Source organism: Corallococcus sp. AB049A, from assembly GCF_003668885.1.
Taxonomy (GTDB): Bacteria; Myxococcota; Myxococcia; order Myxococcales; family Myxococcaceae; genus Corallococcus; species Corallococcus interemptor.
On sequence record NZ_RAWL01000003.1, the window covers coordinates 1 to 57,671 of the forward strand.

A 57,671-nucleotide genomic window follows, 5' to 3' on the forward strand; every position below is an offset into this window, starting at 1 on the left:
GAACGGGAGCGTGCGGCTCGTGGTGCCGGAGGGCGGGACGCCGGTGTGGGTGGGCAGCGAGCCGGTGCGCGGCGGGCGCGAGTTCCCCGCGCAGGCGCTGGGGGCGGGTGTGCCGCTGGTGCTCGCCGGGCGCGTGGCGCTGCTGCTGCACCAGGCCACCGTGCGAGGCGCGAGCGCTCAAGCAGAGCTGGCGGCGCTGGGCATGGTGGGCGACAGCGAGGGCATTGCCCGCGTGCGCGAGGACGTGCTGCGCGTGGCCGACCTCCAGGTCCCCGTGCTGGTGCGGGGCGAGACGGGCACGGGCAAGGAGCTGGTGGCCAGAGCGCTCCATGAGCGCAGCCCGCGCCGCGCCGGCCCCTTCGTCAGCGTCAACCTGGGCGCGCTGTCGAAGGACCTCATCGCCTCCGAGTTGTTCGGCGCGCTGCGGGGCGCGTTCACCGGCGCCGCGCGTGACCGGGACGGGTTCTTCCGCGCCGCGCACGGCGGCACGCTCTTCCTGGACGAGGTGGCGGAGGCGCCCCCGGAGGTCCAGGCGGCGCTCCTGCGCGTGCTGGAGACGGGCGAGGTCTACCCCGTGGGTGGACAGACGCCTGTTCGCGTGGACGTGCGGCTCGTCACCGCCACGGACGCGGACCTGGAGGCGCGCATCCGCGATGGCCACTTCAAGGCCCCGCTGCTGCACCGGCTGGCGGGCTTCGAAATCGTCGTGCCGCCGCTGCGCGAGCGCCGTGAGGACATCGCGCCGCTGTTCCTCCACTTCGCGCGGCAGGAGCTGGAGTCCACGGGCGAGGCGGGGCGGCTGAACTCCTCGGATGCTCGCGCGGAGCCGTGGGTGCCCGCGTCGCTCGCGGCGCGGCTGGTGCGCTCCGCGTGGCCCGGCAACGTGCGCCAGCTGCGCAACGTCGCCCGGCAGCTGGTGATTGGCAGCCGGGGACTGCCTGGGCTGCGCGTGGATGCGCGGCTGGAGCAGTCGCTGGACTCGGACGCGCTGCCCATCCCCGGACAGCCGCTGAGCGCCCAGGCGCCCTCCCCTCTTTCGGAGGACACGCCCGCGCCGTCGGAGGCCCGCGCGCCCACGCGGCGCAAGCCTTCCGAGGTGAGCGAGCAGGAGGTGCTGGAGGCCCTGCGCGCGTGCGCGTGGGACTTGAAGGCCACGGCGGACTGGCTGGGCATCCCGCGGTCGTCCGTGTACGTGCTCATCGACAAGAGCTCGCTCCTGCGGACCGCTCGTGACCTGAGCCCGGAGGAGATCACCCGCTGCTACCACGAGTGCGGGGGCGACCTGGACCGCATGGTGCAGAAGCTGGAGGTCTCCCGCCGCGCGCTCCAGCGCCGCGTGCGTGAGCTGGGATTGGACGCGAGCTGAGCTGGTACAGCGTCTGCATTGGCCGTGGGCATCATGGCCAACATCACCATTGACGTCTCCACGACCCCTGTCAGCTACAGCCCCAGCCCCGATGTGAAGCACGGCGACACGGTGGTCTTCACGTTGGGCAACGCGCTCAACGCCACCGCCACCGTGTCGTTCCCCCACGGCACCTGCCTCACCACGTCCGGCCCGTACACGCTGGGCGGCGCCACGATGGCGACCACGCCCCTGACCGTCGCGCTGACGGCGGCGCGCGGCGTCTACTCGTTCGACGTGGACTTCAACAACGGCCAGGAGTCCCAGGCCCGCAGGGGGCACGAGTGGGACCGGAAGAACGGCGGCATCGACGTGACCGGCGACCCGCCGCAAGAGGCCCGCCGGTAGCACGCGGACACGTCAGCTCCCGGTCCGTGACGTGCCATTGACGCGTCCGGGAGCGCGGCGGTGAAACATCCCCCTCACGCATTCAAGACATGCGGATTGGTACAGGTACTGCAATGCTGCTCGAACCCATGGCCACCATCACAGTCGACCTCTCCACGGATCCCATCAGCTACCACCCCGGCCCGGAAGTGAAACACGGCGACACGGTTGTGTTCTCGATGGGCAGCTACCCTCCCGCGTACACCGCCGACGTCGTGTTCCCGGACGGCACCTGCCTCACCGTGCCTGGCCCGTACTCGCTCGGGGGCAGCTCGCTGACGACCTCGTCCTCGCAGACCGTCTCCATGACGGCGCACAAGGGGCTCTACAGCTTCAACGCCACCATCCACGACGGGACGCGCGCCGAGGGGACCGCCCCCCTGCATCCGACGGAGCGGGACCGGAAGAACGGCGGCATCGACGTGACGGGCGACCCGCCGGAGGATCCCGTCTAACCAGCGGACGTGTCAGCCCCGGACCGTGACGTGCCATTGGCGCGTCCGGGGCTGCGGTGTTCTCGGTCCGCGCGTGGGTCCCTGGTAACAGCCCGCCTCAGGGCGCGGGAGCGTCGGACCTGCGCCCGGTGGACGGGGCACGAAGCGCGGCCAGGCCGTCCCTCACCTGACGCGCATGGCGCCACCGGGGACGGGCCGCCACCACGGTCTCGGCCAGCTCCAGCCCCCGCTTCAATCCGGTGGCCGCGTCCTGCCCTTCGCGGATGCGCCACCGCGCCCAGGCCTCGTGGAGCTCCGCCGCCGCGAGCCGGTACTCCAGCCTCGGGTCGAGCTTCATCGCCTCCTCGTAGGCCTGCGCCGCGCGCGTGAACTCCCCGTCCGCCGCGCCGTGCCCGCGAGCCATCCAGCGCGCACGCACGCCCTGCGCCTCCGCCAGGAAGCGCCACGCATTGCCCAGACGCGGGTTGACCTCCCGCGCCCGGCTCAGCGCCGCCTCCGCCTTCGTCAGGTCCGCCGCCGGGTCTCGCGCCTGCGACAGCGTCCACGTGGCCCGGCGCACCCACGCCTTGCCCAGGTTCGCCAGCAGGTCCGCGTCATCCGGCAGCCGCTTCAGCGCCTCCGTGTAGGCGTCCACCGCGGTTCGCAGCGCGGCGCTGGGGTCCTCTCCCTTCGCCAGCTGGAGCTCCGCGCGGAAGACCTCCCACTCGCCCAGGTTGTTGAAGGCGAAGCCCTGCGTGGGCGCCAGGACGCGGGCCTTCTCGAAGGACGCCTTCGCCTCGTCGAGCAGCGCCTTCGTGTCGCCGCCCTCCTCCGCGAGCAGCTCCGCCTGCCAGAACACCGCGGAGCCCAGCGCGTTGTGGAGCGCGGGCTGCTTCGCGTTGAGCGCCAGCCCCTGCCGGTACAGCGTCAGGGCGCGCTCCAGGTCCACGCTCAGGTCCTCGCCCTTGAGGTAGCGGGCGCGCGCCAGCTGCTCCGCGACCTCCGCGCCGTTGAAGCACGCGATGAAGTTGTCCGGGTTGAGGGACAGGGCCCGCGTCAGCGCGCTGTTCGCCCGGCGCAGGTCGCCTGCTGAATCCGGCGCGTTCGGCACGTCCGCGCGCTTGCGGTACGCGATGCCCAGGTTGATCCACCAGAACGGCTGCTGCTCGCTCAGCTGGAGCGCGACCTGGTACTCGGCGATGGCCTTGTCCAGGAGCGGCACCGGGTCTCCACCGCGCGCGGCCTCGGCGTCCGCCTGCCCCTGCCACGTCTGGCCCAGGTTGGCGTGGAACGGGTGGTCGCGGTCCTCGGGGCGCAGCTGTTCGAACGAGGCGATGGCGAGCCGCAGCTGCTCGCGCGGGTCCTCCCCGCGCAGCTGCTGGTAGCGCGCCCACTGGCGGTGCGTCATGGCCCGCTCCAGCGGGATGCGCTCGCTCGGCGTGGCCACTCCTTCCGCGGTGCGCAGCGCGGCCAGGGACTTCTCCAGCAGCGCCTCCACGCCCTCCCCGCCCTGGTTCGTGCGCTGCTCCGCGAGCCGGCGGTGGAAGCGCGACACCAGCACCAGCGAGCGGGCGTGGTCCGGCGCGGCGGCGAGCGCGCGCGACAGCGCCTCCAGGCCCCGCTCGTAGTGCGGCAGGATGTTCCCCTCGCCGTACAGCTCCATCACCAGCGCGGCCAGCTCCAGCCGCCCCAGCACCGAGTGCACCACCGGCTGGCTCTCCGCCGTGGCGACGGCGCCAGCGTACGCCTCGCGGCTCAGCGCCAGGTCCGCCTGCGAACCCGCCCGGTCCCCGCCGTTCCAGCGCCGCGTGGCCCGCGCGAGCAGGATGTCCCCGCGCAACAGCGGCGCCTCGTAGAACCACGGCGACTGCGTGCCCGGCGCGTCCAGCAGTGCCAGCGCGTCCTCCGGCCGGTCCTCGTAGAAGGCGAACAGGGCCTTCACGAACGACGGCGGCGCGGGCACGTCCGGCCCCTCCGCCTGGCGCAGGTACGCGAGCGCCGGATCGCGGTAGCGCGCGTTCAGCTCCTTGAGCCGGGCCTCGCGCTGCGCGGGGGCGCGGCGCTCCACGTCCAGCAGCAGCTGCTCGCGGTACAGGTGGCCCAGCACCTGCGCCAGCGCCCAGGCCACGCGCGGCTCGCGGTAGCCGTGCGCCCACGCGGCCTCCAGCCTCCCGCGCGCGCCGTCCAAATCGTCCAGCGCGAAGAGGGCGCGGCCCAGCGCGTACTCACCGGGGCCCACCGCCTGCTCGCCCGCGCCGGAAATCTCCGCCTCCAGCGCGGCCATGCCCGCGCGCAGCGCCTCGCGGTCCTTGCGCGTGTCATGCAGGCGCGACAGGGCGGAGTAGCGCGCCGAGGACTCGATGCGCTCCACCCGCTCGGTGAAGGCGCGGGCCAGCCGCTCGCGCTCCGCCACCTCGCCGCGCGCGAGCTGCGCCTGGGTGAGCGCGCCGGCCACCACCGCCACCACCGTGCCGCCCAGCGCCAGCGCCGCGCGGTGCTTGCGGACCTTCTTGGAAAGCCAGTAGCGCGCGCCATGGCGGGCCCGCACCGGCTCCCCCGACAGGAAGCGCTCCAGGTCGTCCGTGAAGGCGCGCACGGAGTCGTAGCGGAGCGGCCGCTCCTTCTCCAGGCACTTGAGGACCACGGCCTCCAGGTCCTCCGGGATGTCCGGCTCCAGCAGGCGCGGGCGCGGCGGGGCTTCCGACTGGAGCTTCGCGAGCACCTCCTTCTCCGTGCCGCCGGTGAAGGGAGGCTGCCCGGTGAGCAGCGCATACAGCGTCGCGCCCAGCGCGTAGACGTCCGCGCGGCGGTCCAGGCGGTGGCCTTCACCCCGGGCCTGCTCGGGCGGCATGTAGTGCGGCGTGCCCAGCACCGCGTTGGGCGTGGTGCTGTCCTCGCGCCAGTCCCGCGCCAGGCCGAAGTCCATCACGAACGGGAGGAAGCCTCCGTCCTCCGTGCGCTCCACCAGGATGTTGCCGGGCTTCAGGTCGCGGTGGACCAGCCCCACGCGGTGCGCGGCGTGCACGCCCTCCGCGGCCTGGCACAGCACCCAGACTCGCTGCTCCAGCGTGAGCGAATGGGAGAGCTGTCCCAGCGACGGGCCCTCCACGTAGCGCATGGCGATGTACGCGTGGCCGCGCACCTCGCCCACTTCGTAGACCTCGCACACGCGCTCGTGGCGCACGCGGGCCTGGGCGCGGGCCTCGGACAGGAAGCGGCGGGCCAGCTCCGGGTCCCCGTCCCGCACGAACTTGAGGGCCACATTGCGGCGCAGCAGCGGGTCGTACGCCAGGAACACCTGCCCCATGCCGCCCTGGCCCAGGAAGCGCACGGGCTCATAGCGGTCCCAGCCGGGCACCGGAAACGCGGGGGCGCCTTCGGTGGCCAGCGAGACGGGCGCCGCCGAGGACAGCGTGGCGGCCTCCTGGATGGGGGCTTCACCCCGGTCCGTGCGGCCTCGAACCAGGTCCTGCCGCAAAAGGTCCAGGGTGCGCTCCGACAGGCGGCCCCGCTCCTTCAGGAGCTCCAGGGGCCCGCGATGCAGGCGGAGGGCCTCCTCGCGCAGGGCCGCCGCCTCGTCGGAGGACAGCAGCCCTTCGTCCAGCGCGAGAAGAACCTCCTCCTCGTACACCTCTTGATGACCTGCCCCGGGCACGGACGGAGCATACGGGGAAGGCCGTGAGACGCGGGAGCGCCGCCGGAAGGGCGCCATGGGAGGGAGCGAGGGGGCGCTCCCGAAGAGGGGGAAGAGGCCCTCCCCTCCGGCGGGCTCCGCGAGGCTTTACGCGGCGTCGCGGCGCTGACGGCGGCGCAGCCCCGGCACTCCCATCAGGCCCAGCAGGGCCAGCCAGGAGGCGTCCGGTGCGGTGCTGCACCCGCCGCCCGCGAAGGCGCGCGTGCTCTGCACCGTCCAGGCGTACTCCGCCGGGGTCTCATCCACGTTGCCGCTGTCGTCCACCGCGCGGACGCGAAGGACGTGGTCCCCGCTGCCGACGGTGTAGCTGTCCTCGCATGGGCGCCAGGGGCCGCCGTCGAGGCTGCACTCGAACGTGGCGCCCTCCTCCGTGGAGGCGTACTCGAAGTCCGCCGTGCCGCTGGAGGTGGTGGCCGGAGGGCCCTTCACGATGGAGGTGTCCGGGGCCTGGTTGTCCGGGACCACGGTGTCCACGACGAAGGGCACGGCGGTGGACGGGAAGCTGGGGTTGCCTCCAGGCGCCTGGGCGGTGGCCGTCACGGAGTGGGGCCCGTCCACCAGCGGCGTCGCGGGGGTGCAGGTCCAGTTGCCGCTCGCGTCCACGGTGGCGGTGCAGATGACCGTGGTGCCCTCGCGCACCGTCACCGTCGCGCCGGGCTCGCCGGTGCCGGTGATGGGCGGAGTGCCCGTGGTCACCGTGGCGTTCGCCGCGGGGCCGGTGATGACCGGCGTCGGCGTCACGGGGTCCGGCTCCTGGGCCACGCACTGCTTGGAGACCGGGTCGCAGAACGCCTCGCAGACGTTGGACGCGTTGCACGCCTGGCCCACCTCCAGCAGGCAGCGCGGCGAGCAGGTGTCGCCGCCCACCAGGTTGCCGTCGTCGCACACCTCGGCGCCCGCGCGGATGCCATCGCCGCAGACGGTGCCGCAGCTGCTGGGCGAGCCGTTGCAGCTGTAGCCCGGCTCCTGCGCGCAGGTGGCGCCGCAGCCGTCGCCAGGCTTGGTATTGCCGTCATCGCACTGCTCACCGGCCTCCAGGGTGCCGTTGCCGCAGGTGTTGAAGCACACGTTGCCAGGAGGGGGGCAGCTGTAGCCCGGCTCCACCGTGCAGGTGGCGTTGCAGCCGTCGCCCGCCGCTGTATTGCCGTCGTCGCACGCCTCGGCGCCCGCGCGGAGGCCATCGCCGCAGATGGTGACGCAGGTGCTGGGCTGACCCGAGCAGCTGTAGCCCGTCTCCACGCGGCAGCCGTTGGAGCAGCCGTCGCCGGACACCTCGTCCCCGTCGTCGCACGTCTCGTTCGCGTCCAGGGTGCCGTTGCCGCACGTCTGGGCGCACACGGACGGACCCGAGGCCGGCGCGGAGCAGGCATAGCCATCCTCCACGCGGCACTCGGTGGCGCAGCCGTCACCGGAGGTCAGGTTGCCGTCGTCGCACAGCTCGCCCGGATCCACGTTGCCGTTGCCGCACGTCTTCGCGCAGGGCTGGCCCGGCGTGGCGCACGCGTAGCCCAGCTCCAGGGTGCAGGCGTTGGAGCAGCCGTCGTTCAGGTTCGTGTTGCCGTCGTCGCACAGCTCGCCGGGGTTGAGCACGCCGTTGCCGCACAGCGGAGCGCACACGGACGGAGCGCCGCTGCAGGAGTAGCCCGTCTCGATGCGGCACGACGCGGAGCAGCCGTCGGAGCCGAACACATTGTTGTCGTCGCACTGCTCACCCGCGTCGATGGCGCCGTTGCCGCAGGAGGCCACGCAGGCCTGGCCCGGCGTGGGGCAGGAGTAACCGGCCTCCACGCGGCAGCTGGCGTTGCAGCCGTCGTTGGCGTTGGTGTTGCCGTCGTCGCACTGCTCGCCGGGGTTCAGGTTGCCGTTGCCGCACGTCTTCGCGCAGGTGCTGGGCGCGCCCGCGCAGCCATGGCCGGGCTCGATGCCGCAGGTGGCGCTGCAACCGTCGTTGTTGGCGGTGTTGCCGTCGTCGCACTCCTCGCGCGGGGAGATGGCGCCATCACCGCAGCGGTCGTCGTAGGCGTCCACGAAGAGGTAGCGGAAGGCGTTCGGCGGGTTGTCATCGTTCTCGTTGCACAGCTCGATGCGGTTGAGGCCCGGGCGCCAGGCCGCGTTGGTGCCGAACTCGCGGAAGATGTTCTTCTGCCAGGACTGGCCGGCGGGCTCGCTCACGGTGACGGGCATGATGGCCACGCCGTTCACCCTCGCGCCGTCGAACTCGTTGTCGTTGAACGTGGCCAGGCGCAGGCGGAACTGGCCGACCTTCGTCGTCGAGGGGATGAGGAAGTCCTGGTACACGCACGTCTGGATGCCCTGGGCCGCCATGAAGCGCGCGGACTGCATCTCCAGCGGCCAGTCGCTCGCGTCGCGCACGCCGGTGGCCGCGCCGGTGGTGGTGCCGGCGTAGAACCAGTGCGGATCCACCGCGCCCGTGGGCAGGCGGCGGTTCTGCGCGTCCACGCCGGTGTTGAACACCGCCACACCCGCCCTCACGCAGCGGCTGGGGCTGCCCGCGCAGGCGAAGCCGGGCTCCACCTCGCACTGGCGGCTGCAGCCGTCGCCCTCGAAGCGGTTGCCGTCGTCGCAGACCTCCTGCGCGTAGGACGGGTACGCCTGGTTGTTGAACACGCCGTTGCCACACAGCGACAGGTCACACGTGGCCGTACAGCCATTGCCGTCGTTGGTGGTGTTGCCGTCGTCGCACAGCTCGCCGGGGTTCACCACGTTGTTGCCGCACAGGCTCGCCAGCGAGCACGCGTTGCCGGGCACGTTGCACAGGTAGCCCGCCTCCACGGTGCCGGTGGATGAACAGCCGTCCCCGTTCACCGTGTTGCCGTCGTCGCACTGCTCGCCGGGCTGGAGCTTGCCGTCACCCACCAGCTCGGAAGACTGGCTGGTGAGGACGGCTTCCGCGGGGGTGGAGGTCGCCGGCTCGCAGCCGGCGAGGAGGAACAGCGAACACAGGGCCAGCGCGTGGAAGCCCGCGCGCACGGCCATCCGGGGTGAGTCCCCCCGGAGGGATGTCATCAGGGTCGTGAACATGAACGGTCTGCCTTACTTCGAAGGAGTGCCAGGGGAAGAGGAGGAGGCCGGCGCCGTCTGCACGCCCTCGGCCTCTCCGACGATCTTGAACTCGACGCGGCGGTTCTTCGCGCGGCCGTCCGCCTTCGCGTTGTCCGCGATGGGCTGCGTGGGCCCGAAGCCCTGCGCCACCAACCGCTCGCGCTGGACGCCCTTGCCCACCAGGTAGTCCACCACCGCCTCGGCGCGCTTCTGGGACAGCTCCAGGTTGTAGGAAGCCTTGCCGGTGTTGTCGGTGTGGCCCTCCACGCGGACCTTCTCGATTTCCGGGTGGGACACGAGGATGGACGCGACCTTGTCGAGCACGGCGTTGCTGCGCTTCTGGATGACGGCCTTGTTGTTCTCGAAGAACACGGCCTCCATGATCCGGATGCTGTTGCTGCCGGTGTCGATGCGCGCGACGGGCGCCTCCTTGCAGCCGCCGTTGGCCTCGGTGCCGGGCTCGTCCGGGCAGTTGTCCAGGCGGTCCACGATGCCGTCACCGTCCCGGTCCGGCTCCACGTCCGGGCAGCCGTCCTGGTCCTTGTAGCGGTTGAACGTCTCCGGCTCCTTGGGGCACTGGTCCTTGGAGTCCACGATGCCGTCCCCGTCGGAGTCGGGGTCGTCCGGGCAGCCGTCCTCGTCCTGGAAGCCGTTCTTGTTCTCCGCCTGCGTGGGGCACTTGTCCGCCAGGTTGGGGATGCCGTCCTGGTCGTCGTCCTTGTCCGGGCAGCCCTGCAGCTGCGCGAGGCCGGCCGTCGTGGGGCACTGGTCGTCGCTGTTCTTCACGCCGTCGCCGTCCGCATCCAGGTCGGGACACTCGGCGGCCACGTGGGGCTGGCCCGCGATACAGACGGGGCCCTTGGGCGCGGGCGGCGTGCCGAAGGACACCCCGGCGAGGATGCGGAAGCGCGGCGTGCCCGGCGTCTGGCCAAAGCCCGGGCCGCCCAGGACGTACACCTCGGTGCCGTCCGCGGTGGGGACGCGCAGGCCCGCGAGCGCCTCCAGCGAGCTGGGCGAGTCCTGCGTGGGGATGGTGCCGCGCACGAGGATCTCCTCGCGCAGGCCCCAGAGTCCGGCGGACAGGTTGACGCCGCCGTTGAGCTCCACGCCCATCTCATCCAGGTACGGCTGCGTCTGCGGCGTCAGCGCGTACGTCTTCGTGCGCACGAGCGCGCCAACGTCCGCGCCCACGCGGAAGGTGCCGCCCAGCTGCTTGCCGGCGCCCAGGCGCGGGGAGAAGGTGAAGCCCTCGTCGCGGGTGAGGGCGGCCTTGCTGCCCAGGGGCAGGGCCGCGCCCAGGTGCAGGCCCAGGTCCAGCGGTCCGCCCCCGTTCTCCGACAGGAAGCCCACGCGGGCCTGGAGCCACGGGGTGCCGAGCGCGCTGGTGGTGGGACGGGTCACGCCAGCGCCGGCGGTCTCCGGGCCCCACTGGGCGACGATGGGCACCTGCGCGCCGACCTCCAACCAGTTCGTGAACGCGTACGCGCCGCTGATGTGCGTCGTCACGCGGTTGGAGATGATGTCAGCCTGCCGCTCGTCGTTCTCCACGAGGACGAGGGGCCGGTTCTCGTAGTGCGCGGTCAGCCCGACGCGGAACTGACCCGCGGAGAGCAGGTCGCCGGTGGACAGCACGAGGCTGTCACGCATGCCGGGGTTGAGCTGCAGGCGCTCCAGTTCGATGCCCGGAATGGTGTTCTGGGCCTGGGCGCTGAAGGCGCAGAGGACTGCCAGTCCTCCGAGCCCCAGGTGATGCCTTCGTGCGAACAAGCGTTCCTCCACATGCACTCGCGGGCATCAAGGTGCCCGCGGCCCCTCACTCGGGGTGCGAGCACATTTGCACATGCGAGGCCAGGAGGTGTCGGGCAGTCGACGCCCAGCAATGGCGCGGGGATGGAGCGGGGGCCCGGCTCCCCGGGCCGGGAATGACGCGTCAGCGGGGAACGCGGACACGGCGCTGACGCGTCAAGGGAGGACGCGGGCCTACAAGTGGAAGTGCCCGGCGGCCTCCGGCTGGTAGGGCACGGCGAGGATGCGCAGGCGGCGGGTGCGGCCCTGGGGGAGCGGCCACTCCACGGTCTGGCCCACGGACAGGCCGATGAGGGCACTGCCCACGGGGGCGAGGATGGAGATGCGGCCCGCGTCGCTGTTGGCGTCCTTGGGATAGACGAGGGTCACCTCGCGCGTCTCGCCGGCCTCTTCGTCCTCATAGACGACGGTGCTGTTCATGGTGACGACGTCGCGGGGAATGGCGGTGGAGGACGTGACCGTGGCGCGGGCGAGCTCGGACTCCAGCTGCTCCACGATCTCGGCGTTGCGGGCATTGCCGTACTGTTCGACGACGCGCTCCAGGCGCTGGAGGTCGGTGTCGGTGACGATGAGGGGGTGGTCGTGGGTCATGGCGATTGCCTCCTGGGGAAGGGTGTGGGGACGGCACGCACTCCCGGAAAGGTGGGGGTGCGTGGCGCGAAGGTTCAGTGGGGGTGGAGCGGACGCCGTCCGTCGTGAACTACGCGAGACGGGCGGCGTGGGTGACAAGCCAGGCGGTGGCTCGGCCGTGCGCGGGCAGCGTCCGGCGCACGGAGATCCGGCGCGGAGCACGCTGCTGGCAGGCTGTGAGCGAAACCATCATCTGACGAGGGACCCGGGGATTGCGGCTGCGGTGAAGTGCTGAATGTAGCCGGGTCCCCCCTGATTGCAACCGGCCCCCCGGAAACAAGCGGCCTGGCGAACAGCCGCCGTGACGCACGGAGGTGGGGAATCAGCGCAGCGGGGACACGTCCTTGAACCAAACACCCGTGGCACCAATTGATTCCAGAGCGAGCTTGATGTCCTCGGGAATGACGAGGACCACTTCCCAGTGCAGCGGCCGGAAGACCCGCGCACTGCCGAGGCTCCCGGCGTCAATGCGCATGCCCCAGACGGAGAGATAGGTTCCGACCTTGTCCGTCAGCCCGTCCCTGGGTGTCCAGTATCGCGCTTCCTCTGAAGCCTCGTCGTCGATGCAGTTCACGCGGCGGATGGCGTTCAGGATGAAGAAGTCGTCGGACTGTCCCTCGATGTCCACGGGGAAGAGCTGGATGTCGTTCGGAGCCAATCGCTCGAAGATGGCGGCTACCCGCGAGGTGACCACCGGCGTGCCGAAAGCCGCGTGGGAGTAGTCGAGAGGGTTGCCCGGAATCTCCACGGGGATGCGCAAGCCTCCTCTCCACGAGCTCGGCTGTCCCATCCGGAACTGCCAGGAGTCTTCAAGGTCCCGCCCCTGAACATCCTGTGGATGCCCCAGCTCCCAGCGGCCCTCAATGTACACGTCATCAGCGAGTTCGAAATATCGCAAGGACATGGGTCGCGCTCCTGAACTCACTCCGTGCGGGTCACCAGCTTGTTGAGGAGACTGCCCTTCTGAGCGATCTCATTCGCCAGGACACGTAGCGCGCCCCTCAACGCCTCTCGGCATTGCTCGATGGTTTTGCAGGTCGCCGTCACCTGATCAAGCCGTTGGTAGACTCTTTCATGATACGCGCGGGGATGCGGGCCACGATGGCCTGGAACGTCCAGCTGGTTTTCGGGATCATTCAGGGACATCCCGGCCTTGTCGAAGATTCGCTGGTAGCGTGGCGTCCACGGGCCTCCGTTCGCGGTGGACGTGCTGAACTTGTCGGACGCGATGTGATGCTTCGGCCCCTTCACCTCCACGGGCCCGCCGGTCGCTACGGCTCCCGGTGCCAGCGTGAGCAGGATGTCCCCCGTCGCGGACACAGCGACAGTCTCCACCTGCGCCACCGCGCCCAGCCGGAAACCACCCTCCGCCACGCCCACCAGTGACGCCTGCGCGGAGCCGGGCAGCGTGGGCACCTTCGCCGCCAGGGTCTCCGCGGTGCTGCCCAGCGCCGCAGTGGCCAGCATGACGAAGGCCCGCGCGGCGTTCTCTCCCATCACCTCGCCGTACTGCTCGCCCGCGCTCCGGACCTCGTCGAAGGTCGTGGCCTCCGCCACCGCTTCCGCGAGCCGCATCCAGCCCTGGATGAGGCTCCACACCGTATCCACACCCAGGTAGGCGATGAGCGCCGCGGTCAGCGTCGCCGCGACGCCCTTGGACACCGGCTCCGGCAACAGCCACAGGCCCAGATACAGGGCGCTGGTCGTGACGATCATCGAGAGCACCGCCTCGCGATCCGTCATGCCCCTCAGCGCGTCCGCCGTCTCGTCCCACACCGAGTCCAGCGCGATGGAGAAGGCCAGCGTGCGCCTGCCGTCCTCATCCAGCGTGGGCCCGCGCTCCAGCAGGTGGAGACAATCTCCCGTGAGCGCCTTGCGCTTGCACCACCGGCCATAGGCCGCCGCCAGCTCCGTCTCCGGTGCATCGGTGAGCCGGAGGTGTCCGCGCCCCGGCTCCTGCACGGAGACGAGCCCCAGGCGCCCGCGCACCTGGGCATAGGGCCGCGAGGAAACAGACGCGGTGCGCGCGAGCTTCGCGACCGCGGACACGAAGGCTTCTTCATCCAGCGCCACGGGCCGGACGTCCCGCTGTGGCGTGTGGACCCGGGTGGGGCCTCGGCCCGTATCGAGCCGCACGCTCCGGGACGCCGCGCAGCCGGTCCCGGCGAGCCACAGCCACGCGATGACGGCCGCGTGCAGCATCCGGACAGTGACACTGGATCCGGGCGGCCGGTGCGGTTTACCCGGGACGGGGGGCTGTGGCATGGGTGAAGGGAGTCTACCCGCCATGAAACGCCGCCCCGAGTTCGACAGCCTGCGCGGAGTGCTGCTCGTCCTGATGACGCTGACGCACCTGCCCACCCGGCTGAGTGTCATCGGCAATCAGCCGTTCGGCTTCGTGTCCGCCGCCGAGGGCTTCGTGTTCCTCTCCGCGTTCCTCGTGGGCGTGGTGCACGCGAAGAAGGCGGGCACGGCCGCGATGTTCAAGAGCCTCTGGAGCCGCGCCCTCAAGGTGTACGGCTACCACGTGGCCCTGCTCGGCTTCGCGTTCACCATCATCGCCGCGCTGGGCGTCGCCGCGCGCAGGCCCGCCATCCACAACCTGCTGGGCTTCTTCCACCAGGACCCGTTCACCGCCCTGTGGAGCAGCCTGTTCCTCCTCTACTGTCCCCCGCTGCTCGACATCCTTCCGCTCTACGTCGTGCTGCTGCTGCTCACGCCCGCGGTGCTGCTGGGCGCGCGCAAGGAGGGCTGGTCGCGGGTGCTGGGCTTGAGCGCCCTCATCTGGCTCTGGGCGCAGGTGGGCCTCAAGCGCGCGCTGTATGACCTGCTGGTCGCCATCCCGGTGCTGCCGTGGCCGCCGTTGAGCATCGACCTGTCGGGCGCGTTCGACCTGTTCGCGTGGCAGTTCCTCTGGGTGCTTGGCGTGTGGATGGGCGTGGCGCGCGCCACCGCGCCGGAGCAGCGCGAGCCCGTGTCCCGCCGTCTCCTCACGGGCGCCATCGTCGTCAGCCTGGGGTTCTTCGTCGTGCGCCACCTGGACGTGGACCTGGGCGACGCCGCCGTGCTGTTCGACAAGTGGTCGCTCGCGCCGCTGCGGCTCGTGAACTTCCTGGCCGTGGCCCTGCTCGCGAGCTGGCTCGCGCCCCGGCTGTTCCAATGGCTGCGCCCCCGCGTACTGGAGGCGCTGGGCCAGGCGTCGCTGCCCGTGTTCGCCGTGCACGTGGTGCTGTGCCTGCTCAGCCTGTCGCTGCTGGATGAGAACGAGGAGCCGCTGGACTACTGGGATGAAGCCGCGGTCCTCGTGGCCACGTTCTGCAGCATGTACTTCGTGGCGCTGCGCCAGCGCCTCGCGGGCCGGGGCATGGGCCCGCCCTCGGCGTCCTGACTCAGCCGCGCACGGCCGCCAGCGCGGCGGCGGTCTCCGCCACCAGGGCGCGCACCAGGTCTCCCGCCGGGCCTTCGCGTGACAGGCCAATGCCCTGCCCCGCCCACAGGGCCATGAAGCGCGTGTCGTTCTGCTTGGACGCCGCGGCCCTCAGCGTGCGCGTGGCCCCGTGCTGCTGCGGGAACGGCAGGATGGCGCCGGCCTCCTCCAGCGTGGTCGTCAGCGCGTTGGGGATGGCGCGGGCAGGACGGCCGGAGAAGGCGCGGGTGATGCGTGACGACTCATCCCGGGCCTCGCGCAGCAGCGCCTTGTGGGCCGCCGCCGCGCTGGACTCCTGGCACCTCAGGAAGGCCGTGCCCAGCTGCACCGCCGAAGCGCCCAGCATCCGGGCCGCCGCGATGCCGCGTCCATCCATGATGCCGCCGCTGGCGATGACCGGCACCCGCACGGCGTCCACCATCTGCGGCACCAGGGCCATCGTGCCCACCATGCCCGCGTCGAACGAGCCGCCGAAGGAGCCCCGGTGGCCCCCCGCCTCCGACCCCTGCGCGACAATCGCATCCACGCCCGCCGCCTCCAGCGCCTGGGCCTCACGCACGTTCGTCGCCGTGCCCACGACGAGGATGGCGCGCGACCGGAACGCCTCCAGCACCGGCGCGGGAGGAATGCCGAAGGTGAAGCTGAACACCGTGGGCGCCGCATCGAGCACGGCCTCTACCTGCTTCGCGAAGTCCGGCATCGCGGCCGCAGGAATCACGGGAGGAGGAAGCCCCAGCGCGGAGTGGAAGCGCTCGAGGATGGCGAGCGTGGCCCCCGGATCCGCGGGAGGAACAATGGGCTGGGGAGCGAAGAGGTTGATGGCATAGGGCCGCGACGTGAGCGAGCGCACCGCACGGGCCTGCTGGACGATGTCCTCCGGCTGCACATAGGCGGCCCCCAGCGAGCCCAGCCCGCCTGCCTCCGATACCGCCGCGACCAACTCCGGCGGAGTCAAACCGCCCGCCATCGGAGCCTGGATGATCGAATGCGCCACCCCGAGCCGCTCAGCGAACCTGTGCCACGCCTGCGGATCCATCATGGCCACACCTCCTGTGACTGACGTCGGACAGCATTAACGGCCCGGTCTCACAGCGGGCTCCCGAGAGCCCCAGAGGCATCAGTCCTACTTTCACGCTCCATGCCAAGCACAAGGCACGGCGTACTGGCGGGCATTCCGCATGACGCCCCCTCCGGCCCCGACCGGCAAAAAACCTGTCCGACAGTCGGACAGGTTTCCACGGGCCAAGCCGGTCTGACTGTCGGACAGCTTCCCGCCTTGGATTCCCAACTGGTCAGACTGTCGGACAGGTCTCCGCCGGGCTGTCCCAACCTGTCGGACAAGTTTCCGCGGGCCCAGGGGGACTGAATGTCGGACAGGTTCCCGTGGGCCCAGTTGGTCTGACTGTCGGATGGGTTTTCGCGGGCCCGGGGCGGTCCGACTGTCGGACAGGTTTCCGGTGCTTTGACTTGTCCGACTGTCGGACAGGTTTTCGCGGTCCGCCTCCGGCGGGGCGGCTCTACGGGGCTCTCAACTTCTCATCCGTGTGGACAGACTTCGTTCCCTACGGCTTGGCCCTCCGCGCCATGGCGTTGAGCGGCGCCCCGGTGCAGCTCATTCGCAGTCGTAGTTCGGCGCGGGTGCCCCCGGTGCCAACACCACGGGTGCCGGACCGCCCGCCCGGGCCAGCGCGTCACCGCAGTCCAGGGCCGCGTCCTTCGCCAGGTGCCGGTACAGGACACACGACGCCCGCTCCACGAAGAACGCCTGCTTCGGCCAGTCCGGTCCCCGTGAAGCCAGGATGGCCACCGCGTACCGGCCACCGTCCGGCAGCGTCACCAGCCCCACTTCGTTGAGCACGTTGTAGCGCGCGTCATCGCCACAGCAGCCCGGCGGCAGCCATCCGCCCTTGTGCTGGAGCGAGGCCCGGACGCTCGCCGGCAGGCGCGTTCCCAGCCAGCCGCCGCAGCCTTCCCGGGGCGTCAGCTCCATCCACTGCAGCAGCCTCGCCGTGGGCTCCGGCTTCAACACCTCGCGCCGGTCCAACCGCGCCAGGAACGACACCATGTCGTCCGCGCAGAAGTAGTTGTCCCGGCCCATCACGCGCGGCGAGTTCGTCGCCCAGCGCTCCCGGCCGTAGTTCCACTTCGTCAGCGCCGTGTGCTCCAGGCCCAGGCCGCGAAGATAGACATTGATGGCATCCGGCCCTCCCACCAGGTCAATCACCTCACCGGACGCCTCGTTGTCCGACGTGCGGAACACCTTCTCCGCGAGCGGCGCCACCGTCGCCAGGTCCCGCTGCCCCAACGCCGCCGCCACCCAGAACACCTTCGCGGAGCTGGCGGAGATGTGCGGCTCCAGGCCGGCGACGCTCGCCGCCTCTCCCGTGCGCAGGTCCACCACCGCGAGCGACAGGTCCGTCCCGGGCGACAGGCGCGCGGCCTCGCTCGCCAGTGACTCCACCACCGTCTTCAGGGACTCACGCGGCGCGCTCGGCTCCGGCGCCGTCGCGCAACCGCTCATCGCCATGAGCCCCACCCAGAGCAGCGCCGTCCGCATCCGCGACTCCCTTTCAGTGAATCAGCCGGTGCACCTGCTCCAGCATCAGCGCCGTCACCAGCCCGCAGTACGTCCCCAGCACATATCCCAGCACCGCGAGCAGCACGCCCACCGGCGCGAGCGCGGGATGGAAGGCCGCCGCCACCACGGACGCGGAGGCCGTGCCGCCCACGTTCGCCTGCGACCCCACCGCCGCGAAGAACACCGGCGCCTTCAGCCACCGCCGGGCACCCATCGTCACCGCCGCGTGGATGCACATCCACAGCGCCCCCACCGCCACCAGCGCGGGCGCGTCCCACAGCCGCCGGAACTCCGCCTGCGCGCCAATCGTCGCCACCAGCAGGTACAGGAACAGCGAGCCCATCCGGCTCGCCCCCGCGCCCTCCAGCCTGCGCACCGGCGTGAACGACAGCACCACGCCCACCGTCGTCACCAGCAGCACCACCCACGTGAAGCCCGTCACCACGTTGCCCAGGTCCGGCAGCAGCTTCGCCAGCGCCGTGCACACCACCGTCACGCCGAACGCCACCGCCAGCATGGACAGCAAATCGGACAGGCTCGCGGGCCTCGCGGACGCGGCCTGGATGCGCGCGGACTCCTCACGCACGTGGTCCAGCGCCGTCCGGTCCGCGCCGATGCTCGCGTCCATCGCCTTCTCCCGCCCGGCGAAGGACAGCAGCACCGCCGTCCACACGTTGGACACGCCCACGTCCACCACCACCATCATGCTCAACGTGCTGTCCAGCGCGCCCACGCTCTGGCCAATCGCCACGAAGTTCGCGCTGCCGCCAATCCACGACCCGCTGAGCGCCGCCAATCCCTTCCACGCCTGGTCCCCCAGCTCCGCCGGCACCAGCCACCCCAACGCCAGATACGCGAGCGGCCCGCCCACCATGATGCCCAGCGTGCCCGCCAGGAACACGCCCACCGCGCTGCGCCCCAGCCTCGCGATGCCGGGCAGGTCCACCGACAGCACCAGCAACACCAGGCTCGCGGGCAGCAGGTACACGCGCGTGAAGCGGTACAGCTCCGACTGCGTGGGGATGACGCCCGTGTTCGACAGCAGCGTCGGCACGAAGTACGCGAACACCAGCAGCGGCACGACGTTGAAGAACCGCTCCACCGCCGGGTAGCGCTGCAACGCATACAGCCCCGCCAGCACCGCCAGCAGCACGGCGAGCACCGCCATCGGATCCTGGATGAGCGGTGGCGTCACCGGGGCTCCACGCCCAGGCCCGCGCCCGCCCCCAGCTGGATGCGGCCCTGCACCACCGGGTGCGCGCGGTACGGGTCTTGCGCGAGCAGCAGGTTCCCATCCAGGTCCACCCAGTCCACCAGCGGCGCCAGGTGCGCGCCCGCCGCGATGCCCAGGCCCGTCTCCACCATGCAGCCCAGCATCACCTTCAGGCCACACGCGCGCGCGGTCTCGATGATGCGCAGCGCCTCGCGGATGCCGCCGCTCTTCTGGAGCTTCACGTTGATGCCGTGGAAGCCCTCCGCCAGCTTCGGCACGTCCGACGCCTTCGTCAGCGACTCGTCCGCCACCAGCGGCAGCGGCGAGCGCGCGCGCAGCCACTTCGCGCCCTCCACGTCCGCCGCGGGCAGCGGCTGCTCCACCAGCTCCACGCCCTGGGTGGACAGCCACTGGATGTGCGCCAGCGCCTCGTCCGGCTTCCACGCCTCGTTCGCGTCCACGCGGATGGTCTGCGCCGTGAGCGCGCGCACCGTGCCGAACACCTCCTGCACGCGGTCCGCGCCCAGCTTCACCTTCAGCACCGGGAAGTCCGCCGCCTCGCGCACCTTCACGGCCAGCGTCTCCGGTACGTCGATGCCAATGGACATGGACGTCACCGGCTGCCGCCCGGGGTCCACGCCCAGCATCCGGTACAGCGGCACGCCCATCACCTTGCCCGCCCAGTCATGCAGCGCCAGGTCCACGGCGGCCTTCGCCGCGGGGTTGTCCGGCAGCGCCGCGTCCACGGCCTCGGACACGTCGCGGAAGTGGCGCAGGTCCCGGCCCTCCAGCACGGGGGCCAGCTTGTGGAGCGCGGCCTCCACCGTCTCCCAGGACTCGCCGTAGCGCACGTTGGGCGCGGCCTCGCCGTACCCCACGTGCCCCTCCGAGCGCACCTCCACGAACACGTTGCGCTTCACCGTGCTCGTGCCCCGGGCAATGGTCCAGGCGTGACGCAGCGGCAGTTCCACGGTGCGAAAGCTCAACGGCGAGGCCATGGGCGGACTCCCTCCAGGGCCCTTCCCTTAACACGGCACTCCGTGGAAACGCCGCTTCCGTTGCCTTCCCGGGCCCGAAGGCGCGACCCTGCGCGCCATGCGCCTCCTCCCCCTCGTCATCGCCTTGTTCGCGCTGGGTCCAAGCCACGCCGCGTCATCCCGTCCCGCTCCGAAGGATGAGTTCCGGACGCTGCTCGCGGAGCTCGTCGCCGCGGACACGTCCAACCCACCCGGCAATGAGACAGCCGCGGCCCGGGTGGCGGCGAAGTGGCTGCGCGAGGCGGGCATCGAGTCGGAGCTCATCGAGCCCTCGCCCGGGCGCGGCAACCTGCTGGTGCGGCTGAAGGGGAACGGCAAGGGCCGGCCGGTGCTCGTGCTCGCGCACCTGGACACGGTGCCGGCCGTGAAGGCCGAGTGGGCCACCGACCCGTGGACGCTCACGGAGAAGGACGGCCTGCTCTACGGCCGGGGCGTCCAGGACAACAAGGGCATGGCGGCGGCGAGCATCCTCGCGCTGCGGCGACTGAAGCAGGAGGGCGGGACACGCTCGCGCGACATCCTGCTGTACCTGGGCGCGGACGAGGAGGTGGGCTCCGGGCAGGGGCTGGACTGGATGATGGAGCACCGCCCGGAGCTGAAGGAGGCGGAGTTCGCGCTCAACGAAGGCGGCCTCACGGAGCTGTCGCCGGACCGCAAGGAGGTGCGCTTCGTGGCGCTCCAGGCCGCGGAGCGCGTGTCGCGCAACGTGACGCTCAAGGCCTCGGGCCCTGGAGGCCACTCCTCCGCGCCGCCCGTGGACTCAGGGCCGCTGGTGCGCGTGGCCGCGGCGGTGGCTCGCGTGGGCGCCCTCACCTTCCCCGCGCACCTGACGCCCGCCGCCCGGCTCCACGTGCAGGGCCGCGCCCAGGCGACGCCCGGGGAGCTGGGAGAAGCGCTGCGCCGCATCGCCGCGTCACCGGACGCGCCGCCCGAGGACGCCGTGGCCACCGTGGCCCGGCTGGAGCCCGCGCTGGGCGCCGTGCTGCGCACCACCTGCGTGCCCACGGTGTTCAAGGCGGGCACGAAGTCCAACGTGATTCCCGCCACGGCCGAGGCCACCGTGAACTGCCGCCTGCTGCCGGACGCGGACGCGAAGGCCGTGCGCGAGCGCATCGTCGTGGCCGTGAATGACAAGGACCTCCAGGTGGAGATGGACGTGTCGCCGCCGGACTCGCCCATGTCGCCCGTGGGGGACAACGCCATGTTCCGGGCAGTGAAGGCCGCCGCCGCGAAGGTGTGGCCGAAGGCGCCGGTGATTCCCCGCATGTCCACCGGCACCACCGAGTCCGCCACGCTGCGCCGCGCGGGCATCCACGCCTACGGCATCGACCTCTTCGCGCTGACACCGGAGGACGCGCGCACCGCGCACGCGCCCAACGAGCGCGTCCCGGTGGCGTCACTCCAGCCCGGCGCGGAGTTCGTCTACCTCACGTTGAAGCACCTGACGCGCTGAGGCACCGGGCTGGGCTACTGGCGCGTGAGCGCTTCGATTCGACGGATGACCGCCTCGCGCATCGGGTTGGAGACCGCGCGGTGCTCGAGCATGTCCGACATCCACAGGCCGTCGATGGCCAGACGGCAGAGCGTGAGCTCTGTCGACTCGCGCTCCTCGACGCTGAGCTGCTCCTCTCGTGAGTCGTCCCAGATGGAGGCCCAGAGCTCCCGGACCTCCGGGTCGAAGAGCATGAGGCCGATGAGCGAGCGCATGACGTGGGCCTCGTCGTCGTCCGCGGGAGCGGAGACCGTCACCCGGAGGTAGGCGCGGGTTCCCCTACCCCTCGGGTCCGGGTCCTTCGCCATCTCGGCGGCGACGGCCCCGGCGAACCGCTCGGTGGCGTCCTCGAACAGCGCATCCATCAGGATGGGCTTGGTCTGGAAATGCTCCAGGAGCTCCGCCTTCGAGACGCCCGCCCGCCCGGCGATGGCGTCGAGCGTGACGGCGTGGATGCCCTGCTTCAGGATGAGCCCAGCGGCGGCCCGCAGGAGCTGCGCGCGCGTCACTTCAGGCGGACCCTTGCTCTGCTCTGTCATTTGGGCCGGGACGGTACTCCTGAAGCCAGACTTTCTCGAAGCCCCATGTGAAGAGCATCCAATGGCAGGCATGACCCGTGAAGCCCTCCGCCTGGATGGGCCGGGTGACGGTGATGATGCGCGTGCCCGGCGCGCAGGTGCGCAGGTGCGCGACGAGCCGCGCCTTCGTCTCCGGGCTGAACGCCACCCAGTTGCAGAAGATGTGGGTCGCGTCCCCCAGCGGCTCGCGGGTCATGTCCCCCACGGTGAGCGTGATGCCCGCGGGCTGAAGCCACGGCGCCACGCGCGCCACGTGGTCCGCGATGAGCTCCACGCCATGCGCCTCCGCGCCCCACCACCGCGCGGCGAGCAGCACGCGTCCTCGGCCCGCGCCCAGGTCCACCACCCGGCTGCCGCGCCGCACGCCCGCCTTCCTCAAGAACCACAGCGCCGTCACCAGCGGCGTCTCGCCGTACATCAGCTCCCGGAAGGACTGGCCCGTGGACTGGAGCACGAGCGCCATCTCGAAGGTGCGCCGCGCGCTGTAGGGCGTGCGCAGGACGCGCTGCCACCACAGCCCCATGTATGGCTTCACGAGCCGGGGACGCGGCAGCAGCAGCAGCAGGTCCGTCACGCGCAGCACGACCGCGATGACGATGCCCAGCAGTTGCAGCAGCAGCCGCTCCCAGAATGGCAGCTCGTACGCGTCCAGCACGTCGTCGCTGCGCGATGGGGGCTTGGGAGGCGGCGCGGGGTCCGTCATGCGGCGCGGAGGCTGTCCGGATTCCGGACGCCACGCAACGGCTCCGCGTCGGACCGGAACGCGCCTGCCTCCCGTGCGGACGCGCGAGAGGACCCGATGCGTGAGGCCGCGCCCACCCGCATCGACCTCACCTCGAAGCTGTCCAGCTGAAGCGTCACAACAGCTTCTTCGCCGCCTTGGCCAGGGCCTTGTCCTCGGCCAGGGCGGGGACCTCCATGAGGCGCTGGGCGATGTGCTTGCCCACCACCGCGCTGGACGCCGCCACCTTCAGGTAGACCGCCGCGCGGGCCAGCAGGTCCGGCTGTCCAAGGGACGCCTTCAGCCGGGCCTCCAGCGCCCGGGCCAGGCCGGTGGGCTGGAAGTTCTCGAAGACGCCCCGGAACGCCTTGCGCTCCAGCTCCTCCGGGCGCTTTTCAGCCAGGTCCAGCGCGGGCTGCAAGAGGGCCAGCCCCAGCGAGCGCATGGCCTCCGCGACGACGCCGGGCTTCCATCCGTCCACGAACGCCAGCAGCAGGGCCTCCGCGCCGCGCACGTCACCCAGCATGCCCAGCGCGTACACGGCGTGCTTCGCCTCCACGTCGTCGTGGCCGCGGCCCTGCACCATGACGATGAAGCGGTCGAGCACCTCCGCGTCCCCCACCCGCGCCAGCGCCTCCGCGGCCTCGCGCCGCACCTCGCGCGCCGGGTCCCCGTGCAGCACCTGGCGCAGCACGGGCATGGCCACCGTGCCCAGGTCCGCCAGCATGGCCACGGCCGCCCCGCGCGAGTCCTTCGTCGTCTCCGACAGCGCCGCCTGCATCAGCGGCACCGCCTTCTCCTTGCGGCGCCGCGCGAGTTCCAGCACCGCCGCCTCGCCCATCTCCCGGGCCTGCACGTCCTCCAGCGTCTCCTTCGCGAACAGGCGCAGGCCCATGTCATGGCCCCTGCGCGTCACCGCGTCCAGCTCGCGCCGGGCCTGCACGCCGCCCAGCACGCCCAGCACGCGGATGGCGGTGCGGCGCACCATGCGGCTGTGGTGCTCGCCCAGCGCGCTCTTCGCGGCGCCCAGCGCGCCCTCGCCCAGCGCCGCCACCGTCCGCGCCACGAAGGCGCTGGCCGCGCCGTCGCTCCACGTCGGATAGAACTCCCGCGCCAGCACGTCCGAGCCCAGGCTCGCGTAGTAGCGCGCCGCGTGCGCCGCCGCCTCGTAGCGCGTCAGCTCCCCGCGCGCCCGGCGCACCATGGCCTCGCCCGGCGTCAGCACCTCCTCCGGCCGCTGCACGCGGATGCTCGGGTGCGTGGGCACGGCCTCCAGCTGGGACAGGTCCACCTGCACCGCGCCCGACAACCGCACCAGCGCGATGCCCAGCACCTGGTACACCTTGATGAAGTCATCCAGCCGCTCCGCCGGATCCGGGCGCTGCGCCAGCGCCTCCAGCAGCGCGCCCGGCTTCTCCAGCCCCAGCTCCTTCAGCCGCGACACCAGCGGCTCCACCGTCCGCGTCGACACCGCCGACAGGCCGCTGGCGAACGCGTCCGCCAGCTCGTCGCGCACCTCCGCCAGCGCGATGGCCGCCCGCGACGCACCGGCCGCCCGGGCCGCGTCCGCCCACCCGCTGCGGGGCAGCGCGTTGGGAGCCGCCGGGGCCCGCACGCGTCCGCGACGGCGCGGCGACGCGGGCGCATCCTCCGCGCGTCCCAGCGTGCGCAGGTCCAACCCCTCCGGCGTCCGCACCACCACGGCCGAGGGGAACAGCGTGGGGAGCGCCGCCTCCAGGCCCACGTCGCCCAGCACCGCCACGAGCTTCGCGTCCTCCAGCGCCGTGGACAGCGGCTCCTCCAGCGACGGGTCCACGGGCAGGAAGAGTCCCCGCCCCGAGCCGTCCACGAACTGCGAGCGGGCCCCGCTGGCGAGCAGCGTCTCCACCCGCACCGACACCGGCAGCAGGTCCGGCGCGAACACGTCCTTGCGGTGCTCCTGGAAGGCCGCCATCACCGCGCCCACGTCCGGCAGCGCCACCTCCACCAGCCGCTCCAGCGCCGCCCGGTCCACCGGAGCGCCGTCCTTCCACGACTCCAGATCCAACCGGTGCGGCGCGAAGCCCGGGTACTGCCCGCCGTGCGCGCCGTCGAGCACCGCGCCCGCGTGGCTCGTCTTGGGCGCCACCGTCTTGAGGTTCGCGGGGAGGATCTGCTTCTCGCTGTAGTGCGAGCCCGACGCCAGGTCCACGAAGCGGCTCTCGCGCACCATGAACCTGTCCGGCGTCACCCTGGCGGAGAACGCGTACTCCACCAGCTTGAGCCCCGCGACGGGCGCGCGGTCCTTCTTCGTCCACGTCCTGCCAATCAGCTCTTCCACGTGGCGGGGCTCCAGCGCCTCGCCGCCCAGGTGCTTCTCCACCTTGCGCGCGGTGAGCAGCATGTCCGCCACCAGGTCCGTGTACACCGGCGCCTCGAAGGTGCCCGTGCGCGACGCGGCCGCGTCCAGGAGGCCCGCCAGCTCCACCGCCCGGGCGGCCAGCCGCCTCAGGCCATTGGCCCTGAGCGCCTCGCCCAGCGCGCGCACCTGCTCCGGCCGCTCCGCGCCCAGCGACGCCACGCCGGACAGGCCCAGCTCGCGCACCAGCGTGGACACCTGCGCCACGCCCGCCTTCATCAGGTCGCCCGTTTCGGCCTTGCCCTTCTTCACGCTCTTCTTCGCGCCGCCGGAGCCCGCGGGCGCCGCCGGAGCCGACTCCGCCGTCACGAAGGCCTGCGGGGCCCGGGCCCACGCCACCAGCAGCGCCGCCGCGTGCTTGCAGAACGGACGCGAGCGTGCCGCCATGCACGAGCACCGCCCCTTCACGTCCGAGCGCGCCTCGCCGAACACCAGCGAGACTTTGTACGGCGTCGCTCCGGAGCCCGCCGCGTCCGCGAAGAGCCGGTTCTCGTAGCGCGACAGGTTGGACAGCTGCTTGCCGTCGAACAGCTCCGCGCCCTTCTGCAGCTCCGCCTTGTCGCTGATGATCTCCGTCATCCCGCCCAACCCGATGACGGGCCGTACGTCAGCCATGACGCTCCCCCTTCTTGTCGGCGGACGCGAGCAGCGGCGCCAGGTCCTGGTTGCGCATCACCCGCTCCACCACGTCCACCAGCTTGCGCGGCGTGCACCCGAAGCACGGAATCCCCAGCGCGGTGAGCTGCTCCGCCATCGCGTGGTCATACGAAGGCCGCCCGCTGTCCGACAGCGCCAGCAGGCACAGCACCTTGGAGCGCGAGTCCACCAGCTGCCTCAAGCGGGCCACCAGCTCCTCGGCGTTTCCGCCCTCGTACAGGTCGGTGATGAGGATGAAGAGCGTCTTCTCCGGCCGGCGCACGTAGTGCTCCTGCGCGTACGCCACCGCCCGGTTGATGTCCGTGCCGCCGCCCAGCTGCGCGGAGAAGAGCACCTCCACCGGGTCCGCCAGCACGGGCGTCATGTCGACGATCTCCGTGTCGAACAGCACCAGGCTCGTGCGCAGCACGTCCAGCGACGCGAAGATGGCCGCCATCACGGAGCTGTACACCACGCTCTCCGCCATGGAGCCGGACTGGTCCACCACCAGCGTCACGTCCCACTCATGGTGACGGCGCTGGTTGGGCCAGAAGTAGAAGCGCTCCGGGATGAGGCGCTTCCGCTCCGCGTCCCAGCCCTTCAGGTTGGAGCGGATGGTGCGGCGCCAGTCGATGTTGCGCGCGATGGGGATGGGGCTCGTCCTGTCCCGGCGCAGCGCCCCCAGCACCGCCGTGCGCAGCGGGGACTCCAGCTTCTTGCGCAGGTCCTCCACCACCTCCCGGATGATGGCGCGCGCGGTGTCCTTGGCCTGCTCCGGGATGAGCCCCCGGGCGCTCACCAGCGTCGTCACCAGCTCCAGGTTCTTGTCCAGGAAGGGCAGCGTCTCCGGCTCGAAGAGCAGCTGGGTGAGGCCCTTCTTCTCGATGGCGTCCTTCTGCACCAGCGCGATGACGTCGTCCTGGAAGAAGTCGCGCAGCGCGCCCAGCCACTTGGGCAGGTACGGCTTCGAGCCGCCCCTGCCGGCCGAGCGCTCGCCGTAGACGAACGACAGCGCGTCATCCAGTCCCTCCAGGTCGTCGCCCTCCAGGTCCACCGTGCCCGCGCTGGCGCCCAGCGCGCTCAAGGAGGGGCACGAGCCCGTCTTCTCCGCCTCCGGGCCCAGCGCCAGCCGCCAGCGCAACAGCGCGTCGCGGTCCTTCGGTTCCAGGTCCTTGGGGTCCACGCTCATAGCAGGTCGTCCAGGTCGTCCAGGGCCTTGCCCAGGTCCGCGCTCAGGTCCTTCAGCGTCGCCTTGTCCTTCTCCTCCAGCACCGCCTTCACCGCGCGGCCCTTGTCCTTCAGCTGGCGCACGCCCATCACGTTCTCCATCAGGTAGCGGCGCTCGGTGGCCCCCAGCGCCCCCAGCGCCCGGCGCAGCACCGGCAGCGTCTGCCGGAAGCGCTCCGGCTCCACGCTGGTGAGGAAGTCATCCAGCGCCTTCACCACGTCGCGGCTCTTCACCAGCACCAGCGCGTTCACCTGGAGGAAGCCCTCCAGGTACGCCGCCGCGTCCGAGGGCTCCACCGCCGCCGACAGCCGCCGCCCCACCTCCAGCGCCACGTCCGCCTCCGGCAGCTCGCGCGCCAGGTACAACAGACCCGTGGCCAGCCCCGACGTGGCCGGGTGCACCGCGTGGCTCTCCATCAGCCCACGCGCCTCCAGAAGCCAGCCCTCTTTGTCCGCGCGAGGCTGGGACAGCGCGACTTCATGCAGCGTGCGCAGCGCGTCCAGCACCGGGGGCACGCCTTCCGGTGCGCAGGCGCTGGCCTCACGCACGCGCAACAGCGCCCGGTTGAAGGTCTTCTCCCCCAGGGCCGCGACCGCCTCGTCACCCACGTCCGAGTGCGCGCGCGAGGTGCCATAGGCCATCAGCCCCGACAGCGCCCGCGCCGCGTTCGCCAGCGATGGCAGGTCCGCGTCCGTGGCCGCGTGCGCGTCACAGACCTTGAGCGCCTGGGCCACCGTCTGCGAGCAGCCGGTGATGACGGACTCCAGCAGCACGTCCGCCGCCTCCGCCGTCGTCTTCGCCTGGGTCAGCCGCTCCTGGAGCATGCGCGTCGTCACGGCCTCCAGCGAGTCGCCCAGGACAATCTTCTCCACCAGCGCGACGTCCGTGGACGGCGTCCACTGCGCCTGCCAGGCCTCGCGCACGCGGGTGAGCGCCGCGTAGCCACCGGCCTCGCCCTCCGCGCTGCTCTTTCGCGACGAGCCCGTCCCGGACAGCGACGCGTACGGGATGCCCGCCACGCGCAGCCGGTGCAGGAACACGGAGGAGCCCACCTCCACCGGGTTGTTGAGCCTCAAGCTGAACGTCTCCGGGCTGTCCGTGCGCGGCAGCCGCCGCTCGCCCACCTCGCGCCAGAACTCCGCCTGGAGCGAGTTCTGCCCGATGCGGCTCGCCACCTGCCCCACTTCGTGGCCGATGACGCTCTTCCACAGGAAGCTGTCCACGTGCGTCGCGTCCCCGCGGCACAGCGTGGCCACGGTGGCCTCGCGCAGTTCGTCCAGGCCCGGCGCGCTCTTCTCGCGCAGGTCCGACAGCGTCACCGCCAGCCGGTACGCCTCCAGCACGTCCGACAGCGACGCGGAGAAGCCTCGCATCCGCAGGTGCGCCGCGAAGTCCAGCAGCACCTCCAGCGTGGCCCGCCGGAAGTCGCAGTTCGCCTCATGGGCCTTCTGGTAGAAGTGCGGCGCCCGGTTGCCCGCGCCGTAGCCCAGCTGCTCCGCCAGGCGCGGGAAGCTGTACGGAATCACCGTCACCGCGCACGGCCCGGCTTCGGGCAGCTTCGCCTCCTCCTTCGGATCCACGTCCCCCGCGAGGAACGCCGCCGTATGCGCCGCGCCCGCGACGACGGCCACCTTCTCCGGCGCCACGCCCCCCGCCACCACCTCCAGCACCTTGCGCGCCATGAAGGCGTCACGCTGGCGGTGGTAGCCCGGCCGGGGCCCCGCGTTGACCACGTCCGCCCAGGCGGTGAGCACCGGCCGGAACTGCTCCGGGCTCCAGTCCGGCGCCTCGAAGGACGCCTCCCAGAACTCCTCGAAGGAGCGGTGCCCCTGCGAGCGCGCGAACGCCTCCGTGAGCGGCATCGCTTCGTCGGGGACGCCCGTGCCCTCTTCCGTCCCTTCCGTCTCCACGCCCAGGCCGGGCGCCTGGCGGTCCACCGCGAGGCTGACGCCCACCGGGATGTCGATGAACTCCACCCGCGCGCCGTTCGCCCGGGCCCACTTCAGCGCCTGGTACTCCGGCGAGTACGCCGCGAAGGGCCACAGCGACGAGGACGGGGTGCCGTCCGTGCGGTAGCCCAGGATGGCCACGGGCGGGCGCGTCTGCGCGTCGCACAGCACGTCCACCAGCGCCGTCGCGTCGCAGGGCCCCTCCACCAGGACGACGGAGGGCTTCACGCGCTCCAGCCACTTCAGGAGCACCGCGGTGGTGCGCGGCGAGTGGTGACGGACCGGGAAGTGCTGCACCCGGGAGAGCAGTGCCAGGTCCATCAGCCCCTCAAGAGCTTCTTGCTCGCGGAGTACAGGTCCTTCCACGGGCCGGTGCGCCCCTTGGCCACCGTCTCCATGTACTCGCGCAGCGCCTTCACGTCGTCCTCCTGCTCCTTCACCACCGCGCCCACCAGCGACGCCGCCAGCTCGTGCGACGTCACCGTCCCGGAGCCGAACTGCTGCGCCAGGATGGAGCTGTTGAAGAGCACGCTGATGGCCTCCGCCGTGGACAGCACCGCGCCCGGCGTGCGCACCTTCGTCTTGCCGTCCTTCGTCACGCCCTTGCGCAGCTCATGGAAGAGCGTCAGCAGCACGCGCGACAGCTCCTCCGGCGGCGGCACGCCCACCTGGTAGTCCGTGCGCAGCTCCGCCTCGCGCTTGGTGACGATTTGGATCTCCTGCTCCAGGTCCTCCACCACCGGCACGGTGACGAAGTTGAAGCGGCGCTTGAGCGCGGCGCTCATCTCGTTGACGCCGCGGTCGCGCGTGTTCGCGGTGGCGATGAGGTTGAAGCCGCGCTGGGCGCTCGTGATTTCTCCCAGCTCCGGCACGGACACCTGCTTCTCCGACAGGATGGAGATGAGCGAGTCCTGGATCTCCGGCGACGTGCGCGTCACTTCTTCAAAGCGCGCGAACTTGCCCGTGCGCATGGCGCGCAGGATGGGCGACGGCACCAGCGCTTCGGGCGTGGGCCCCTGCGCGAGCAAGAGCGCGTAGTTCCACGAGTACTTGATGTGGTCCTCGCTGGTCCCCGCCGTGCCCTGCACGACGAGCGCGGACGTGCCGCTGATGGCCGCGGACAGGTGCTCCGACAGCCAGCTCTTCGCGGTGCCCGGCTCGCCCACGAGCATCAGCGCGCGGTCCGACGCGAGCGTCGCGATGCACACCTGGATGAGCCCCTTGTCGCCCACGTACTTGGGCGTGATGGCCACGCCCCCCACGGGCTTGGGGCTGCCCAGGATGTACGTCTCCACCGCGCGCGGCGACAGCGCCCAACCCGGTGGGCGGGGCTTGTCGTCATGCGCGGCGAGTGCGTCCAGCTCGTTCTTGTACTTCGCTTCGGCAGGCAGGCGGATGTCCGGCATGAGCTGCACGCTATCCACCCGGTCTGACATCCGGCAAACGCCCTGCCTGCCTCGCGCGTCGCCTCCGGGGCCTTGCGACGGACGACCTGCCCGGGTGCCTGGCGCTCAGGAAGCGGCGGCGCCCGGCGCGTGCATCCACTGGACGAGCTGGACGATGACGCCGTTCGCGTCGGCGACCTGGAAGTAGCGCTCGCCCCAGGCCTCCGTCTCGATGGGCGTCAAAATCTTCACGCCCTCCGCCTGGATGCGTGCGTATTCCGCGTCGATGTCCTCCACGACGAACGCGACGATGAGCCCGTCCGCCCGCCGCGTCTTCAGGGACTCCGGCTTGAGCGTCTTCAGGCCCGTGCGCAGGTAGATGACGTTGAAGCCCACGTCGGGCCGGGCCAGGGACACGAAGCCGTCCGCGGCCATCGCCTCCGTGAAGCCGAAGTGGCGCTTCAGGAAGGAGGCCGAGGCCTCCACGTCATCGACATTCAGGGACACGGCGGAAGCGGTGACTCGCATGGGCGGTCCTCCTCACCACGGGTTCCAGGAAACCCAATCTACGTACGCCGTACGGAGTTGTGCGTCAAGGCGGCGGCGTTGGAAGAATCCGGCGCATGGCATCGCATCGCAGCAGCATGGGAGACCCCACGCGGACGCTGGAGCTGCTGTGGCGGGACTCCCGGCCCTCTCAAGGTCAGCGGGGTCCGAAGCAGGGGCTCACGGTCAGCGCCGTCGTGGACGCGGCGGTGGCGCTGGCGGACGCGAGCGGGCTGGACGCGGTGACGATGCGGGCGCTGGCGGGGAAGCTCGGCATCGCGCCCATGGCGCTCTACACGTACGTGCCCGGGCGGGCGGAGCTCATCGACGTGATGCTCGACACCGTCTACGCGGGCATGGCCCGGCGCAAGCCGAAGGGGACGGACTGGCGCTCGAGGCTGGAGGCCGTGGCCCATGACAACCGGGCCCTGTTCACCCGGCATCCCTGGCTCGCGGACGTGTCCACCTCGCGCCCTCCCCTGGGGCCCGGGCAGATGGCGAAGTACGAATACGAGCTCCAGGCGTTGGAAGGCGTGGGCCTGGACGACGTGGCGCAGGACGCGGCGTTGACGTTCGTGCTGGGCTTCGTGGAGTCCTCCGCCCGGGCGGCCCTGGACCAGCGCGCCGCGCGGCTGGAGTCACAGATGGGTGACGGGGCCTGGTGGGAGGCGAACGCGCCCCTGCTCGCGCGCATGTCCGACCCGGAGCGCTATCCCCTGGCGTCCCGGGTGGGCTCCGCGGCGGGCAAGGCCCATGGCGCCGCGTATGACCCGGACCACGCCTATGCGTTCGGGCTGGAGCGCGTCCTGGACGGGCTGGCCGTGCTCATCGAACGGCCCCGGGCACGCCGTGGCCAGGCCCGGAAGCGCGGCACCTAGGTCCTGTTCCCCCTCAATTTTCCGAGCCCCTCCCGGCCTTCCGAGCCCCCCTGACAGGGGCTTCGCCTCGGAAGGCCGTCTGGCATCCGCATTGCTCAAGGTCCCGGGCACACGTCCTTTCCGGGAGCCTCCTTGAACATCCATCGACTGCGCCGTCTCTTCTCGCGGGCCCTGAGCACGTCGCTCGCCACGCCGCTGGTGCTGGCGGGCTGTGGCGTCAACCTGGGGAACAGCGCGGACCTGACGGGCTTTTCGCAGGTCGCGTGTGAGGAGCACCGTCTGTCGTTCGGGAACCTGACGCTCTCTTCCGCGCAGGACTTCGTCCAGCTCCGGGGCTTCTACAGCAACGTCCCGTGGGAGGATGCGCGCTCCTTCGGGAGCTCGTCCTCGGGACAGGCCTGCGCGACAGCCACGGACGTCCCCGCCTGTCAGACGGCCGTGGAGGACGCGAGCACCTCGAAGGGCTTCCATCGCGACTGCTTTGACTTCTGTCAGGAGTACTTCCTGCTCACGACGTCCGGCGACACCGTGACGACGTATACGACCGAGCCCTCCGTGCAGGACCTGCTGGGCACGATCGACACGGTGGAGGAGGCCGCGCTCCGGGCCTTCGCCGCGGGCTACAACCTGAGCTGCTACGAGTTGGAGCGCGGCGCCGTGAAGCAGAACAAGGACGGCAGCTTCGACGTCATCGGCACGCAGGGCCATTCGTGCGGCGCCAGCACGGACCTCACACAGCACCGGGTGCGGGTGTCCCGCTCTGGAGACGTGAGGCAGTTGGAGAAGTACATCCTGGAGAAGGGCGATCCCAACTGCGTCATTGGCCGGCGGCCCGTGGGGCTGCAGGCCGCGGAGGCCTGCGAGAACCCGGAGACCCTGGGGAGCTACTTCGCGGACGCGGCCCGCCTGGAGGCGGCGTCCGTGCATGCCTTCCTGCGGCTGCGGGATGAACTGGCGCTGCACGGCGCGGACGTGGGCCTCCAGGACGCGGCCCGCCGCAGCGCCATGGAGGAGGTCCAGCACGCGCAGGTGACGGAGCGGATCGCGCGCCGCTTCGGAGGCACGCCCCAGCGTCCGGTGGTGGAGGAGCTGCCCCTGCGCTCGCTGGTGGACGTGGCGCTGGAGAACGCGGTGGAGGGCTGCGTGCGGGAGACGTACGGCGCGCTGCTCGCGCATCACCAGGCGCTGCACGCGCGCGACCTGGAGGTGCGGCAGGCCATGGTGCGCATCGCGGAGGACGAGACGCGGCACGCGGCGCTGTCGTGGGACATCGACCAGTGGGCCCGGCCGCGCCTGTCCGCCGAGGAGCGCGAGACCCTGCGCGAGGCGCAGAAGCGCGCGGTGGCGCTCCTGCGTGAGGAGGTCGCGGTGCCGCTCGACGCGAGCATCATCACGCTGGCGGGCATGCCCACGCCGGAGGCGGCGCTGGCGCTGCTGGACACGCTGGAACAGGACCTCTGGGCATGAGCCACTTCTTCCCGCGCGCCCTGGTGGGCATGACGTTGCTGCTGGCTGGCTGTGATTCCACGGCGGACACGGACGGCTACAAGGAAGTCGCCTGCGCGTTCTGGGGGAGCAGCCACCCCTTCTTCGACGACCTGCGTCCCGCGCAAGGGCTGGACGCGGTCCAGGTCCGCGTCGCGAACGTGACCCGCGCCGAGGAGGATCCGCCCTCCTCCGCGCTCACCCTGTGGGGTGAGGCCTGCGCGACGGCCCGTGACGTCCCCGCGTGTCAGGCCGCCGTGGCTGCGTCACGGCCTCCCGAGGGCTTCCACTTCTATTGCTTCGAAGGCAAGTGCTCCTACCGCTTCCTGCTCACGACCCAGGGCGACGAGGTGCGGATCCACTCCAGGCCGGAGACCCTCAAGGAAGCGCTGGGGACCATCGACACGGAGCAGGAGGCGGTCCTCAGGGTCTACGCGATGGGTTACGACTTCCTCTGCTACGACGTGGAGCAAGGGGGCGTGAAGACGAACGCGGACGGCAGCTACGGCGTCATCGGCTACCGGGGCCTCCAATGCGACCGGGACATCCCCATCACGCAGCACGTCTTCCACGTGTTCCCCTCAGGAGAGGTCCGCGAGCTGGAGAGCCATGTGCTGAAGGGAGGCACGGAGACCTGCGACTTCGAAGCACACTGAGCCCGCCATCTGTCCGCTCAGCCTGACTTTCCAGGAATCCGACTTGAGCCCCCGCGCGAGCGTTTGCGACACTCCACCCCGTGAACGCCCGCGCTCGCGTCCTCTCCGCTGTCCTGCTGGCCACCTGCATCTGGGCCTGCGCCTCCTCGCCACCGTCACCGTCCACGGACGCAACGCCGGAGACCGGCTCGCCCGCGCGCCTGTGGCAGAAGACGGCCGTGTCAGGGGACCTCGCGCGCTTCTCGCGTGACGGCACGCGCGTCACCGCGGAGGGCGCGCTGGAGCTGGACCCGTCCACCGCGAAGGAGGGCACCGACCCGTTCCCCGCTGGCGGCTGGCTCGACGGCGGCAGCTTCTACAATGGCGGCACCTTCCGCGTCGGCACCGCCACCTCCGAGGTCCAGTCCGTCCCCGGCGGCTTCGACAGCGTGGTGCCGTCCTTCGACGCCCAGACGCCTCCCGGCACCTGGGTGAAGCTCACCGTCTCCGCCCGCGTCGAAGGCACCTGGACGAAGGACTACGAGCTGGGCGTCTGGGCCTTCGACACCACCACCGTCGCGCGCCACAGCGTGGACGGCCAGGGCGATGACGACGGCAACGTCCTCACGGACACCCTCAACCTCAAGCGCCGGGCGGACGCCCTGCGCGTCACCGTCCACCTCTTCTCCGAACGCCAGGACACCAGCCCCCGCGTCCGCGCGCTCGCCGCCGCCGTCACCGACACGCGCCGGACACCCAGGGACCTCCCGTCGGACCGCACCGCGTGGGGCGTCGTGCTCGACGTGCCCGGCTACTCGCAGATGATCTACCCCGACGGCGGCGAGGTCTGGTGCTCCCCCACCTCCACCACCATGCTCCTGGGCTACTGGAGCCGGAGGCTGGGCCGCGCGGACCTGGAGCACCCCGTGCCCACCGCCGCCGCCCACACCTATGACTGGGTCTACAAGGGCACCGGCAACTGGGCCTTCAACACCGCCTACGCCGCCAGCATGTCCAATGGCGCGCTGCACGGACTCGTCGCCCGCTTCGACTCGTTCGCCCCCGTGGAGCGCCTCATCGCCGCCGGCATCCCCGTCAGCATCAGCATCGCCTACGAACCCGGCGAGCTCCCCGGCGGCGCCGCCCGCCGCACCGACGGCCACCTCATCGTCGTCCGGGGCTTCACCGACACCGGCGACGTCGTGGTCAACGACCCTGCTTTCGGCTCCAACGAAACCACCCACGCCACCTACCCCCGCGCCGAGCTGTGGCGCGCCTGGCAGCACTCCCGGGGGGCCTCGTACGTGCTCTGGCCCGCCGGTACCCCGCTGCCCGAACCGGGCCTGCTCCCCCTCCCGTAGCCCGCGCGTCCAGCGGCGAACACCCGGCCAACGCGGCGCGGCGCGCAGTGTCCACTGGCCGTGGCGTCAGGCCCCCCGTCCCTTGACGCAAGGCCATGCGTGAGCGGCCTGACATGACCTTTAGCCTTCAGTCCGCCGAAATTAGGCTTGATTTCGCGTGGCGGAATGTAAATACCTGCGCCCGTGCATTTGATGTCTCCGCCGGTATTCCGGAACCGGGGACACGCCTGGAGGCAGGACCATGGAGCAGAAGCCGCTGCGGGACTTCCTGGAGATTCCCTACGACGAGCTGGAGGAGCTCAACCTCCGGGTGAAGGAACAGCGCCTCCGCCGCGAGTCGCCGGACAAGATCCGCGAGGAGCGGATCAAGTACCTGACGGACGAGAAGCGCATCAAGGCCGTCACCGTGTGCTTCACGGACCTCGAAGGCCGGCTGCACATGCTGGACTACGACAAGAAGTTCCTCCTCAAGAGCGCGGACAACCTCACCTTCGACGGCTCCTCCATCCGCGGCTTCTCCGCGCAGGCGGAGAGCGACCTGCGCCTGAACGTGGACTGGAGCGCGTTCTACTGGCTGCCCTCGGACATCTTCGGCCCCGGCAAGGTGCTGGCGTTCTGCGAGGTGCTGGAGCGCGACGGCACGCCGTACCACTCGGACATGCGCGGGCAGCTCAAGCGCGCCACGGAGGCGCTGTTCCAGAAGGACGGCACCGTGTTCCACGCGGCGCCGGAAATCGAAGGCTTCCTCTTCAAGAACCGTGACGCCGAGCGCCACTACCACGAAGAGGGCAAGTTCGAGTTCATCTCCATCGGCGGCTACTACCACGCGCTGCCGGGCGACGGGCTGCGCACCTTCATCGACAAGGCCGCGGAAGCGCAGCGCGCCATGGGCTTCCAGAACGAGAAGGACCACCCGGAGGTGGCGCCCTCCCAGTTCGAGATGAACTTCTCGTACAGCGAGGCGCTGGTCGCCGCCGACCAGATCCAGCTCTACAAGCTGCTGTGCCGCCAGGTCGCCGCGCAGCAGGGGCTGACGGCCAGCTTCCTGCCCAAGCCCGTCACGGGCGTGAATGGCAATGGCATGCACATCAACATGTCGCTGTCGAAGAACAACAAGAACCTGTTCTACGACAAGGGCGGCCAGGACGGCCTGTCGGCCATGGGCTGGGAGTTCATCGACCGCATCCTGAACAACGCGAATGACATCTGCCTGGTGCTCAACTCCAGCGTGAACGCGTACCGCCGCCTGGATCCGCACTACGAGGCGCCCAACCAGATCAAGGCCTCCGCGAACAACCGCGGCGCCATGGTGCGCATCCCGTTCGGCAACGAGCGCAGCGCGCGCGTCGAGTGCCGCTCCGTGGCGCCGGACGCGAACCCGTACATGGTGCTCTTCACGCTCCTGAAGACCGGCCTGGAGGGCCCGCAGCCGCAGGAGGACGCGGAGACCAAGCGCAGCCGCACGCGCTTCCTGCCGGACAACATCTACGACGCGGTGCGCTTCTTCAAGGGCAGCCAGTTCGTCGCGCAGGCGCTGGGTGAGCAGGTGCAGGGCAAGTACGCGGAGCTGAAGATTGCCGCCGCGGACCGCTGCCCCAAGCAGCTGGGCACCCGCGTGAAGGAGTCAGAGATCCAGTTCCACCACGAGGTGACCAACCAGTACCTCTGGAACCTCTTCTAGAGCTGGCGGTAGCGCGCCTGGAGGAACAGGTAGGCGGCGTAGGCCACCAGGCCCGCCGCCACCACTCCCAGGAGCACGTCGCCCGCGGGTTGGCGGGCGACGACGGCCAGGGCCTCTCCCAGGCCCTTGGCCTCACCGGGGTTCGCGTCCACGCCCGCGAGCACCAGGAACCCGCCGATGACGGTGAACACCACGCCTCGCGCGGCGATGCCGAACTGGCAGACGCGCTCGATGCGGTGCTGATGCGCCGCCGCCAGGCCCGTGAGCGAGAGCTTCTCCCGGAACTTCGCCTTCCACGCCGTGTGGAACTGCTTCAGCGCGAAGCCGATGATGCCCAGCCCCACCAGCACCACCAGGACGCGGCCGAAGGGCTGCTCCATCAGCGTCGCCGTCCACCCCTGGGTGCCCTTGCCCTTGCCCTGTGACGCGCCCACCACGGTCTTCACGGCGAACAGCGCCAGCGAGCCGTAGATGACGCCGCTGATGAAGTACATGGCGCGCGCGGCGAGGCCCTTCGCGTCCGAGCCCTTGTCCTCCGTGTCCGCGAACGCCTGCGCGAAGCGCCAGATGACGTACCCCACCAGGCCCACCGCCAGCAGCGACAGCAGCGCGATGCCGAAGGGCCCGTGCGCTACGGTGGCGACAGCGCCGTGGCTGTCGGTGGCGCGTCCGCCCTCGCCCGCCGCGAGCTTCAGCGCGAGCACGCCGATGATGGCGTACACGCAGCCCTTCGCCGCGTAGCCCATGCGGCCCAGCTTCTTCGCCCACGGGTGGTTCGCGGCATCCTTGGCGCCCCGAGACAGCCGCTCCATCCCCGGCCCACGCATCACGTCCATCGTCGCCATGCGGTCTCCCTCCTCCCGGTCTTCGGACCGAAGGACAGGGTGCGCATTCCACGGCGCGGGCGGGCACCGGGCGCTCCTCCCGGTTCCCCGTCCGGCCGGGGAACGGAGGGCCCGGCCGGCTGGCTGCTTCAGCGCAGGTTCTTCACGGCCTGGACCACGCGGGGCCACTCCTTGGAGCGCGGGTCGATGAGCTCGAAGTGGCCCGCGCCCTTCAGAGGCACGAGGTGCACCGGGTCCTTCTGCTGGACGCCCCGGGCGTGGAAGCCCTCGCTGACCTTCAGGGGGACGGTGTCGTCCTCGGTGCCGTGGAGGAGGACCTGCGGCAGCTTCAGCGGCTGGAGCGCGGCGGGGGACGCCACGGCGTAGCGCTCTGGCACTTCCTCCGGGGTGCCGCCCATGAAGGTCTTCACGATGCCCTTGCCCAGGTCCAGCGCCGCGCCCTGCGCGAGGTCCAGCACGCCGGCCAGGGACACGACGCCCTTCAGCTTCAGCGGGGCGTCGCGGTACAGCGCCTGCTTCGGCGTGAGGCGGTGGCGCGCGGCCAGCCACATGGCCAGGTGTCCGCCCGCGGAGTGGCCCATGGCCACCACGTTGGAGAGGTCCAGCCCCAGCGACGGGGCCGCGCTCATCAGGTGGTCCGCCGCGGAGGCCACGTCCTCCAGCGTGCCGGGGAAGCCGCCGCCGTCCTGGCCCACGCGCCGGTACTCCACGCTCCACGTCGCGAAGCCGCGCTTCGTCAGGTCCGCGCACAGGTGGCCCGCGTGCTCCAGGCCGTACTCGGCGCGCCAGAAGCCGCCGTGGACGAAGAGGACCACGGGGTGCGGGCCCTTGCCCTTGGGCTTGCGCAGCTCGGTGAACTGCTGCGGGGCTTCGCCATAGGCGATGCGCGCGTCCGGCGGAGGCTGCGGCGTTTCCAGGACCCACATGGAGCTCATGCCGCGCATCTTGGGAACGCGCGGCCGGACACCGCAAGCCGCGCCGCGCCGCCGTGCGCGGGGGATGGGCGCTCCGGTACGCTCCCGGCGTGCTTGAAGCGAATGAAGCGGAGCTGCGCCTGGCCCTCGCCGAGGGGCTGCTCTCCCGCGAGGACGTGGACGCCCTGCGCGAAGAGGCGGCGCGGCGCGGCGTCTCTCCCCTGCAGCTGCTCGTGGAGCGCGGGCGGCTCACCGGCGATTCGCTCGTGTCACTGCGCCGGAACCTGGCCCTGGCCCCTCCTCCGGGCACCGCCGACGACACGCTGCCCCCGGGCGCGGCCCCAGGCTCCGGGGTGGACGGTCCCGCGTTTCCGGTGCCGCACTGGACGCTCTACCGGCCCATCCGCTTCCTGGGCCAGGGCGGCATGGGCCGCGTCTTCCTGGCGCGGGACCTGCGGCTGCACCGTGACGTGGCGTTGAAGTTCGTGCGCGACGAGGACCCGGAGCTGTCCCGCCGCTTCATCTCCGAGGCCCGCGCCCAGGCCCGCGTGGACCACGAGCGCGTCTGCCGCGTGTACGAGGTCGGCGAGGTCCAGGGCCGCGCGTACATCGCCATGCAGTACATCGCGGGGGCACCGCTGCACACGCTCGCCGGGACGCTGTCCGTGGAGCAGAAGGCGCTGGTGCTCCGGGACGCCACGCTGGGTGTGCACGCGGCCCATCTGGCGGGGCTGGTGCACCGGGACCTCAAGCCCTCCAACATCCTCTTGGAGCGCGGCGAGGACGGCGCCCTGCGCCCCTACGTCATGGACTTCGGCCTGGCGCGCGACTGGACCCGCGACGATGGCGCCACCGCGACGGGCACCGTGCTGGGCACGCCCCAGTACATGTCCCCGGAGCAGGCCCGGGGTGAGGTCACCCGGTTGGACCGGCGCGCGGACGTCTACAGCCTGGGCGCCACGCTGTACCACCTGCTCACCGGCCAACCCCCTGTCACCGGTGCCAATGGATTGGAGGTGCTGGGCCGCATCGCCACCCAGGAGCCTCGCCGTCCCCGGGAGCTGGACGCGGGGATTCCCGCGGACCTGGAGGCCATCGTCCTCCAGTGCCTGGAGAAGGACCGCTCGCGGCGCTACGGCTCCGCGCGAGCATTGGCGGATGACCTCACGCGGTTCCTCGAAGGGGACCGGGTCCTCGCGCGCACGGGCCCCGCGTACCGGGTGCGCAAGTGGGTGGCCCGTCACCGGGTGGCCGTCGTCGTCGCGGGCATCACCGGGCTCGCCGTGGCAGGGACCGTGGGTCAGGGCGTGGTGGCCCAACGGGAGGTGTCGCGCCGCGAGGCCCTGACCCGGCGCTTCACCGAAGGCGTCGAGCGCATCGAGGCCCAGGCGCGTTACTCCGGCCAGGCGCCCCTGCACGACACGCGGCCAGACCGTGAAGAGATGCGCGCCCGCATGCGCGACATTGAAGCGTCCATGCGCGACGCCGGTCCCGTCGCGGAAGCTCCGGGTCATTACGCATTGGGACGCGGGTTCCTCGCGCTGGGGGACGAGGAGGCCGCGCTCACGCACCTGGAGGCCGCCTGGGCCAAGGGCTTCCGGGAGCCCCGCGTGGCGTATGCGCTCGCGCTCGTGCTTGGCCACCGCTACCAGCGCGAGCGGCTGGAGGCGGACCGCATCCCGGACGCCGCGAGCCGCGAGGCGAAGCGGCGTGAAGCCTGGACGCACTCCCGGGACCCGGCGCTGGCCTTCCTGGAGCAGGGCCGGAGCGCGGAGGTCGCCGCGCCGGAATATGCGGAGGCCCTGCGCGCCTTCCACCAGGACCGCTTCGACGACGCGCTGAGGTCGCTGGACGCGCTGGGCACACGGCTGCCTTGGTTCCACGAAGCGCCGCTGCTCCGGGGGGACGTGTTGCTCGCTCGCGCCATGCGCCATGCCCTGGCGAGTGAACGCGACGCGGCCCGGGACGACCTGGAGGCCGGACGCCGGGCCTATGAAGCCGCGGCGGACATGGGCCGCAGCGTGTCCGCCGTGCACCGGGCCCGCGCGGAGCTGGAGCAGGAGGCGCTGCTGCTGGAGCTGTCCGGCAAGGGCGACGTGCTGCCCGCGTACACACGCGGCATGGAAGCCGTGTCACGCGCACGCACGGCGGCTCCGGATGAAGCGGACACCTGGATGCTGGAGGCCCGGCTGCACCGGCGCTTCGCCCAGGCGAGCCTCAGCGGTGGAGGCGACATGGAGCCGCTCCTCACGCGAGCGCTCCACGCGGCGAAGGAGGCGCTGCGGCTTGCTCCCGGGAAGGTGGAGGCGCGCCACACGCTGGCGATGGTCTGGTGGCAGTGGGCCCGCTACCGGCAGGACCGGAACGAGGATCCGCGCGAACAACTCCAGGCCGCCGTCGCCGCCTTCGACGCCATCCCCGAGGCCGCGCGCGACCACGACTTCCACCTGGACCTGGGGCTCGTCTTCAAGGTGTGGGCGGATTCAGAGGACGGACGCGGTGGGGACTCGCTGCCCTTCCGGCAGAAGGCCATCGAGTCCTACCGGCAGGCGCTGGCGCTGGACGCGAAGCGGCCGGATGCGTGGATCAACCTGGGCACGGCCTACGTGAACCGCGCCGACCATCCGCGCGCGCCGTCGAAGGACGCGGACCTGGAGGAGGCGCGGACGGCGCTGGAGCGCGCGAGCACGCTCGACCCGGGCCACGTCGTCGCGTGGTTCTACCTGGCGGAGGTGCATCGCGCGCTCGCCTTGCGCCTGCGGGACCATGGGGGTGACGCAGGGCCAGGACTTGCCCGCGCGCTGGAGTCCTACCGCCGGGGCATCGCCATCAACGCGAAGCTGCCGCCGCTCCAGAACGGCGTGGGCACCGTCCTGCTCGACCAGGCCCGCGAGGCGTGGGACCGGGGGGAATCACCGGAGCCGCTGTTGGCCCTGGCGGAGCAGGCCTTCCAGCAGGCCATCGCCATCGCGCCCAAGGTGGGCTTCGCGCACAACAACCTGGGAGAGGTGCGCATGTGGCGCGCGACCTGGCGCCTGCTGCGCGACCAGGATCCCACCGGAAGCGCGAAGGAGGCCCAGGCCGAACTTCAGCAGGCCACCACGTTGCTGCCCGGGCTCGCGGAGCCGTGGGCCAACCTGGGCCAGGTGCACCACACCGTGGCCGCGTATGCGCTGAAGCACGGGAAGGACCCGAGTCCTTCGCTCACGCAGGCCACGGAGGCCCTGGAACGAGCGCTGAAGCTCAACCCGTCGCTGCCGCAGGCCTGGCGCTGGCGCGGCGAAGTGAGGGCACTCCGGGCCCGGCAAGACGCGTCCTTCCAGGCCGCGGCAAGCGACTTCCAGAAGGCACTGGAGCTGGATCCGGAGAACCTGGAGCCGCGCCTGGCCTACGGCGCGTTCCTTCGCGAATGGGGCGCGGCTGTCGCCGGCCCGGACGCACGCGCCCACCTCCAGCAGGGACTGTCACTGACCGAGGCCGTGCTCACCGCGCGTCCCCGGTGGAAGGACGCGAGCCTGTTGCGCGAGGACCTGCGGCGAGCACTCGCGAAGCTGCCACCGGAGTGAGGGCAGGCCCGCACCTGTCCGGCTGCCGGACAGGTTTCGTGCGGGTCGCCTCGGACGGGCAGCCCCTACGTCCGCTCCGTCGCGCTCACAGGACCGTGCCGGCGTCCGGCGCGAAGTAGTGCCCGTCTTCCAGGTCCGCCAGGAGCCCGGGCCCCTCGGGCTTCCAGCCGAGCAGCTCACGGGTGCGGGCGCTCGACGCGGGCGCATCCAGCGCGAAGAGCGGCCCCAGGAAGCCGAGGAACCCGTCCGCCTCCGCTGGCGTCTTCGATGCGACCGGCACTCCCAACCGGCGGCCGATGACGCTCGCGATGTCCCGGGCGGGCACGCCTTCGTCCGCGACGGCGTGGAGCCTCGAGCCCGCGGGGGCCCGCTCCAACGCGAGCCGGAAGAGCCGGGCCGCGTCGGACCGGTGCACCCCCGGCCAACGATTCGTCCCCTCCCCCACGTAGGCGGCCACGCCCGTCCGCCGCGCGGACGCGATGAGGTGCGGCACGAAGCCGTGGTCGCCCTTGCCATGGACCGTCGGCGACAACCGCACGATGGACGTGCGCACGCCCCGCCCGGCCAGCGCGAGCATCATCGACTCCGATGCGCCGCGCCCGGACGGAGCCGCCGCGTCGGTCTCCATGGCGATGCGTCCTGGCGCCAGGAACAGCAGCCCCGCCGCGATGACGAAGGGCCGCTGGGAGCCCTCCAGCGCCTGGCCCATGGCTTCAATCGCTCGCGCGTCGGCACGCACCGAGTCCTCGAAGCGGGAGAAGTCGTGGATGAACGCCAGGTGGATGACCCCGTCCGCCTTCGCCGCACCCGCGCGCAGGCTGTCCGGGTCGTCCAACGAACCCCGATGCACCTCGGCCCCCGCCGCCTCCAGGGCCCGGGCTGAAGCGTCCGAGCGGGCAAGCCCCACCACCTGATGCCCCGCCCCCAACAGTTCCGGAACCACCGCCGAGCCAATGAAGCCAGAAGCACCGGTCACGAATACGCGCATGGAAAAGCCCCTTGATGTCAGCTGCTGACATCAGGCATAACAAGTGATGTCAGTGACTGCAATCAGGTTAGACTCCAGCGCATGGGACGCTGGGAACCCAACGCACGAGACCGGCTTGCACAGGCCGCGATGACCCTGTTCCAGGAGAACGGGTACGACCGGACGACGGTGGAGGAGATCGCCGCGCGCGCGGGGCTCACGGAGCGGACCTTCTTCCGCTACTTCGCGGACAAGAAGGAGGTCCTGTTCGGGGGCTCGGAAGCGCTCCATGAGCGCATCGTCACCTGCATCGCGGACGCGCCCCCGGGGACCGCGCCGCTCGACGCGGTCGCCGCCGCCCTGGAGTCGATGACTCCCTTCTTCAAGGACCGCCGTGACCACGCGCGGGCGAGACAGTCGCTCCTCGCCGTGCACGCGGAGCTGCGGGAGCGCGAGCTGATCAAGCTGGCCTCGCTCGCCTCGGCCTCCGCGGCCGCCCTGCGAAAGCGCGGCGTCACCGAGCCCGCGGCGAGCCTGGCCGGCGAGGCGGGCATCGCCGTCTTCAAGGTCGCGTTCGAGCGCTGGCTCGAGGACCCCAAGGCGCAGGACCTCTCACGGCACCTCCAGCTTGGACTCGATGAGCTCCGGGCCGTCACCGCGAGGACCGGCCCCGAGGCCCCGGCCGAGCCGCCACGCAAGCCCGCGAAGACCGCCAGGGCTCGCAAGCCCTGACGGGTGGCCCGCGCGTCAGACCCCTCCTCCGCTGGTGACCTCCAGCTTGCCGTTGATGGTCTCCCGGATGCTCTGGGCATCAGCGCAGTGGGAGCAGCCGCCGTCACTCGTCGTCGGGCAGGACCAGAGCGCCGTTTCATCCTTGCTCTTATCCGTGGCGAGCAGCGTCCACGAGGCGGTCCCACACGCGGCCACCGTCAGGGGGTTCTGCGAACCGCTCGCGAGCAGCCCCGCGTCAGCCACGACGATGCACCGGTCCTGATTCACCTGGGACACGAATTGCACCGTCTGCCCGGCCCCCACCTTCACGTCCGTGGTGCTGAAGTGCACCTTGTTGGCCGGGCTGGCGGTGATGAATACCTGGACGTCGGTGTCGAGGCGTGTCGGCTCCTGATTGCAGGGGGACACCGGCCCATCGTCGGACAGCGCGGCTTCGGAAGGAGTGGAACGGGCAGCACCGCGGGCACAGGCCAGCAGCAGTCCGGAGATGCACAGGGACAAGAGAACGCGGCTTCGCATGGGGAACCCTCCAGGGGGATGAGGACGGACGACGCGACTCAGCAGCAAGCGTGCCACGCACGCAGGCTCACGTCCCTTTCGCCACCAGCCCCAGCTCCTTCAACCGCCGCCCCAGCGCGCGCTTCGACACCTCCAGCGTGCGCGCCATCGCGTCCAGGTCGCCGCCGCAGGCCTCGAAGCAGCGGGTGATTTCGTCCGCGCCCAGGTCCCCGGCGGTGCGCAGGTTCGGGCTGCGCTCGATGAGGTCGTAGACGGACGGGCGCGGAATGCCCAGCGCGTCCGCCGTGGCCTTCAGGTCCCATGCGTTCGCGCGCAGCGCGGTCAGCAGCTCCGCCTCCGTCACCTGCGAGGCCTTGCGCCGGGGCACCGCCGCTTCCGGAGCCGCTTCTGCTCGAACCGGAGCCACGGCGGACACTGACACTCCCAGCAGCTCATCCAGCTGAGAGTCCGCCTGCAGCCGCGCCTGCCCCCGGCTCCCAATCACGAGCTGCCGCGTGAGGTTGCGCAGCTGCCGGATGTTGCCCGGCCACGCCGAGCGCACCAGCCGTGACGCCAGCGGCGCGGGCAGCCACGGCTCCGCGTGCGGATCCTCCGAGTCCAGCCGCGACGCCTCGCCCAGCGCCGCCAGCTCCTCGCGCGCGAAGTGGAAGAAGAGCCGGCCCACGTCCTCGCGCCGCTCGCGCAGCGCGGGCACGCGCAGGTCGTAGCCCGCCAGCCGGTGCAGCAGCGGCGCCTTGAAGCGCCCGTCGCGGATCTGCTCCTCCAGGTGCGCGTCCGTCGCGGCGATGAGCCGCACGTCCACCTTCACCGGCTGGCTGGCGCCCACGGGGTACAGCTCCCCCGTCTCCAGCACGCGCAGGAGCATCACCTGCACCTCCGGCGGCGCCTCGCCCACCTCGTCCAGGAACAGGGTGCCGCCGTGCGCGGCGCGGAAGAAGCCCTCGCGGTCCTGCGTGGCCCCGGAGTACGCGCCCTTGCGCGAACCGAACAGCTCCGCCGCCGCCAGCTCCTTGGGGATGGCGCCCAGGTTGACGCTGACGAAGCGCCCGGCCCCGCGCGGGGACAGCCGGTGGATGGCCTGCGCCACCAGCTCCTTGCCCGTGCCCGTCTCGCCCCGGATGAGCACCGACACGTCCAGGTCCGCCACCCGCGCGATGTGCCCGCGCAGCCGCCGCAGGCCCGCGCTCTCGCCCACCATGCCCAGCGTGTCCGCCGCGCCAGGGCCGTCCAGCTCCACCGAGTGCAGCAGCAGCACCACGCGGCCCGACAGCTCCAGCGCCACGCCGTCCTTCAGCTCCGGCGGCCCGAAGTCCCGGGCACCCTGGAGCGGGACGCCCGCCGCGACCACGTGCGTGCCGTCCTCCGGCACCGTCAGCCGCACGCCTCCGCCCGGCAGCGCGGAGAGTTCCAGCGGCTTGCGGCTCACGAACGGATCCGCCAGCGGCAGCCCCAGCGAGCTGCCCGGCGGAGCGAAGTCCGGGGCATTGCGGGACAGGGCCACCGGACGCCCCGCCACCAGCGCGTCCAGCAGCCGCCGGTCCCCCACGCGCCGGGGCACCGGATGGGACACCACCGTCAGCGCGGGCACGACCCGAGGAGCCCCGCGGGAGGCGCCTCGGTCCTGCATCGCGGCCGTGGAGATGTCGGCGAGAGGGTCGTGCGGCATGGCCCACGACCCTACCGCACCCGCTCCCGCGCCCCTCTTCGACGCGTCGAGCCGCGTCGGCCGACCCGCCGGACCGCGTGCCGCACTGCGTTTTCGGACACTTTCGCGCGGACTTCTTGAGTCCTGGGAGTCCGCCGGGTTGAGGCCGCCCCGCCCACACGGGTAGCGTGGGAGGGCATGCCGACCCCCGAACGCCTCGTCTTCCAGCAGAGCTTCGAAGGGCTGATTCGCGCCCTGGGTGACCACCTGGACGAACCGTGCGCGCGGCGGCTGCGCGACGTCGGCATCGACCCGCGCGGGAAGCTGGCGGTGGCCTATCCCCTGGACGTGTGGGTGGGGTCGCTGAAGCTGGCGGCGTCCGTGCTCGCGCCCTCGGCCACGCTGGACGACGGCGCGGAGGTGGTGGGCCGGCGCTTCCTGGAGGGCTACGGGGCCACGCTCATCGGCAGCGCGCTCCTGGCCGGGGTGCGGCTGCTGGGCCCGCACCGGATGCTGGAGCGGATGACGCGCAACCTGCGCACGGGCACCAACTACCTGGAGGCGCGGCTGGAGCAGACGGGCCCCACGCGCTACGTGCTCACCTGCCGCCCGGTGGTGGTGGCCGGCTTCTACCGGGGCCTGTTCACCGCCGGCCTGGAGATGAGCGGCGCGCACGGCGCCTCCGTGGTGCTGATGCGCGCGGCGGGCGACGCGGCCGTGTACGACCTGTCCTGGCAGCCGGAGAAGGGCGCGGGCAAGCCGCCCGAAACGAAGCCCCTGCCGCCCCGCAGCCCCCAGCCGAGGAGCTGAGCGGGCCCTATATTCGGCCCATGCTCCGCTTCCCGAAAACCGCCGTGGTGGTGCTCGCGCTGGCCCTGTCTTCCGGGGCCCTGGCCGCGAGCGGCAGTCCTCAGCTGCAGACCTACTTCCAGGGCTCGGTGGACAGCCCCGCCTACCAGCAGCAGGCCTTCCAGCGCGTGGCGAAGGCCTGGAAGCAGCCGGGCCCCAAGGGCACGCCGGCCCTGGGCAAGAAGACCATCGTCCAGGCCGTGCTCGACAAGGACGGCAAGCTGGTCTCCAGCGCCGTCCTCACGGAGTCCGGCTCCAAGGCCTGGGACGCCGCCGCGCTGGCCGCGGTGAAGAAGGCAGCGCCCTTCCCGGCCCTGCCCAGGAGCACCACCACCGCCACGGTGGAGGCCCACTTCCACTTCGCGTGGGTCAGCTCACCTTGATGACAATCTTCCCGAAGTGCGCGCCCTGCTTCATGTGCTCGAAGGCGGCGCGCGCTTCCGGGAAGGGGAACACGCGGTCCACCACGGGGTGGAGGTCATTGAGCGTGAACGCGCGCGCCATCGCCTCGAAGGACTGACGGTGCCCCACGAACACGCCCTGCACGCGCAGGTTCTGCATCAGGATGGGGACCAGGGACACGGAGCCCGCGCCGCCGGACAGCACGCCGATGACGGACACGGTGCCGCCCACGCGCAGCGCCTTGAGTGACTTCTCGAACGTCCCCGAGCCGCCCACCTCCACCACGTGGTCCACGCCCACGCCGCCGGTGAGCGTGCGCGCCGCCTTCTCCCAGTCCGGCGTGGTGACGTAGTTGATGCCCTCCTGCGCGCCCAGCTTCAGGGCCCGCTCCAGCTTGTCGTCGCGGCTGGACGTGGCGATGACGTGCGCGCCGAACAGCCGGGCAATCTGCAGCGCGAAGATGGACACGCCGCCCGTGCCCTGCACGAGCACCGTGTCCCCGGCCTTGAGTGCTCCCTGGGTGACGAGCGCGCTCCACGCCGTCACCGCCGCGCACGGCAGCGTGGCGGCCTCCTCGTCGGTGAGGTACGCGGGCGTGGGCACCACGCCGTCCTCGTGCAGGAGCATCGTGTCCGCGAGCGCGCCGTCCAGCGGTCCGCCCAGCGTGGTGGCGGTGATGGCCTTCGTGGGCTCACCGGCCTGCCACCCTTGCGCGAACAGCGTCATCACCCGGTCTCCAATCTTCACGCGGGTGACGCCCGGACCCACCGCGTCCACCACGCCCGCGCCGTCCGAGTTGGGCACCAGCGGCAGCTTCTGGCGAGGGTTGTAGCGCCCCTCCACCATCATCAGGTCGCGCGAGTTGAGGCTCGTGGCCTTCACGCGCACGCGCACCTGGAAGGGTCCGGGCACGGGGTCCGGCCGCTCCGCGCGCACCAGGTTGTCCAGACCGAAGCTTCCGCGAATCTCATAGACGTTCATGGGGCCAGACCTTACGCCCGGCGCACCTGGGAAGTCCTTCGCTTGAAATACATGAACGGCATGTTCGTTCTGTCTTTCAAACAAGGAGGGCTTCACCCATGTCACGTTTCTTCGGTCGTCCCGCGGTGCTGGCGTGTGCGCTGGCATGGGGGCTCCAGGCCTGCGGCGGCAGTGAGCTGTCCAACGAGTCCGTTCCCCCGAGCGCGCCGGGCGTCCAGGCGCAATCCCAGACACAGGACGCGGCGCCGGACATCCTGGCGCGATTGCAGGCGATTCCCGGCCTCACGGTGGTGCAGGAGCGGCCCGCGCCGGCGCCGGGCGTGCGGTTCTTCGTGCTGAACCATGACCAGCCGGCGGACCACCTGAAGCCCAACGGCACGCGCTTCCAGCAGCGGATGACGCTGCTCTACCGGAGCGCGGAGCTGCCCATGGTGCTGGCCAGCACCGGCTACGGCATCAGCACGTCCCCGGCCCAGTTCGAGCCCACCTACCTGCTACAGAGCAACCAGCTGCTGGTGGAGCACCGCTTCTTCACGCCCTCCATCCCGCAGCCCGCGGACTGGAAGCTGCTCAGCATCGAACAGGCGGCGGCGGACCACCACCGCGTCGTCCAGGCCTTCAAGCCGCTCTTCCCGGGCAAGTGGATCAGCACCGGCGCCAGCAAGGGCGGCATGACGTCGCTCTACCACCGGGCCTTCTTCCCACGCGACGTGGACGCCACCGTGGCCTACGTGGCGCCCAACAGCCACGGCCCGCAGGACCCGCGCTACGTGCGGTTCCTGAGCAAGCTGGGTACGCCCGAGTGCCGTGAGCGCATCAAGACCTTCCAGCGCGAGGCGCTGGCGCGGCGCGCGGAGGTGGAGCCCCTGTTCCAGGCGACGGGCGCGGCGTATGGCCGGACCTACAATTTCCTGGGCGTGGACAAGGCGATGGAGTTCGTCACGGTCGAGCTGCCCTTCGCGTTCTGGCAGTACGGCGACGCGTCGTTGTGCGACGTGATTCCGCCGCCGGGGGGCCCCGCGCAGGCGCTGGTGGACTTCATGGATGAGGTCGTCGGCATCACGTACACGAGCGACGCCGACCTGGACTACTACGCGCCCTACGACTTCCAGGCGGCCACGCAGCTGGGCAGCTACGACTCCGACGAGAGCCACCTGCGCGGCGTGCAGCGCTATCCCGGGGGCTACACCCCGCGGGCGCTCGTGCCCTTCGACATGCGGCCGTATCCCTTCAACCCGTTCGCCATGCCGCTCGTGGAGGGCTGGGTGAAGGCGTTCGGCGAGCGCATCCTGCTCGTCTACGGAGAGAACGACCCCTGGTCCACGGGCGCGTTCAGCGTGAGCGCGCGCAATGACTCGTACCGGTTCTTCCAGCCGGGCGGCAACCACGGCTCCTACATCCAGGCGCTGCCGGAGGCGGATCAGGCCCTGGCGCTGGAGCGGCTGCGCACCTGGGCGGGGCTGCCCGCGGAGAGCGCCGGGGCCATGAGCCTGCGCGTCCAGAGCACGAAGGCCTCCACGGAGCTGCCGTTCACCACGGGCGTGGTGGACCGCCGCCGCGGCCCGCCGCGCGACTGAGCCTCACGCCCTTCCGGCCGTCACCTCGCGGGCCACGTCGAGGAAGGCGCGGAACGCGGGTGACACCTGGGCGCGGCTGGAGAAGGGCGACGTGAAGTACCGCTTCGTCATCGGCCTCAAGAGCCTGGGTTGACCTTCATCGCGAGCATCGGGCGGTACGCCGCCCGGTAGGACCAGGCCAGGAAGAGTTCCGCGACCAGGAGCATCACCGCCATGCCCAGGCCCGACGGCGCCAGGAAGGCGTGCGTCAGGAAGATGTTCACGATGACCGGCGCGATGAGCGCCAGCGCCAGCGGGACGAAGCGGTTGGCCAGCAGCAGCAGGCCCACCACCGTCTCCGTGCCCTTCACCAGCGCGAACAGGAAGCCCGTTGCCTTCATCGCGACGCCAAAGGCCACCGCCGGGTCCGCCGGGTCCAGGTCCTTGGGCATGGGAATGAACTCCAGGAAGCCGTTCAGGCCAAAGACGAAGAACACCAGTCCCATGAAGACGCGGGCCGCCGTCGGCGCGAAGCGGGCAAGTGACTTCTTCTTCGGGGTGGCCTCCACTGCGGTGGAGGAAGAGAGGGTGGCGTCCATGGCGTGCTCCGTTCAGTCGAAAATCGCGGGCCTTCTACCCCACGTCGAATCAGGCCCCTATGAATCGACAGGCCCCGCGCTTTTTAGCGGTGAGGCAGCCCGCCTACATGGCCGTACGCCCGGCCGCGCAGCCGCAGCACCTGGTACGTAGCGCCGCGGAAGGCTCCGCGGTCAGGTGGAGGGACATCACCCCCCTGGGAAGGCCAGGGGGTTTTCAGCGCCAGAGGTTGGTGCGCGCCAGCTCCAGCACCTCGGTGGTGCGGCCGTTGAGCAGGGCCTTGATGCCGAACAGGGTGAAGCCCGCGGCCATGGATGCGGTGATGCGGGGAGGCATCACCAGCTCCGCCTTGCTGACCACGGCGTCCACCAGCACGGGGCCCGGCGTCGCGAGCGCCAGCTGGACGGCCTCATCCACCTGCCCCGGGTCCTCCACGCGCAGGCCCTTGACGCCCACGGCCTCCGCCAGCGCGGCGAAGTTCGGGTTCTGGAGCGCCGTGCCCGTGTCGAGCATGCCGCCCACCTGCTGCTCCATGGCCACGAAGCCCAGCGAGCTGTTGTTGAACACCACGACCTTGATGGGCAGCCCCAGCTGCACCAGGCCGAGGAAGTCCCCCATCAACATCGTGAAGCCGCCGTCACCGGAGAAGGCGATGACCTGCCGTTCCGGGAAGGCCTTCTGCGCGCCAATGGCTTGCGCGAGCGCACTGGCCATGGAGCCGTGGTTGAAGGACCCCACCAGCCGCCGGCCGCCCCTCATGGTCGCGTAGCGCGCGGCCCACACCGTGGGCAGGCCCACGTCGCAGGTGAAGATGGCGTCGTCCGCCGCCTGGAGGTCGAACGCGCGGGCCACCTGCGGCGGGTGGATGGGCTTGCGGCCCACGGTGCCCTGCCCCAGCGAATCCAATTCCTCACGCGTCTTGCGGTAGTGCGCGAGCGCCTGCTCCAGGTGCTTCGCGTCGCGCTTCGGCTCGATGCGGGGCAGCAGCGCCTGGACGGTGGCGGACACGCTGCCCACCACGCCCAGGTCCACGCGCGTGCGCTTGCCGATGTTCTCCGCGCGCACGTCCACCTGGATGATGCGGGTGTCGGCGCTGTCTGGATAGAACTGCCGGTAGGGGAAGTCCGTGCCCAGCATCAGGAGCACGTCGCAGTCGATCATCGCCCAGTATCCGGACGCGTAGCCGATGAGCCCCGTGAGCCCGACGAAGTGGGGGTTGTCCTTCTCCAGGAACTCCTTGCCCCGGAGCGCGGAGACGACGGGCGCCTGGAGCCGCTTCGCCAGCTCCACCACCTGGGCGCTCGCGCCTTCGCAGCCCGCGCCGCACAGCAGCGTCACGCGTCCGCCGCGGTTGAGCAGCGCGGCCATCTGCTCCACCTGTTCGGAGGCGGGCATCAGCTGGGACGGGGAGGGGCGCAGCGACTCCGGCGTGGGGGCGCGCGCGTCCTCCGCCTTCTGCATGGCGATGTCGCCGGGGAGCACCACCACGGCCACGCCGCCCTTGCCCACCGCGTTGCGGACGGCGATCTCCGCCGTGCGCTGCATCTGGTTGGGGCCGGAGACCAGCTCGCAGTAGTGGCTGCATTCCTTGAAGAGGGACTCGGGGTGGGTCTCCTGGAAGTAGCCGGTGCCCAGCTCCATGGAGGGAATCTGCGCGGCGATGGCCAGCACCGGCGCCCGGCTGCGGTGGCAGTCATACAGGCCGTTGATGAGGTGCAGGTTGCCGGGGCCGCAGCTGCCCGCGCACACGGCGAGCTGCCCGGTGAGGTGCGCCTCCGCGCCCGCGGCGAAGGCGGCGGCCTCCTCGTTGCGCATGGGCACCCATTCGATGTCGCCGCGCCGGCGAAGCGATTCGGTGAGGGCGTTGAGGCTGTCACCCACCACGCCATAGATGCGCTTCACCCCCGCGAGCGCGAGGACCTCCACGAACTGGTCCGCCACCGTCTTCTTCATGCGCCATCGCTCCCTTCACCCGGGGCGAAGATGTGCACCGTCCCGCTGGCTCGCGACCGGCCGTGCAGGCAAGGGCCACCCCCGCCGGGTGGGTCATCCTCACGGCCACCCGAAGCCCCAGCGGGAGCGCTCAGGGAAAGCCGCTGAGGACGATCTTGCCCAGCGTGCGGCCCGTCTCCACCGCCGCGTGCGCGCGCCGGAGGTTCGCGGCCGTGAGCGGCCCGAAGTCCTGGGTCATCGTGGTCCGCAGCGTCCCCGCCTCCACCAGGTCCGCCACCGTGTCCAGCAGCCGCTGCTGGGAGAGCGGATCCGCGTCGTAGAGCGCGCGCGTGAACATCAGCTCCCAGTGCACGTGCAGCTCGGAGTCCGTGCCGGGCCTCGCGATGGAGCCCGCGTAGAAGACCTCATCGCCGGATTTCCGCCCATACGCACGAAAAGGGAACCGTGGCCCGGCACAAGACCTACGACGGCTAAAGAGCCGCGCCCTACCCCGCCGCGCGCACCATGCGCAGCACCAGCGCGAAGTGCAGCGCCGCGCCCACCAGCGTCATCGCGTGGAACACTTCGTGGTAGCCGAAGACGCCGGGCAGGGGGTTGGGCCGCTTGAAGGCATACGCGAGCGCCCCCAGCGTGTACGCCAGGCCTCCGGCGATGATGAGCACGGTCGCGGCCGGGCCCACCGCGCGGAAGACGTCGCCGAAGTACGGCATCATCGTCCACCCCACCCCGATGGCCAGCGCCGCCGTCACCCACTTGGGCGCGCCCACCCAGAACAGCGACTGCAGGATGCCCAGCAGCGCGCCTGCATAGAGCCACGCCATCAGCGGGTTGCCCACCTCGGGCGGCAACCCCAGCAGGATGACCGGCGTGTACGTCCCCGCGATGAGCAGGAAGATGGCCGCGTGGTCCGCCCGGCGCATCCACGCGCGGGCCTTCGGCGACCAGTTCACCCGGTGGTACGTCGCGCTGATGGTGAACAGCCCCACCAGGCTCAGCGCGTACAGCGCGGACGCCACCGCCGTGCGCTGCGTGGGCGCCATGGCCACCAGCACCACGCCCGCCCCCACCGCGAACGGCGCCGCCCACTGGTGCAGCACGCCCCGCAGCTTCGGCTTCTCCATGCCCGGCACCGCCGCGCTCATCCGCGCTCCACAGTGGACTCGACACATCTTGAAGCGAAGCATTTCATGACGGTGCCGGTTCCTGGTTGGACCTACGATACGGTAGGTTTCGGTCCAGTAAGTTACTGTTGGGTAGGTTCGAGGTCAACTTGAAGAAGAAACAGCGGCTCACGGGCGCGGAACGCCGGATCCAGTTGATGGAGATTGGCCGGTCGGTCTTCGCCTCGAAGGGCTACGAGGCGACCTCGATTGAAGAGGTTGCCCATCAGGCAGGCGTGTCCAAGCCCATTGTCTACGAACACTTCGGCGCGAAGGAGGGGCTGTACGCGGCCATCGTGGACCGGGAGCTGGAGGACCTGGTGACGCGCGTGTCCGCGAGCATCGCGCAGGGCACGCCCCGGCAGCGCTTCGAGGACGCGGTGCTGGCGTTCATGGCGTACGTGAAGGAGGAGCCGGCGGGCTTCGCGGTGCTCACGCGGGACTCGCCCACGGCGGCGGCGCGGCGTGGGCTGACGCGCGTCATCGACGACCTGGCCCAGCGCGTGAGCGACGTCTTCCGCAGCGAGTTCGAGCGCGCCGGCTACCCGCCCAAGGTGGCGCCCATCTACGCCAACGCGCTGGTGGGCATGGTGACGCAGGTGGGCCACTGGTGGGCCGCGGAGGGCAAGGCCTTCTCCACGGAGAACGTGGCCCGCCATGTCGCGGCGCTCGGATGGATGGGATTGAGGCACCTGCCCAGGGACCCGGCAGCACCCGGTGTGAAGCGCGAAGCGAAGCCGCGGAAGGGCTGAACCGCCCGCGGTGGCCGCTTCACGGGAACCCGGGTCTTCCCTGCGCATCCGTCACCCATCGTCGCAAGGCCGGCGCGGCCTCCACGGCCCTGGAGGCCGCGCCGGGTTTTTCCCTTCCGCTTCAAGCCTTCGAAGGCCGCGCCTTGAGCGCGGCCTGGATGCCCTCCAGCGCGCCGGGGTCCTCGATGGTGGTGAGGTCTCCCGGCTCGCGGTCCTCCGCCACGGCCTGGATGCTTCTGCGAAGCAGCTTCCCTGAGCGCGTCTTGGGCAGGTTCGCCACCACGTACACCGCCGCGGGGCGGGCCACGGCGCCCAGCGTCCGGCCCACCGTGTCCATCACCTCGCGTGAGAGCGCGTCCCGGTCCTCCTCGCGTTGCAGGCGCGCGGGGTCCCTGGGCACGGCGAAGGCCATCACCACCTGGCCCTTGAGTTCGTCCTTCACGCCCACCACCGCCACCTCCGCGATGGCCGGGTGGCCGCTGATGGCCTCTTCAATCTCACGCGTGCCCAGCCGGTGACCCGCCACGTTGATGACGTCGTCCGTGCGGCCCAGGATGAAGTAGTCCCCGTCCTCGTCGCGCGTGGCCCAGTCGAAGGTGTTGTAGAGGGGCGTGTCGAAGCTTTCGAAGTACGTGGACACGAAGCGCGCGTCGTCGCCCCACACCGTGGACAGGCAGCCCGGCGGCAGCGGCGGCTCAATCACCAGCACGCCCTTCTGGTTCGGCGCCGTGACCTCCTCGCCGCTCAGCCCGTCCACCAGCTTCACGCGGTAGCCGTAGATGGCCGCGCCCGGTGAGCCCAGCTTGCGCTTGCGCGGCTCCACGCCGGGGACGGGTCCCAGGATGGGCCAGCCCGTCTCCGTCTGCCAGTAGTTGTCCAGCACCTGCGTGGACGGCAGCGCGTCTGAAATCCACGCGTGCGTGGGCGCGTCCAGCGGCTCTCCCGCGAGGAACAGGTAGCGCAGGCTGGACGTGTCGTGGCGCTTCAGGAACGCCGCGTCCTGCTTCTTCAGGATGCGGATGGCGGTGGGCGACGTGAACATCACGCTCACCCGGTACTGCTCGATGAGCCTCCACCAGACGGCGGCATCCGGCCGGATGGGCAGCCCTTCGTAGAGCACCGTCGTCATGCCGTTCAGCAGCGGGCCATAGACGATGTACGAGTGCCCCACCACCCAGCCGATGTCGGAGGCGGTGAACATCACCTCGCCAGGCTGGCCCGTGTAGATGTGGCGCATGGACGCGGCCAGCGCCACCGCTTGGCCGCCCGTGTCGCGCTGGACGCCTTTCGGCTTCCCGGTGGTGCCGGACGTGTAGAGGATGTAGCTGGGCTCGGAGGACTCCAGCCACTCCACCGGCACCTGGGCCCCTTCGTGCTCGCGGCCCAGCGTGGCGAAGTCCACGTCGCGCCCCGGGGTGACGGGGCTGTTGGGGACGAGCCCCCGGTCCAGCACCAGCACGCGCGCGGGCGGATGCTTCGCGAGCGTGAGGGCCTCATCCACCAGCGGCTTGTAGGGGACGACGCGGCCCGCGCGCATGCCCGCGTCCGCCGTCACCAGCAGGACGGGCTTCGCGTCGTCGATGCGCATGGCCAGGCTGTGCGCCGCGAAGCCGCCGAACACCACGGAGTGGATGGCCCCCAGCCGCGTGCAGGCGAGCAGCACGAAGACGGCCTCGGGCACCATGGGCATGTAGATGATGACGCGGTCACCGCGCTTCACGCCCAGCGAGCGCAGCATGGCCGCCGTCCGGTTCACCTCCCCGTGCAGCCGCGCATAGGTGTACGTGCGGCGCTGGTCCGTTTCCGTGGACTCGAAGACGAGCGCCAGCTGCTCCGCGCGGGTGGCCAGGTGCCGGTCCACGGCGTTGTGGCACAGGTTGGTGCGCCCGCCGGCGAACCACTTCGCGAAGGGCGGCCGCGAGCCGTCCAGCACGGCGTCGAACGGCCGCTCCCAGTCGATGAGGCGCGCCTGCTCCGCCCAGAACGCCTCCGGCGCTTCAATGGAGCGGCGGTAGAAGTCCAGATAGCTGCCCATGCGGACGCTCCTGACGAAGGGGATGTCCCCGGACGATACCGAAAAGCCACGCGGAAATAACCGCGCTCCCCGGCGTAACCCCTTCAGACGTTGACTGAAGGAGCTCACACTCACGGGGCCGCTGGACGGACGATGATCACCGCCGCTTCCACCAGGCCCTCAACGCCGGCCCGCGCGAAGAGGTGGAGGCGATGGAGCGCAACCTGTCCCTGGCCATCAACAGCGGCCAGCTCCGGCCGGCGCTGGGCGAGTAGCGCGCGGCACGACGCAGGCGCGTCCAGTCAGCACGCAGTTTCGCGGGCGTGCGCGAGCCCTGGATGTGATCACGCGAGGTTGCGGTCTGGTCCTGGCCTTGCAGTTGGAGCAGGCGTGTCCGTGAAGCAGGTCCTGTTTCACGGCGCATGTCCCCCACCCGCCAGGTCCTGCCATGACGATCTCCACGACCCTCACCATCCAGAACAACTCCGGCTGCCCCATCGATAACCGGGGCACCCCGGACTACAAGGACGGCGCGCTCAGCGGATCCGCCCCCGCCACCAGCATCGCGGCGGGCTCCAGCACGACCTTCAAGATCGAGCAGAAGAACTCCGTCTCCCCAGGTCCTGAAGGCACGGTGACGTACACGCTGGAGACGGGGAACGAGCAGGTGCCCCTCTCCTTCTACTGGGACTTCGCCAGCGGCCCGGCGCACGAGGAGCACTACACCGCCACCACCAACTCCAGCCTCGCGCCGGTGGTCATCACCCAGACGGACAAGAGCGGAGACCACCACGCGACCACGTACCGGGTGGACTTCAAGCCGCGCGCGCCGCACGAGTGGGACCTGGTGTGGGCGCTGTCCGTGGGGCTCATCAACAAGCAGCTGCACGCGCTGCGCTACTACCAGCTCATCCCGTCCGCCTTCACGCAGGCCGCCAGCGGCGGCGCGCAGCTCAGCGTGACGGCCATGAACGACCCGGCCGTGTCGGTGCCCGACGACCAGACGACCCACCTGGACGTGCACCTGCCCTTCGCCACCGCGACCCTCCAGTACGTGGAAGGCGGCGCGACGAAGACGCAGGACCTGTCGGGGATGACGGTCATCGTGTCGCTGGACCTGTCGCAGGCGCAGGTGACGGACCCGAACACGCTGGCCGCCACGTCGGAGGCGAAGCAGCACATCCAGGGGCTCCAGTCGCTCAACTACTCCGTCTACCGCCTCTTCCTGGACCTGGCCAACCCGTCGCTGTTCCGCGCGCTCCAGGTGGTGAACGCGAGCAACCAGACCGTGGCGCTCAGCCAGGCCGCGCAGAGCGCGCTGCAGGCCACGCTGGCCGGCGTGGGCCACATGGACGTGGCGTACACGACGCAGGCGCCGGGCAAACCCGCGAGCATCGTCCCCACGTTCGCGAAGGAGCGCACGACCCGCTACGGCACCAACGGGAACTTCAGCACGCTCAACGTGTGCATGATGAGCCGGGGCCGGAAGGAGCCGGCGTGGAACTCGCGCTTCGGCTTCACCGCGCCGCTGGCCGCCACCACCAACCCGGACGGCAGCCCGGCGGAGGCCCG

Annotated in this window: 45 protein-coding genes (1 of these 45 running past the window's edge); 17 read left to right on the forward strand and 28 right to left on the reverse strand. The window is 71.2% G+C overall.

Going from position 1 to position 57,671, the window contains the following annotated elements:
• From D7X55_RS00540 to D7X55_RS00550, 3 genes are all read left to right on the forward strand, one after another.
• Nucleotides 1-1,366: sigma 54-interacting transcriptional regulator (locus tag D7X55_RS00540; RefSeq protein WP_147469996.1), on the forward strand; the 1,366-nt coding region annotated here is incomplete at its 5' end.
• A gap of 33 nt (nucleotides 1,367-1,399) precedes the next feature.
• The gene (locus D7X55_RS00545) at nucleotides 1,400-1,753 is read left to right on the forward strand and encodes a hypothetical protein (protein WP_120546132.1); all 354 of its coding nucleotides are present in this window, start codon (nucleotides 1,400-1,402) and stop codon (nucleotides 1,751-1,753) included.
• Nucleotides 1,754-1,881: 128 nt separating this feature from the next.
• Nucleotides 1,882-2,247 (forward strand): hypothetical protein, encoded by a 366-nt coding sequence (locus tag D7X55_RS00550; protein ID WP_233609427.1) that lies wholly within the window; start codon nucleotides 1,882-1,884, stop codon nucleotides 2,245-2,247.
• 97 nt (nucleotides 2,248-2,344) lie between these two features.
• Here D7X55_RS00550 and D7X55_RS00555 read toward each other — a convergent pair whose 3' ends face one another.
• From D7X55_RS00555 to D7X55_RS00580, 6 genes are all read right to left on the reverse strand, one after another.
• Nucleotides 2,345-5,881 carry a serine/threonine-protein kinase gene (locus D7X55_RS00555; protein WP_121721899.1) on the reverse strand — a complete coding sequence of 1,179 codons (3,537 nt, stop codon included), beginning with the start codon at nucleotides 5,879-5,881 and terminating at the stop codon, nucleotides 2,345-2,347.
• Nucleotides 5,882-6,007: 126 nt separating this feature from the next.
• Nucleotides 6,008-8,962: a DUF4215 domain-containing protein gene (locus D7X55_RS00560; RefSeq protein WP_121721873.1), complete on the reverse strand. Its 2,955-nt coding sequence runs from the start codon at nucleotides 8,960-8,962 to the stop codon at nucleotides 6,008-6,010.
• Nucleotides 8,963-8,974: 12 nt separating this feature from the next.
• A complete protein-coding gene (locus D7X55_RS00565; RefSeq protein WP_121721874.1) occupies nucleotides 8,975-10,750 on the reverse strand; it encodes an OmpA family protein in 1,776 nt (591 codons plus the stop codon).
• Nucleotides 10,751-10,963: 213 nt separating this feature from the next.
• Nucleotides 10,964-11,380 carry a nucleoside diphosphate kinase regulator gene (gene rnk, locus D7X55_RS00570; protein ID WP_120546033.1) on the reverse strand — a complete coding sequence of 139 codons (417 nt, stop codon included), beginning with the start codon at nucleotides 11,378-11,380 and terminating at the stop codon, nucleotides 10,964-10,966.
• A gap of 361 nt (nucleotides 11,381-11,741) precedes the next feature.
• Nucleotides 11,742-12,323 (reverse strand): imm11 family protein, encoded by a 582-nt coding sequence (locus tag D7X55_RS00575; protein ID WP_121721875.1) that lies wholly within the window; start codon nucleotides 12,321-12,323, stop codon nucleotides 11,742-11,744.
• A gap of 17 nt (nucleotides 12,324-12,340) precedes the next feature.
• Entirely contained in the window at nucleotides 12,341-13,621 is a 1,281-nt protein-coding gene (locus D7X55_RS00580) for an AHH domain-containing protein (protein ID WP_121721876.1), read from the reverse strand.
• Between the two features lie 85 nt (nucleotides 13,622-13,706).
• Here D7X55_RS00580 and opgC point away from each other — a divergent pair, with 85 nt between their 5' ends.
• Nucleotides 13,707-14,807, forward strand: a complete 1,101-nt coding sequence (opgC, locus tag D7X55_RS00585; protein ID WP_121721877.1) for an OpgC domain-containing protein — start codon at nucleotides 13,707-13,709, stop codon at nucleotides 14,805-14,807.
• Nucleotide 14,808: 1 nt separating this feature from the next.
• On the opposite strand, the gene D7X55_RS00590 is transcribed toward opgC, so the two are convergent.
• The 4 genes from D7X55_RS00590 to D7X55_RS00605 all read right to left on the reverse strand — a co-directional run bounded on the left by D7X55_RS00590 (nucleotide 14,809) and on the right by D7X55_RS00605 (nucleotide 19,635).
• A complete protein-coding gene (locus tag D7X55_RS00590; RefSeq protein WP_121721878.1) occupies nucleotides 14,809-15,885 on the reverse strand; it encodes a nitronate monooxygenase family protein in 1,077 nt (358 codons plus the stop codon).
• Between the two features lie 573 nt (nucleotides 15,886-16,458).
• Nucleotides 16,459-17,403 carry a serine hydrolase gene (locus tag D7X55_RS00595; RefSeq protein ID WP_121721879.1) on the reverse strand — a complete coding sequence of 315 codons (945 nt, stop codon included), beginning with the start codon at nucleotides 17,401-17,403 and terminating at the stop codon, nucleotides 16,459-16,461.
• Between the two features lie 13 nt (nucleotides 17,404-17,416).
• The gene (locus D7X55_RS00600) at nucleotides 17,417-18,619 is read right to left on the reverse strand and encodes a DUF819 domain-containing protein (RefSeq protein WP_233609428.1); all 1,203 of its coding nucleotides are present in this window, start codon (nucleotides 18,617-18,619) and stop codon (nucleotides 17,417-17,419) included.
• On the reverse strand, nucleotides 18,616-19,635 hold the full coding sequence (locus D7X55_RS00605) for a dipeptide epimerase (protein WP_121721880.1): 1,020 nt from the start codon (nucleotides 19,633-19,635) through the stop codon (nucleotides 18,616-18,618). Before D7X55_RS00605 ends, D7X55_RS00600 begins: the two co-directional genes overlap by 4 nt.
• Nucleotides 19,636-19,732: 97 nt before the next feature.
• On the opposite strand from D7X55_RS00605, the gene D7X55_RS00610 reads away from it, so the two are divergent.
• Nucleotides 19,733-21,127 carry a M20/M25/M40 family metallo-hydrolase gene (locus D7X55_RS00610; protein WP_120546039.1) on the forward strand — a complete coding sequence of 465 codons (1,395 nt, stop codon included), beginning with the start codon at nucleotides 19,733-19,735 and terminating at the stop codon, nucleotides 21,125-21,127.
• A 14-nt stretch (nucleotides 21,128-21,141) separates the two neighbouring features.
• Here the strand turns inward: D7X55_RS00610 and D7X55_RS00615 are convergent, their stop codons facing one another.
• From D7X55_RS00615 to D7X55_RS00645, 7 genes are all read right to left on the reverse strand, one after another.
• Entirely contained in the window at nucleotides 21,142-21,675 is a 534-nt protein-coding gene (locus tag D7X55_RS00615) for a TetR/AcrR family transcriptional regulator (RefSeq protein WP_158616110.1), read from the reverse strand.
• Nucleotide 21,676: 1 nt separating this feature from the next.
• On the reverse strand, nucleotides 21,677-22,447 hold the full coding sequence (locus D7X55_RS00620) for a class I SAM-dependent methyltransferase (protein WP_233609429.1): 771 nt from the start codon (nucleotides 22,445-22,447) through the stop codon (nucleotides 21,677-21,679).
• 154 nt (nucleotides 22,448-22,601) lie between these two features.
• Entirely contained in the window at nucleotides 22,602-25,478 is a 2,877-nt protein-coding gene (locus D7X55_RS45455) for a HEAT repeat domain-containing protein (protein ID WP_121721881.1), read from the reverse strand.
• Nucleotides 25,471-26,688, reverse strand: coding sequence for a VWA domain-containing protein (locus D7X55_RS00630; protein WP_121721882.1), 1,218 nt, complete (start codon nucleotides 26,686-26,688; stop codon nucleotides 25,471-25,473). The genes D7X55_RS45455 and D7X55_RS00630 overlap by 8 nt, the downstream gene beginning before the upstream one ends.
• Nucleotides 26,685-28,997 (reverse strand): DUF5682 family protein, encoded by a 2,313-nt coding sequence (locus D7X55_RS00635; protein ID WP_121721883.1) that lies wholly within the window; start codon nucleotides 28,995-28,997, stop codon nucleotides 26,685-26,687. Before D7X55_RS00635 ends, D7X55_RS00630 begins: the two co-directional genes overlap by 4 nt.
• Complete coding sequence (locus tag D7X55_RS00640) at nucleotides 28,997-30,100, reverse strand: AAA family ATPase (protein ID WP_233609431.1); 1,104 nt, start codon at nucleotides 30,098-30,100, stop codon at nucleotides 28,997-28,999. The genes D7X55_RS00635 and D7X55_RS00640 overlap by 1 nt, the downstream gene beginning before the upstream one ends.
• An 87-nt stretch (nucleotides 30,101-30,187) precedes the next feature.
• Nucleotides 30,188-30,589: a VOC family protein gene (locus tag D7X55_RS00645; protein ID WP_120546044.1), complete on the reverse strand. Its 402-nt coding sequence runs from the start codon at nucleotides 30,587-30,589 to the stop codon at nucleotides 30,188-30,190.
• 95 nt (nucleotides 30,590-30,684) lie between these two features.
• Between D7X55_RS00645 and D7X55_RS00650 the strand changes: the two genes are divergently transcribed.
• From D7X55_RS00650 to D7X55_RS00670, 5 genes are all read left to right on the forward strand, one after another.
• A complete protein-coding gene (locus tag D7X55_RS00650) occupies nucleotides 30,685-31,485 on the forward strand; it encodes a TetR/AcrR family transcriptional regulator C-terminal domain-containing protein (protein ID WP_121721884.1) in 801 nt (266 codons plus the stop codon).
• A gap of 132 nt (nucleotides 31,486-31,617) precedes the next feature.
• A complete protein-coding gene (locus D7X55_RS00655) occupies nucleotides 31,618-32,952 on the forward strand; it encodes a ferritin-like domain-containing protein (protein WP_121721885.1) in 1,335 nt (444 codons plus the stop codon).
• Entirely contained in the window at nucleotides 32,949-33,626 is a 678-nt protein-coding gene (locus D7X55_RS00660) for a hypothetical protein (protein ID WP_121721886.1), read from the forward strand. Before D7X55_RS00655 ends, D7X55_RS00660 begins: the two co-directional genes overlap by 4 nt.
• An 80-nt stretch (nucleotides 33,627-33,706) precedes the next feature.
• Nucleotides 33,707-34,966, forward strand: a complete 1,260-nt coding sequence (locus tag D7X55_RS00665; protein ID WP_121721887.1) for a C39 family peptidase — start codon at nucleotides 33,707-33,709, stop codon at nucleotides 34,964-34,966.
• A gap of 241 nt (nucleotides 34,967-35,207) precedes the next feature.
• Nucleotides 35,208-36,647 (forward strand): glutamine synthetase family protein, encoded by a 1,440-nt coding sequence (locus tag D7X55_RS00670; RefSeq protein WP_121721888.1) that lies wholly within the window; start codon nucleotides 35,208-35,210, stop codon nucleotides 36,645-36,647.
• Here D7X55_RS00670 and D7X55_RS00675 read toward each other — a convergent pair.
• On the reverse strand, nucleotides 36,644-37,492 hold the full coding sequence (locus D7X55_RS00675) for a DUF1206 domain-containing protein (RefSeq protein WP_120546050.1): 849 nt from the start codon (nucleotides 37,490-37,492) through the stop codon (nucleotides 36,644-36,646). The two genes, D7X55_RS00670 and D7X55_RS00675, sit on opposite strands and share 4 nt — an antisense overlap.
• 128 nt (nucleotides 37,493-37,620) lie before the next feature.
• A complete protein-coding gene (locus D7X55_RS00680; protein WP_120546051.1) occupies nucleotides 37,621-38,427 on the reverse strand; it encodes a S9 family peptidase in 807 nt (268 codons plus the stop codon).
• An 89-nt stretch (nucleotides 38,428-38,516) separates the two neighbouring features.
• On the opposite strand from D7X55_RS00680, the gene D7X55_RS00685 reads away from it, so the two are divergent.
• A complete protein-coding gene (locus tag D7X55_RS00685; RefSeq protein ID WP_233609432.1) occupies nucleotides 38,517-41,972 on the forward strand; it encodes a serine/threonine-protein kinase in 3,456 nt (1,151 codons plus the stop codon).
• Between the two features lie 85 nt (nucleotides 41,973-42,057).
• Here the strand turns inward: D7X55_RS00685 and D7X55_RS00690 are convergent, their stop codons facing one another.
• A complete protein-coding gene (locus D7X55_RS00690) occupies nucleotides 42,058-42,960 on the reverse strand; it encodes an SDR family oxidoreductase (RefSeq protein ID WP_120546052.1) in 903 nt (300 codons plus the stop codon).
• An 81-nt stretch (nucleotides 42,961-43,041) separates the two neighbouring features.
• Here D7X55_RS00690 and D7X55_RS00695 point away from each other — a divergent pair, with 81 nt between their 5' ends.
• A complete protein-coding gene (locus D7X55_RS00695) occupies nucleotides 43,042-43,671 on the forward strand; it encodes a TetR family transcriptional regulator (protein ID WP_121721889.1) in 630 nt (209 codons plus the stop codon).
• Nucleotides 43,672-43,686: 15 nt separating this feature from the next.
• Here D7X55_RS00695 and D7X55_RS00700 read toward each other — a convergent pair whose 3' ends face one another.
• Nucleotides 43,687-44,190 carry a hypothetical protein gene (locus tag D7X55_RS00700; RefSeq protein WP_147442594.1) on the reverse strand — a complete coding sequence of 168 codons (504 nt, stop codon included), beginning with the start codon at nucleotides 44,188-44,190 and terminating at the stop codon, nucleotides 43,687-43,689.
• 67 nt (nucleotides 44,191-44,257) lie between these two features.
• Entirely contained in the window at nucleotides 44,258-45,856 is a 1,599-nt protein-coding gene (locus D7X55_RS00705; protein ID WP_121721890.1) for a sigma 54-interacting transcriptional regulator, read from the reverse strand.
• Between the two features lie 177 nt (nucleotides 45,857-46,033).
• Here D7X55_RS00705 and D7X55_RS00710 point away from each other — a divergent pair, with 177 nt between their 5' ends.
• A complete protein-coding gene (locus tag D7X55_RS00710; RefSeq protein ID WP_120546056.1) occupies nucleotides 46,034-46,645 on the forward strand; it encodes a DUF2378 family protein in 612 nt (203 codons plus the stop codon).
• A gap of 20 nt (nucleotides 46,646-46,665) precedes the next feature.
• Nucleotides 46,666-47,067: a TonB family protein gene (locus D7X55_RS00715; RefSeq protein ID WP_120546057.1), complete on the forward strand. Its 402-nt coding sequence runs from the start codon at nucleotides 46,666-46,668 to the stop codon at nucleotides 47,065-47,067.
• Here D7X55_RS00715 and D7X55_RS00720 read toward each other — a convergent pair.
• Complete coding sequence (locus tag D7X55_RS00720) at nucleotides 47,054-48,067, reverse strand: NAD(P)-dependent alcohol dehydrogenase (protein ID WP_121721891.1); 1,014 nt, start codon at nucleotides 48,065-48,067, stop codon at nucleotides 47,054-47,056. The genes D7X55_RS00715 and D7X55_RS00720 overlap by 14 nt on opposite strands.
• A 98-nt stretch (nucleotides 48,068-48,165) precedes the next feature.
• Between D7X55_RS00720 and D7X55_RS00725 the strand changes: the two genes are divergently transcribed.
• Nucleotides 48,166-49,644 (forward strand): S28 family serine protease, encoded by a 1,479-nt coding sequence (locus D7X55_RS00725; protein WP_121721892.1) that lies wholly within the window; start codon nucleotides 48,166-48,168, stop codon nucleotides 49,642-49,644.
• Nucleotides 49,645-49,760: 116 nt separating this feature from the next.
• Here D7X55_RS00725 and D7X55_RS00730 read toward each other — a convergent pair whose 3' ends face one another.
• The 4 genes from D7X55_RS00730 to D7X55_RS00745 form a co-directional block, all read right to left on the reverse strand.
• Nucleotides 49,761-50,222: a DoxX family membrane protein gene (locus D7X55_RS00730; protein ID WP_120546060.1), complete on the reverse strand. Its 462-nt coding sequence runs from the start codon at nucleotides 50,220-50,222 to the stop codon at nucleotides 49,761-49,763.
• A 214-nt stretch (nucleotides 50,223-50,436) separates the two neighbouring features.
• Nucleotides 50,437-52,173, reverse strand: coding sequence for a ubiquinone-dependent pyruvate dehydrogenase (poxB, locus tag D7X55_RS00735; protein ID WP_121721893.1), 1,737 nt, complete (start codon nucleotides 52,171-52,173; stop codon nucleotides 50,437-50,439).
• 130 nt (nucleotides 52,174-52,303) lie between these two features.
• Entirely contained in the window at nucleotides 52,304-52,558 is a 255-nt protein-coding gene (locus D7X55_RS00740; protein WP_255424939.1) for a zinc-binding dehydrogenase, read from the reverse strand.
• 100 nt (nucleotides 52,559-52,658) lie between these two features.
• Nucleotides 52,659-53,315 carry a hemolysin III family protein gene (locus D7X55_RS00745; protein WP_233609435.1) on the reverse strand — a complete coding sequence of 219 codons (657 nt, stop codon included), beginning with the start codon at nucleotides 53,313-53,315 and terminating at the stop codon, nucleotides 52,659-52,661.
• A 128-nt stretch (nucleotides 53,316-53,443) separates the two neighbouring features.
• Between D7X55_RS00745 and D7X55_RS00750 the strand changes: the two genes are divergently transcribed.
• Nucleotides 53,444-54,085, forward strand: a complete 642-nt coding sequence (locus D7X55_RS00750; RefSeq protein WP_167510812.1) for a TetR/AcrR family transcriptional regulator — start codon at nucleotides 53,444-53,446, stop codon at nucleotides 54,083-54,085.
• Nucleotides 54,086-54,206: 121 nt separating this feature from the next.
• Here D7X55_RS00750 and D7X55_RS00755 read toward each other — a convergent pair whose 3' ends face one another.
• Entirely contained in the window at nucleotides 54,207-56,120 is a 1,914-nt protein-coding gene (locus D7X55_RS00755) for a propionate--CoA ligase (protein ID WP_121721894.1), read from the reverse strand.
• A 427-nt stretch (nucleotides 56,121-56,547) separates the two neighbouring features.
• Here D7X55_RS00755 and D7X55_RS00760 point away from each other — a divergent pair, with 427 nt between their 5' ends.
• Nucleotides 56,548-57,671: the 5' portion of a hypothetical protein gene (locus D7X55_RS00760; RefSeq protein WP_121721895.1), read on the forward strand. It continues 739 nt past the right edge of the window; the window shows 1,124 of its 1,863 coding nt (coding positions 1-1,124); it begins with the start codon at nucleotides 56,548-56,550; the stop codon falls past the right edge of the window.

What these genes read in the sequence shown, in the direction of transcription:
- D7X55_RS00745 (WP_233609435.1), bottom strand. Translation starts at nt 53,315, where the DNA reads ATGAGCGCGGCGGTGCCGGGCATGGAGAAGCCGAAGCTGCGGGGCGTG.
- D7X55_RS00670 (WP_121721888.1), top strand. Translation starts at nt 35,208, where the DNA reads ATGGAGCAGAAGCCGCTGCGGGACTTCCTGGAGATTCCCTACGACGAG.
- D7X55_RS00590 (WP_121721878.1), bottom strand. Translation starts at nt 15,885, where the DNA reads ATGATGGATCCGCAGGCGTGGCACAGGTTCGCTGAGCGGCTCGGGGTG.
- D7X55_RS00755 (WP_121721894.1), bottom strand. Translation starts at nt 56,120, where the DNA reads ATGGGCAGCTATCTGGACTTCTACCGCCGCTCCATTGAAGCGCCGGAG.
- D7X55_RS00680 (WP_120546051.1), bottom strand. Translation starts at nt 38,427, where the DNA reads ATGAGCTCCATGTGGGTCCTGGAAACGCCGCAGCCTCCGCCGGACGCG.
- rnk (WP_120546033.1), bottom strand. Translation starts at nt 11,380, where the DNA reads ATGACCCACGACCACCCCCTCATCGTCACCGACACCGACCTCCAGCGC.
- D7X55_RS00550 (WP_233609427.1), top strand. Translation starts at nt 1,882, where the DNA reads ATGGCCACCATCACAGTCGACCTCTCCACGGATCCCATCAGCTACCAC.
- D7X55_RS00710 (WP_120546056.1), top strand. Translation starts at nt 46,034, where the DNA reads ATGCCGACCCCCGAACGCCTCGTCTTCCAGCAGAGCTTCGAAGGGCTG.
- D7X55_RS00690 (WP_120546052.1), bottom strand. Translation starts at nt 42,960, where the DNA reads ATGCGCGTATTCGTGACCGGTGCTTCTGGCTTCATTGGCTCGGCGGTG.
- poxB (WP_121721893.1), bottom strand. Translation starts at nt 52,173, where the DNA reads ATGAAGAAGACGGTGGCGGACCAGTTCGTGGAGGTCCTCGCGCTCGCG.
- D7X55_RS00660 (WP_121721886.1), top strand. Translation starts at nt 32,949, where the DNA reads ATGAGCCACTTCTTCCCGCGCGCCCTGGTGGGCATGACGTTGCTGCTG.
- D7X55_RS00635 (WP_121721883.1), bottom strand. Translation starts at nt 28,997, where the DNA reads ATGGACCTGGCACTGCTCTCCCGGGTGCAGCACTTCCCGGTCCGTCAC.
- D7X55_RS00630 (WP_121721882.1), bottom strand. Translation starts at nt 26,688, where the DNA reads ATGAGCGTGGACCCCAAGGACCTGGAACCGAAGGACCGCGACGCGCTG.
- D7X55_RS00560 (WP_121721873.1), bottom strand. Translation starts at nt 8,962, where the DNA reads ATGTTCACGACCCTGATGACATCCCTCCGGGGGGACTCACCCCGGATG.
- D7X55_RS00695 (WP_121721889.1), top strand. Translation starts at nt 43,042, where the DNA reads ATGGGACGCTGGGAACCCAACGCACGAGACCGGCTTGCACAGGCCGCG.
- D7X55_RS00725 (WP_121721892.1), top strand. Translation starts at nt 48,166, where the DNA reads ATGTCACGTTTCTTCGGTCGTCCCGCGGTGCTGGCGTGTGCGCTGGCA.
- D7X55_RS45455 (WP_121721881.1), bottom strand. Translation starts at nt 25,478, where the DNA reads ATGGCTGACGTACGGCCCGTCATCGGGTTGGGCGGGATGACGGAGATC.
- D7X55_RS00720 (WP_121721891.1), bottom strand. Translation starts at nt 48,067, where the DNA reads ATGAACGTCTATGAGATTCGCGGAAGCTTCGGTCTGGACAACCTGGTG.
- D7X55_RS00730 (WP_120546060.1), bottom strand. Translation starts at nt 50,222, where the DNA reads ATGGACGCCACCCTCTCTTCCTCCACCGCAGTGGAGGCCACCCCGAAG.
- D7X55_RS00675 (WP_120546050.1), bottom strand. Translation starts at nt 37,492, where the DNA reads ATGGCGACGATGGACGTGATGCGTGGGCCGGGGATGGAGCGGCTGTCT.
- D7X55_RS00650 (WP_121721884.1), top strand. Translation starts at nt 30,685, where the DNA reads ATGGCATCGCATCGCAGCAGCATGGGAGACCCCACGCGGACGCTGGAG.
- D7X55_RS00595 (WP_121721879.1), bottom strand. Translation starts at nt 17,403, where the DNA reads ATGCGGACGGCGCTGCTCTGGGTGGGGCTCATGGCGATGAGCGGTTGC.
- D7X55_RS00700 (WP_147442594.1), bottom strand. Translation starts at nt 44,190, where the DNA reads ATGCGAAGCCGCGTTCTCTTGTCCCTGTGCATCTCCGGACTGCTGCTG.
- D7X55_RS00545 (WP_120546132.1), top strand. Translation starts at nt 1,400, where the DNA reads ATGGCCAACATCACCATTGACGTCTCCACGACCCCTGTCAGCTACAGC.
- D7X55_RS00605 (WP_121721880.1), bottom strand. Translation starts at nt 19,635, where the DNA reads ATGGCCTCGCCGTTGAGCTTTCGCACCGTGGAACTGCCGCTGCGTCAC.
- D7X55_RS00610 (WP_120546039.1), top strand. Translation starts at nt 19,733, where the DNA reads ATGCGCCTCCTCCCCCTCGTCATCGCCTTGTTCGCGCTGGGTCCAAGC.
- D7X55_RS00705 (WP_121721890.1), bottom strand. Translation starts at nt 45,856, where the DNA reads ATGCCGCACGACCCTCTCGCCGACATCTCCACGGCCGCGATGCAGGAC.
- D7X55_RS00580 (WP_121721876.1), bottom strand. Translation starts at nt 13,621, where the DNA reads ATGCTGCACGCGGCCGTCATCGCGTGGCTGTGGCTCGCCGGGACCGGC.
- D7X55_RS00575 (WP_121721875.1), bottom strand. Translation starts at nt 12,323, where the DNA reads ATGTCCTTGCGATATTTCGAACTCGCTGATGACGTGTACATTGAGGGC.
- opgC (WP_121721877.1), top strand. Translation starts at nt 13,707, where the DNA reads ATGAAACGCCGCCCCGAGTTCGACAGCCTGCGCGGAGTGCTGCTCGTC.
- D7X55_RS00620 (WP_233609429.1), bottom strand. Translation starts at nt 22,447, where the DNA reads ATGACGGACCCCGCGCCGCCTCCCAAGCCCCCATCGCGCAGCGACGAC.
- D7X55_RS00715 (WP_120546057.1), top strand. Translation starts at nt 46,666, where the DNA reads ATGCTCCGCTTCCCGAAAACCGCCGTGGTGGTGCTCGCGCTGGCCCTG.
- D7X55_RS00645 (WP_120546044.1), bottom strand. Translation starts at nt 30,589, where the DNA reads ATGCGAGTCACCGCTTCCGCCGTGTCCCTGAATGTCGATGACGTGGAG.